Origin of the sequence: Acinetobacter sp. 1566109 (genome assembly GCF_000582255.1) — a bacterium.
GTDB lineage: Bacteria > Pseudomonadota > Gammaproteobacteria > Pseudomonadales > Moraxellaceae > Acinetobacter > Acinetobacter nosocomialis.
Window position 1 is genome coordinate 1 of the sequence record NZ_JEYB01000024.1, and the last position, 53,879, is coordinate 53,879.

The 53,879-nt window shown below is 37.7% G+C and carries 52 protein-coding genes, 6 pseudogenes and 1 riboswitch; of the genes and pseudogenes, 41 read left to right on the plus strand and 17 right to left on the minus strand.

Translation table 11 applies throughout. From position 1 onward, the window contains the following. Positions 1 to 254: IS5 family transposase (locus J582_RS15450; protein ID WP_031997872.1), on the minus strand; the 254-nt coding region annotated here is incomplete at its 3' end. Positions 255 to 362: 108 nt separating this feature from the next. Between J582_RS15450 and J582_RS0104780 the strand changes: the two genes are divergently transcribed. From J582_RS0104780 to metC, 3 genes and pseudogenes are all read left to right on the plus strand, one after another. Continuing rightward, complete coding sequence (locus J582_RS0104780; RefSeq protein WP_249135832.1) at positions 363 to 695, plus strand: Lrp/AsnC family transcriptional regulator; 333 nt, start codon at positions 363 to 365, stop codon at positions 693 to 695. Between the two features lie 179 nt (positions 696 to 874). After that, positions 875 to 1,603: an AAA family ATPase gene (locus J582_RS15455; protein WP_006580617.1), complete on the plus strand. Its 729-nt coding sequence runs from the start codon at positions 875 to 877 to the stop codon at positions 1,601 to 1,603. A 240-nt stretch (positions 1,604 to 1,843) separates the two neighbouring features. Then, a pseudogene (metC, locus tag J582_RS0104785) lies at positions 1,844 to 3,025 on the plus strand (cystathionine beta-lyase). A gap of 222 nt (positions 3,026 to 3,247) precedes the next feature. Here metC and J582_RS15460 read toward each other — a convergent pair. After that, the gene (locus J582_RS15460) at positions 3,248 to 3,970 is read right to left on the minus strand and encodes a GMP synthase (RefSeq protein WP_004887911.1); all 723 of its coding nucleotides are present in this window, start codon (positions 3,968 to 3,970) and stop codon (positions 3,248 to 3,250) included. A 754-nt stretch (positions 3,971 to 4,724) separates the two neighbouring features. Between J582_RS15460 and J582_RS15465 the strand changes: the two genes are divergently transcribed. Next, positions 4,725 to 4,937 (plus strand): cold-shock protein, encoded by a 213-nt coding sequence (locus tag J582_RS15465; RefSeq protein ID WP_002054492.1) that lies wholly within the window; start codon positions 4,725 to 4,727, stop codon positions 4,935 to 4,937. Positions 4,938 to 5,015: 78 nt separating this feature from the next. Here J582_RS15465 and J582_RS15470 read toward each other — a convergent pair whose 3' ends face one another. Both J582_RS15470 and J582_RS15475 read right to left on the minus strand, forming a co-directional pair. Then, on the minus strand, positions 5,016 to 6,044 hold the full coding sequence (locus J582_RS15470) for a MerR family transcriptional regulator (protein ID WP_004887910.1): 1,029 nt from the start codon (positions 6,042 to 6,044) through the stop codon (positions 5,016 to 5,018). 241 nt (positions 6,045 to 6,285) lie between these two features. After that, positions 6,286 to 6,684, minus strand: a pseudogene (locus J582_RS15475) (DUF1826 domain-containing protein); the annotation flags it as partial. Between the two features lie 19 nt (positions 6,685 to 6,703). Here J582_RS15475 and J582_RS15480 point away from each other — a divergent pair. Further along, positions 6,704 to 7,705, plus strand: coding sequence for an McrC family protein (locus J582_RS15480; protein WP_227556658.1), 1,002 nt, complete (start codon positions 6,704 to 6,706; stop codon positions 7,703 to 7,705). Between the two features lie 48 nt (positions 7,706 to 7,753). Here J582_RS15480 and J582_RS15485 read toward each other — a convergent pair whose 3' ends face one another. Further along, positions 7,754 to 7,933, minus strand: a complete 180-nt coding sequence (locus J582_RS15485; RefSeq protein ID WP_006580620.1) for a hypothetical protein — start codon at positions 7,931 to 7,933, stop codon at positions 7,754 to 7,756. A 215-nt stretch (positions 7,934 to 8,148) separates the two neighbouring features. On the opposite strand from J582_RS15485, the gene J582_RS26050 reads away from it, so the two are divergent. After that, positions 8,149 to 8,343 (plus strand): hypothetical protein, encoded by a 195-nt coding sequence (locus J582_RS26050; RefSeq protein ID WP_002054484.1) that lies wholly within the window; start codon positions 8,149 to 8,151, stop codon positions 8,341 to 8,343. Between the two features lie 251 nt (positions 8,344 to 8,594). Further along, positions 8,595 to 9,053: a hypothetical protein gene (locus tag J582_RS15490; RefSeq protein ID WP_002054486.1), complete on the plus strand. Its 459-nt coding sequence runs from the start codon at positions 8,595 to 8,597 to the stop codon at positions 9,051 to 9,053. Between the two features lie 95 nt (positions 9,054 to 9,148). Here the strand turns inward: J582_RS15490 and J582_RS15495 are convergent, their stop codons facing one another. The 4 genes and pseudogenes from J582_RS15495 to J582_RS15505 form a co-directional block, all read right to left on the minus strand. Beyond that, complete coding sequence (locus tag J582_RS15495; protein ID WP_004887900.1) at positions 9,149 to 9,577, minus strand: GNAT family N-acetyltransferase; 429 nt, start codon at positions 9,575 to 9,577, stop codon at positions 9,149 to 9,151. Positions 9,578 to 9,702: 125 nt separating this feature from the next. After that, complete coding sequence (locus J582_RS27090) at positions 9,703 to 10,761, minus strand: HAD family hydrolase (protein WP_050674842.1); 1,059 nt, start codon at positions 10,759 to 10,761, stop codon at positions 9,703 to 9,705. Between the two features lie 9 nt (positions 10,762 to 10,770). Next, a pseudogene (locus J582_RS0104795) lies at positions 10,771 to 12,210 on the minus strand (aspartate aminotransferase family protein). Positions 12,211 to 12,288: 78 nt separating this feature from the next. Further along, entirely contained in the window at positions 12,289 to 13,044 is a 756-nt protein-coding gene (locus J582_RS15505) for a MipA/OmpV family protein (protein WP_002048463.1), read from the minus strand. Between the two features lie 434 nt (positions 13,045 to 13,478). On the opposite strand from J582_RS15505, the gene J582_RS15510 reads away from it, so the two are divergent. From J582_RS15510 to J582_RS15595, 19 genes are all read left to right on the plus strand, one after another. After that, positions 13,479 to 14,198, plus strand: a complete 720-nt coding sequence (locus J582_RS15510; protein WP_004709628.1) for an MtnX-like HAD-IB family phosphatase — start codon at positions 13,479 to 13,481, stop codon at positions 14,196 to 14,198. After that, complete coding sequence (locus J582_RS15515; protein ID WP_004709626.1) at positions 14,195 to 15,079, plus strand: alpha/beta hydrolase; 885 nt, start codon at positions 14,195 to 14,197, stop codon at positions 15,077 to 15,079. The genes J582_RS15510 and J582_RS15515 overlap by 4 nt, the downstream gene beginning before the upstream one ends. Beyond that, on the plus strand, positions 15,076 to 15,435 hold the full coding sequence (locus J582_RS15520) for an EamA family transporter (protein WP_002048441.1): 360 nt from the start codon (positions 15,076 to 15,078) through the stop codon (positions 15,433 to 15,435). The genes J582_RS15515 and J582_RS15520 overlap by 4 nt, the downstream gene beginning before the upstream one ends. Then, positions 15,432 to 15,851 (plus strand): DMT family transporter, encoded by a 420-nt coding sequence (locus J582_RS15525; RefSeq protein WP_004887867.1) that lies wholly within the window; start codon positions 15,432 to 15,434, stop codon positions 15,849 to 15,851. The genes J582_RS15520 and J582_RS15525 overlap by 4 nt, the downstream gene beginning before the upstream one ends. A gap of 69 nt (positions 15,852 to 15,920) precedes the next feature. Next, a complete protein-coding gene (locus J582_RS15530; RefSeq protein WP_004887866.1) occupies positions 15,921 to 16,784 on the plus strand; it encodes a DUF692 domain-containing protein in 864 nt (287 codons plus the stop codon). After that, positions 16,735 to 17,496: a DNA-binding domain-containing protein gene (locus J582_RS15535; protein WP_032048224.1), complete on the plus strand. Its 762-nt coding sequence runs from the start codon at positions 16,735 to 16,737 to the stop codon at positions 17,494 to 17,496. Before J582_RS15530 ends, J582_RS15535 begins: the two co-directional genes overlap by 50 nt. After that, positions 17,493 to 18,113, plus strand: coding sequence for an RNA polymerase factor sigma-70 (locus J582_RS15540; RefSeq protein ID WP_004887864.1), 621 nt, complete (start codon positions 17,493 to 17,495; stop codon positions 18,111 to 18,113). The genes J582_RS15535 and J582_RS15540 overlap by 4 nt, the downstream gene beginning before the upstream one ends. After that, positions 18,107 to 18,286, plus strand: coding sequence for a zf-HC2 domain-containing protein (locus J582_RS15545; protein ID WP_004887863.1), 180 nt, complete (start codon positions 18,107 to 18,109; stop codon positions 18,284 to 18,286). The genes J582_RS15540 and J582_RS15545 overlap by 7 nt, the downstream gene beginning before the upstream one ends. A 90-nt stretch (positions 18,287 to 18,376) precedes the next feature. After that, positions 18,377 to 19,288 (plus strand): LysR family transcriptional regulator MumR, encoded by a 912-nt coding sequence (mumR, locus tag J582_RS15550; RefSeq protein WP_032048225.1) that lies wholly within the window; start codon positions 18,377 to 18,379, stop codon positions 19,286 to 19,288. Positions 19,289 to 19,634: 346 nt separating this feature from the next. Then, on the plus strand, positions 19,635 to 20,888 hold the full coding sequence (locus tag J582_RS15555; RefSeq protein ID WP_079377165.1) for an NRAMP family divalent metal transporter: 1,254 nt from the start codon (positions 19,635 to 19,637) through the stop codon (positions 20,886 to 20,888). Between the two features lie 34 nt (positions 20,889 to 20,922). Then, a complete protein-coding gene (locus J582_RS15560) occupies positions 20,923 to 21,687 on the plus strand; it encodes a LamB/YcsF family protein (RefSeq protein ID WP_006580630.1) in 765 nt (254 codons plus the stop codon). Positions 21,688 to 21,698: 11 nt separating this feature from the next. Beyond that, on the plus strand, positions 21,699 to 22,505 hold the full coding sequence (locus J582_RS15565; protein WP_004887859.1) for a putative hydro-lyase: 807 nt from the start codon (positions 21,699 to 21,701) through the stop codon (positions 22,503 to 22,505). Between the two features lie 31 nt (positions 22,506 to 22,536). After that, a complete protein-coding gene (locus tag J582_RS15570) occupies positions 22,537 to 24,120 on the plus strand; it encodes an urea amidolyase family protein (RefSeq protein ID WP_032048226.1) in 1,584 nt (527 codons plus the stop codon). Further along, a complete protein-coding gene (locus tag J582_RS15575; protein WP_032048227.1) occupies positions 24,120 to 25,838 on the plus strand; it encodes an acetyl/propionyl/methylcrotonyl-CoA carboxylase subunit alpha in 1,719 nt (572 codons plus the stop codon). The genes J582_RS15570 and J582_RS15575 overlap by 1 nt, the downstream gene beginning before the upstream one ends. Before the next feature lie 302 nt (positions 25,839 to 26,140). Beyond that, on the plus strand, positions 26,141 to 27,361 hold the full coding sequence (locus J582_RS15580; protein WP_004887853.1) for a chloride channel protein: 1,221 nt from the start codon (positions 26,141 to 26,143) through the stop codon (positions 27,359 to 27,361). Positions 27,362 to 27,568: 207 nt separating this feature from the next. Then, positions 27,569 to 27,880 (plus strand): hypothetical protein, encoded by a 312-nt coding sequence (locus tag J582_RS15585; protein ID WP_004887852.1) that lies wholly within the window; start codon positions 27,569 to 27,571, stop codon positions 27,878 to 27,880. Between the two features lie 43 nt (positions 27,881 to 27,923). Beyond that, positions 27,924 to 28,223 carry a hypothetical protein gene (locus J582_RS0104805; protein WP_004887849.1) on the plus strand — a complete coding sequence of 100 codons (300 nt, stop codon included), beginning with the start codon at positions 27,924 to 27,926 and terminating at the stop codon, positions 28,221 to 28,223. A gap of 148 nt (positions 28,224 to 28,371) precedes the next feature. Continuing rightward, complete coding sequence (locus J582_RS15590) at positions 28,372 to 29,262, plus strand: tetratricopeptide repeat protein (protein WP_004887847.1); 891 nt, start codon at positions 28,372 to 28,374, stop codon at positions 29,260 to 29,262. Positions 29,263 to 30,727: 1,465 nt separating this feature from the next. Next, positions 30,728 to 31,282: a TetR/AcrR family transcriptional regulator gene (locus J582_RS15595; RefSeq protein WP_004887842.1), complete on the plus strand. Its 555-nt coding sequence runs from the start codon at positions 30,728 to 30,730 to the stop codon at positions 31,280 to 31,282. Positions 31,283 to 31,337: 55 nt separating this feature from the next. Here J582_RS15595 and J582_RS15600 read toward each other — a convergent pair whose 3' ends face one another. Together J582_RS15600 and J582_RS15605 are read right to left on the minus strand one after the other, a co-directional pair. Beyond that, positions 31,338 to 31,769: an SRPBCC family protein gene (locus J582_RS15600; RefSeq protein WP_004887840.1), complete on the minus strand. Its 432-nt coding sequence runs from the start codon at positions 31,767 to 31,769 to the stop codon at positions 31,338 to 31,340. A 129-nt stretch (positions 31,770 to 31,898) separates the two neighbouring features. Beyond that, positions 31,899 to 32,930 carry an AraC family transcriptional regulator gene (locus tag J582_RS15605; RefSeq protein WP_032048228.1) on the minus strand — a complete coding sequence of 344 codons (1,032 nt, stop codon included), beginning with the start codon at positions 32,928 to 32,930 and terminating at the stop codon, positions 31,899 to 31,901. 101 nt (positions 32,931 to 33,031) lie between these two features. Between J582_RS15605 and J582_RS27520 the strand changes: the two are divergent. The 5 genes and pseudogenes from J582_RS27520 (at position 33,032) to uca (ending at position 40,833) form a co-directional block, all read left to right on the plus strand. Then, positions 33,032 to 34,107 (plus strand): annotated as a pseudogene (locus J582_RS27520) (alpha/beta hydrolase). Between the two features lie 231 nt (positions 34,108 to 34,338). Beyond that, on the plus strand, positions 34,339 to 35,502 hold the full coding sequence (locus tag J582_RS15610; protein WP_004887832.1) for a zinc-dependent alcohol dehydrogenase: 1,164 nt from the start codon (positions 34,339 to 34,341) through the stop codon (positions 35,500 to 35,502). Positions 35,503 to 35,691: 189 nt separating this feature from the next. Continuing rightward, positions 35,692 to 35,787, plus strand: a riboswitch (guanidine-I (ykkC/yxkD leader). Between the two features lie 28 nt (positions 35,788 to 35,815). Beyond that, positions 35,816 to 36,556, plus strand: a complete 741-nt coding sequence (locus J582_RS15615; protein ID WP_004887829.1) for an urea amidolyase associated protein UAAP1 — start codon at positions 35,816 to 35,818, stop codon at positions 36,554 to 36,556. Between the two features lie 15 nt (positions 36,557 to 36,571). Continuing rightward, positions 36,572 to 37,225, plus strand: coding sequence for an urea amidolyase associated protein UAAP2 (locus J582_RS15620; RefSeq protein ID WP_000217380.1), 654 nt, complete (start codon positions 36,572 to 36,574; stop codon positions 37,223 to 37,225). A gap of 2 nt (positions 37,226 to 37,227) precedes the next feature. Next, positions 37,228 to 40,833 carry an urea carboxylase gene (gene uca / locus J582_RS15625; RefSeq protein WP_004887828.1) on the plus strand — a complete coding sequence of 1,202 codons (3,606 nt, stop codon included), beginning with the start codon at positions 37,228 to 37,230 and terminating at the stop codon, positions 40,831 to 40,833. 38 nt (positions 40,834 to 40,871) lie between these two features. Here uca and J582_RS15630 read toward each other — a convergent pair whose 3' ends face one another. Next, the gene (locus J582_RS15630; protein ID WP_004887826.1) at positions 40,872 to 41,408 is read right to left on the minus strand and encodes an NAD(P)H-dependent oxidoreductase; all 537 of its coding nucleotides are present in this window, start codon (positions 41,406 to 41,408) and stop codon (positions 40,872 to 40,874) included. 92 nt (positions 41,409 to 41,500) lie between these two features. On the opposite strand from J582_RS15630, the gene J582_RS15635 reads away from it, so the two are divergent. From J582_RS15635 to J582_RS15660, 6 genes are all read left to right on the plus strand, one after another. Further along, positions 41,501 to 41,854, plus strand: coding sequence for a winged helix-turn-helix transcriptional regulator (locus J582_RS15635; protein ID WP_032048229.1), 354 nt, complete (start codon positions 41,501 to 41,503; stop codon positions 41,852 to 41,854). Positions 41,855 to 41,898: 44 nt separating this feature from the next. Next, a complete protein-coding gene (locus J582_RS15640) occupies positions 41,899 to 42,780 on the plus strand; it encodes a hypothetical protein (RefSeq protein ID WP_228131709.1) in 882 nt (293 codons plus the stop codon). A 211-nt stretch (positions 42,781 to 42,991) separates the two neighbouring features. Beyond that, the gene (locus J582_RS26065) at positions 42,992 to 43,117 is read left to right on the plus strand and encodes a hypothetical protein (protein ID WP_001000625.1); all 126 of its coding nucleotides are present in this window, start codon (positions 42,992 to 42,994) and stop codon (positions 43,115 to 43,117) included. A 4-nt stretch (positions 43,118 to 43,121) separates the two neighbouring features. Beyond that, the gene (locus tag J582_RS15650; RefSeq protein ID WP_001118705.1) at positions 43,122 to 43,556 is read left to right on the plus strand and encodes a CopG family ribbon-helix-helix protein; all 435 of its coding nucleotides are present in this window, start codon (positions 43,122 to 43,124) and stop codon (positions 43,554 to 43,556) included. A gap of 12 nt (positions 43,557 to 43,568) precedes the next feature. After that, a complete protein-coding gene (atzF, locus tag J582_RS15655) occupies positions 43,569 to 45,380 on the plus strand; it encodes an allophanate hydrolase (RefSeq protein WP_004887817.1) in 1,812 nt (603 codons plus the stop codon). Further along, positions 45,377 to 46,399 (plus strand): ABC transporter substrate-binding protein, encoded by a 1,023-nt coding sequence (locus tag J582_RS15660; protein WP_004887815.1) that lies wholly within the window; start codon positions 45,377 to 45,379, stop codon positions 46,397 to 46,399. Before atzF ends, J582_RS15660 begins: the two co-directional genes overlap by 4 nt. A gap of 51 nt (positions 46,400 to 46,450) precedes the next feature. Here J582_RS15660 and J582_RS26765 read toward each other — a convergent pair. After that, positions 46,451 to 47,251: pseudogene (locus J582_RS26765) on the minus strand (ABC transporter ATP-binding protein); the annotation flags it as partial. A 3-nt stretch (positions 47,252 to 47,254) separates the two neighbouring features. Beyond that, a pseudogene (locus tag J582_RS26770) lies at positions 47,255 to 47,947 on the minus strand (LysR family transcriptional regulator); the annotation flags it as partial. 268 nt (positions 47,948 to 48,215) lie between these two features. On the opposite strand from J582_RS26770, the gene J582_RS15665 reads away from it, so the two are divergent. From J582_RS15665 to J582_RS15675, 3 genes are all read left to right on the plus strand, one after another. Beyond that, entirely contained in the window at positions 48,216 to 48,698 is a 483-nt protein-coding gene (locus tag J582_RS15665; protein WP_004887807.1) for a nucleoside deaminase, read from the plus strand. Continuing rightward, positions 48,698 to 49,879 carry a cyanate transporter gene (locus tag J582_RS15670; protein ID WP_004887806.1) on the plus strand — a complete coding sequence of 394 codons (1,182 nt, stop codon included), beginning with the start codon at positions 48,698 to 48,700 and terminating at the stop codon, positions 49,877 to 49,879. Before J582_RS15665 ends, J582_RS15670 begins: the two co-directional genes overlap by 1 nt. 130 nt (positions 49,880 to 50,009) lie before the next feature. Next, entirely contained in the window at positions 50,010 to 51,167 is a 1,158-nt protein-coding gene (locus J582_RS15675; protein ID WP_004887805.1) for a winged helix-turn-helix domain-containing protein, read from the plus strand. A 66-nt stretch (positions 51,168 to 51,233) separates the two neighbouring features. On the opposite strand, the gene J582_RS15680 is transcribed toward J582_RS15675, so the two are convergent. Both J582_RS15680 and J582_RS15685 read right to left on the minus strand, forming a co-directional pair. Continuing rightward, a complete protein-coding gene (locus J582_RS15680; protein WP_004887804.1) occupies positions 51,234 to 51,692 on the minus strand; it encodes a GNAT family N-acetyltransferase in 459 nt (152 codons plus the stop codon). A 315-nt stretch (positions 51,693 to 52,007) separates the two neighbouring features. Next, entirely contained in the window at positions 52,008 to 52,667 is a 660-nt protein-coding gene (locus J582_RS15685; protein ID WP_006580639.1) for an epoxyqueuosine reductase QueH, read from the minus strand. A 423-nt stretch (positions 52,668 to 53,090) separates the two neighbouring features. On the opposite strand from J582_RS15685, the gene J582_RS15690 reads away from it, so the two are divergent. Further along, on the plus strand, positions 53,091 to 53,378 hold the full coding sequence (locus J582_RS15690) for a hypothetical protein (protein ID WP_016804812.1): 288 nt from the start codon (positions 53,091 to 53,093) through the stop codon (positions 53,376 to 53,378). A 146-nt stretch (positions 53,379 to 53,524) separates the two neighbouring features. Here J582_RS15690 and J582_RS26075 read toward each other — a convergent pair. Further along, positions 53,525 to 53,879: IS1 family transposase (locus J582_RS26075; protein ID WP_171073051.1), on the minus strand; the 355-nt coding region annotated here is incomplete at its 5' end.

The following is a 53,879-nucleotide window of genomic DNA, read 5'->3' on the forward strand; positions in this document are numbered from 1 at the left end:
ATGGTTCGATTCACATTACTTTCAGCGATATGGTAATTTGCAGCCAACTCCAATTGAGTGCTGTAATTCCGTAAGTAATTGAGTGTTAATAATAATTGATCCTCTATAGCTAAAGTATGAGGACGCCCAGATTTCTTTTTAAGTGATTCTACTTCTTTTAAAACTTCGATCATTTCACTAAAAACTGGTCGAGGTACACCAACCAAGCGCTGGAATTCAGAATCTGAAAAACGATTTAATTTCTGATATCTCATGAAATTTAGATTGAGGTGGTTTTTACTTTCGCAAGAGGTCTAATAATTTAATATGTTGTTTATTGATTTGATTTATTGCAAATACATTGTGCAGAGAAGCTTGAAGGTATGAAGTTAAATTTAGATAAATATGACCGTGTAATATTAGATCTTCTACAGAAGGACTGCACATTGGCAATCGGTGATATTGCTGAAAAAGTGGGATTAAGCAATACGGCTTGCTGGCGCAGAATACATAAGATGGAAGAAAAAGGTATTATTCGTGCAAAAGTCGCTTTGCTAGATCGTAAAAAACTCAACATTAATGTGATTGTGATGGTGTTTATTAAAACTGCACAACACAATATTGAGTGGATTGAGAAATTTCACTCTCATATCTATAACATAGATGAGGTGATTGAAGTATATAGAATGGCAGGTGAAACAGATTATTTACTTTAAGTCGCCGTATCGGATGTTGCTGAATACGATAAAGTTTATAAAAAATTAATTGAAATTAAAGGGTTGGCAGATGTGAGTTCGAGTTTTGCCATGGAGCAAATTAAATATACGACAGAACTTCCTTTAAATTTTTTCTAATAAAAACTGAAGATACTATTAAAAATTAAGGACCAGCCAAAATGCTACAAGCTAAACCTTATTTACGTTCGGTACAAATTAAAGCAAATATGCAGGCAGACTGGTCAATTTATCCATTTTCGATACCAGCCGTTAATGATATTGAACAATTAACCTTCCATCCAGACGTTACTTTTTTTGTTGGCGAAAATGGTTCTGGTAAGTCGACTATTATGGAAGCCATCGCTTTGGCACTTGGCTTTTCCGAAGAAGGCGGCACTCTAAACGTGCGGCTTAATTCAGCCAGTAGTTCATCAAATTTATTTCAGTATTTAAGAATGATTAAAAGCTTTAAAAAGCCGAAAGACTATTATTTTTTAAGAGCTGAGAGTTATTACAATATTGGCACATATATGAATGAATTGAACTATGTAAAAAGTTATGGTGGCAATATCCATGCTTGTTCTCATGGTGAAAGTTTTTTAAAGTTGCTCACTCATAAATTACAAGGTGAGGGGCTTTATTTATTAGATGAACCTGAAGCTGCTCTTTCACCTACCATGCAATTTGTAGCTTTGTCGGCTATTCATGAATTATGCAAAAGCCAGTCACAACTCATTATTGCAACGCATTCCCCAATTTTACTAGCTTACCCTAACGCTAAAATCTATCAATTTTCTGACACAGGGATTCGTGAAATCCAGTATGAACAAACGGAACATTTCCGTGTGACACATGATTTTTTAAATAATTACCAAAAGCGTATCCAGCAAATCATAGATGAAGGATAGTGTGAGAAGTACCTTTCATAAGAGCTAGTTCGAACAACAAGTAGATCAATGCATAGAGCGTTATAAAATAATATTTTACCCTAAGAAATAAGTATTGGATTTAAATTCTAATTTTAAGTAAAAATAGGAAATATAAATCTAATTTAAAGATAAAAAGTAGAAAAAATTAAAATTTATATCCATGGAAACCTCACTATCATGAATTGGTAATAAAGTTGATATGTTTCTCGGAATATAAAAGTGAATCAATTCAGTACAGATGTCATTAATTTAGGACGAACACCCGAGCGCTTTGATGGTCTAGTCAACACACCTGTTTTTCGTGGTTCTACTATTGTTGTAAATAGCTTTAGTGAGTGGGAAGAATTTAAGCGAAATGGTGGGGTATATCGACATTATGGCCGTTTCGGCGCCGCAACAGCTAAATCTTTTGAAAGTGCAATCAGTGCGCTTGAAGGCGGTGCGGGTAGTATGGTATTTCCATCTGGGTTGTCGGCTTGTACACATGCACTTATGGCTTGTGTAGAGGCAAATAGTCATGTCTTGATTGCCGATAATATCTATGGTCCAACACGAAATTTTGCTGACAATATATTGGTCTAAATGGGGGTAAGTGTTGAATATTTTGACTCTACCAATCTTGAAGCATTAACCGAAAAAATTAATGATCGTACCACTGCGGTGTTTATTGAGTCACCTGGTTCAATGACATTTGAATTGAGTGATGTTGCAGCGATTTCTGCAATTAGTCATCAATACGGCGCAAAAGTATTAGTCGATAACTCTTGGGCAACGCCATTACTTTTTCAACCATTAAAGCACGGTGCTGATATTTCTATTCAGTCCGTAACCAAATACATTGGTGGCCATTCTGACATACTCATGGGTGTGGCTACTGCAAATGCCGAAACATACCAACAACTCACTAAAACAGGTCATTTGTTTGGTGAGACCACAAGCCCAGACGATATTTATTTGGCATCACGTGGCTTGCGAAGTTTGGCGGTAAGGTTAAAGCAGCATCAAGATAGTGCTTTAACTATTGCCCGATTTCTAGCAACACATCCGGCTATTAAAGAAGTGCTTCATCCTGCTTTAGAAACAAGTCCTTATCATGATTTGTGGTTGAGAGATTTTGATGGTTCATCTGGAGTATTTGCTTTTTACTTAAAAGAATCTGAACCTTCATATGTGCAAAAATTCTTTGATTCGTTGCAATTATTTCATATTGGTTTGTCTTGGGGAGGGTTTGAAAGTTTGATTTTACCTGTTGGGCAAGCTTATCGAACACATACCAATTTACCTAAAGATGGCTATTTAGTGCGCTTAAATATTGGGCTGGAATCTGTGGTCGATTTACAAAAAGATTTGCAATACGCCCTACAGTGTGCAGAACAAATGCGTGTTGAAAATGTTATATAGCCGTCTTAAAACCTAAAAGCTAACTTTCTGCACGTCAGCTGTTTCATGTGTGACAGACGCTATTATTTTGTTAGACCTTGGCTACCAGTGCGACCATCTATTACTTGGGATTTTGTTGCTGCGAAATTATGTTCGTTTACTGTCAGTGCAAAAGGGAATTTAAACTTTATAGATCATCTAATTTTATGAAAGAAAGCCCTATTAAAAGGGCTTTGCCGTGATTTAGTTAAGTTTTAAATACTCATCTTTTAATTTATCTAGGAAAATAAACAAGTTTTGGTTCATTTCTTGATAGTCATGATTTCTCAATTCCTCACGGGTATTAACAAATTTATAAGCAGGGGCTTGGTCGAGTTCAGTTGCTGAGTGTTGAATGAGTAGTTCAACGACTTCAGGCGTTAGCTCCATATGACACTGCAAGCCATAGACTAATTTCGAATATTCCACGATTTGCCGCGGACAACCTGCACTAAAAGCAATAATTTTGGTATTGCTTGTTAACCCGGGCATGTCATTGTGCCAGTGGCCAACTTCTGTCATTTTTCCTAAGTGTGAAAATAGAGAATCTTTAACGCCATATTCAGTCAGCATGATAGGAAACTTACCAATCTCTCTTTCAGGACTATGTTCAAATTGACCACCTAAAGCTTCACCAATGAGTTGTGAACCCAAACATATACCTAACACAACTTTATTCGCCTCTATAGCTTTCTTTATGACAGCTTGTTCTGCGAGCGAATTAAAATGAGGGCACATTTCAACTGTCGTATCAGGACTTTGTGGACCACCCATCACAATAAGAAAATCAATATTTTCAACTGTAGAGGGTAATTGTTCGTTTAAATACACTCTTGAATATGTCATTTCAAAGTTATTAGTTTGCCCCCAAATTTCATATGCACCCGGTGCTTCAAAATTTTCATGAACAATAAAATGTAGGCGCATAATAGTCCTCAAAATTTAAAGAGTGTAGTGATAGATTCATTGCTAGATTTAAGCCATCTATAGGTTACGAAGCCTATGGTCTAATGAATACATCCAGTTTTTTAAAGTTATATGGTCCAGTGAGAGTAGGGAGTGTTTAAATTAAATAAATTTGGCAGGAGCCTATATGCTTTAAACATAGTTTTAACCGAATTGGTTAAAATATATTAAAAACTAGAATTTTTTATTTTAAATTTAATGTAATTTATATTTATTCTAATAGAGTTTTAAAAGATAATTATGTTGTCCTATATTTGTGAAATGAAAAGATATGGAATAGATCTAAATACTAATAATATTAATGCATATTATAGAGGAGGGCGGATAGATAGCCTAAGTTATTGTAATTAATAAATACCGAGAGTGTAAAACAAACTTTCAAATGATTATAAATATCATTTTTTAAAAGTCTACATAACAAATAAAATGTTATATGTTTAGATAATAATGTGTAATTATTTGTACAGATGTAAACAAATATTTAGAATAACCGTAATAAATAATTCATATAAAATGTTTGTATAAGTGATTTTTTAGTGTATAATTAGCTTAACTAGAAAAAAGACTTATTAGTTTAGTAAATCCTCTTTTAGTATCGAAGCTTTATTCATAATCCTCCGTTTTTAAGATCTTAAGCTCAATTCGTTATTTTTTCCAAGTTAAACCCGTCATGTCTCATGACTTTAAGTTCTTAAAATTCAATAGGATGTATATCATGTCTAACAACACAGCTACTGGTACAGTTAAGTGGTTCAACGAAACTAAAGGTTTCGGTTTCATTCAACAAGATTCAGGTCCAGACGTTTTTGCTCACTTCAAAGAAATCGCATCTTCTGGCTTCAAAACTTTACATGAAGGTCAACGTGTGACTTTTAATGTTGTGCAAGGTCAAAAAGGCCCTAGCGCTACTAACATTATTCCACAGTAATTATTTCTGTAGAATAAATAAAAAAGCCCTCTAAAGAGGGCTTTTTTTTTGTCAATAAGATTTAGCTTTTCCTTATAACTAGGCACTACGCATTAAGGCTGCTACGGCTTTTTCCAGAAATTGTAGAGTAACTGGTTTGAGCCAAGTACCGTCAGCAAGGCTTGGTTCATTTTGCATTGCAGTACGAATTTTTGTTTGAGTACTTGGGTTATTGCCAGCATAGCCTTGTAACATAGCAAGCCATTGTTTTGCTAAACGCTGCGCGCCTTCACTATCTGGTTTGACCTCGGCATCAATCAATTTTTCAATATCGACCAATAATTGAGGCCATTTTTTCATCTCACGAATGTAATTTTCTTTGAGAAAATTAAACTCATCATCAGATAAATAACGGGCAAAAATACTCAGCTTACTTTCAGAAAACGCTTGAAGTAAAAACTCAACAACTTCGGGTGTTACCCCTAATTTTTCCTGAAATTCAGGCTCGGCTGAATTTATGGTATTTAATTTAACAAGCCATTCTGGGTTAGCCCTCGTATTATGCTCAAGAGTTTTCATCCACTTTCGTGCTAAATCTTGAGCTGCTTCACTGTTAAATGGTTCACCTGCATTAAATAATGCATTTGCTGCCAGTGTTAATTCTTGCCACTCTTGATGACTTTTAGTACCTGCTTGTAAGAAAGTAAGTTTTTCAAGCTCTTCTTTTGTAAAGTATTTCTCAAACATTGCTATAAGCTCCAGTGTTTTTAGCCAATCCTCCAATCCAAGCTCTTCACCACTTATAATTTGAGATTTCAATTTGCTGAGTTGATTTCGCAAATTCTTTTGCTCGTTCAATCTCTGATCTATTGCTTGAATCTGCTGATCAATAATTGGTAGAAGTGCAAGATTGGGGTCTTCAAGAACCGTATGGATTTCGGCTAACGACATTCCCAGTCCCCGTAATGCTTGAATCTGATGCAAACGGGTAATGTCTTTACGGGTATATAGTCGATAACCAGCATCAGAACGGACCGAAGGCTGAAGTAAACCGATATCGTCATAGTGATGAAGAGCACGGACAGTAAGTCCTGTTTGCTTAGCCAATTCACCAACTTTTAACAGCATCTTTTTGCTCCTTCTTCCTTAGGCGTGTTTTATGCTAGGGGCTTACGTTACGTGAGGGTCAACTACTTTAGCTCAATATTTTTAATTTTTTTCGGTTTAGTAAATATTCAAATTTATTTTATTCATTATTGGACTGAACGACGGGAAATTAGAAATCCTTTTTAATATAAATTGACTTTAAGCCAATTTAATAATGAAAGAACAGATATTTAAGTCTTTAAAATTAGCAACATGTCGGAAATTAACAGATAAGTAGCAACCGATATTCACCGTCATTTTCAACAGGTGCTCTATGCACACACGGTAAAACCTTTTGAGTGGGATGGTCTACCGCCAAACGCCACAAGTGTCCCGTACCTAAATTTATAGGTTGTGCATTGGATTTAGGTTGATAATGTAAATCAAAGAAATACTCTGCTAAAAAGCTTTCAAATTCGGCTTCTGACCCGTCGTGTAAAGCTCTAAGCTTTTCTCTAATTTCTGGAATTAAAACTTTTTGTTCAACTTGATCATTAGGCACAATATCGCTAGCTGCACCGTGATAAGTACATAAGAACGTATCGGTTTCAATAGGGGAGCGATCAACGTGAAATGAATAGACATCTGTTGAAATAAAATCTAGCTCATCATCACGCTCATAATAGAAACAGGTTTTACAGTTGCCACAGCGTGATACAGGTCTTGCCTCGATTGAAAAATTCAAAGTACCTCTAACAGACTGGTTCTATGCACAATTTTTAGATGCTTTGCAGAAACTTTATCGTACAGGGATACGATTTGATTATCAGCGAGTAGAGGCTGAAGAAAACTTCTTACGAGGACAGTTAGATACAGCACAACAAATGCGAAAACCTTTAACAAGGCAACATCAATTAAGTATAAAACATGATATTTTTACGTCAAATCGGGCAGAGAATCGGTTGATTCGGTCATGTATTGATGTGGTCTGTAAAAGAGCTAAGACTGCTGATTTGTGGCGAACATCACATGAGTTTCATTTACTGTTCTCAGAAGTGCCTCAATCTACAAATTATAGGGAAGATTTTAAAAAATGGAAAAATGATCGACTAATGTCGCATTATTCCGATATAAGGTATTGGTGTGAATTGATTTTAGGCAATGAAATCCCATTTGCTGTAAAAGGTATTAATCAGGCAAAAAGTATTCTATTTCCTATGGAAAAGTTATTTGAAAAATATGTAGAAATACAATTATCAAAGCAACTTGTAAAAGGAGCAAAGCTTGAGACTCAGAAATCTAGTAAATATTTAGCTCAATATAATTCAAAAGATATATTTAATTTAATACCAGATTTAGCTATCCAATATTATTGTGAACAATCAAAGTCTAAAAAATATTTGATACTTGATACTAAATGGAAACTTATTAATAGCAATAATATTGAGGAAAAATTTGGGATAAAACAAAGCGATATGTATCAGATGTTTGCCTATAATCATATGTATCAGGGCCACACATCAGATATCGTATTAATCTATCCAAAACATAAAAATTTCCAGATAGCACTAAAGCCTTTTGAGTTTAAACTTCATGACTTATTGAAGACTGGACTACAACCAAAAATTTGGGTAATTCCATTTGATTTAGAACGTAGTGAACTTATTTTAGATAATTTGATGATCGCTGGATTACATTCTTAAATTAAGTAAAAGCTACTTAGCGTAGCTTTTACTTCTGAATAATATTTATTAACACTGATTATTTTTGACAATCGCTATTACTTCTTTTTTATAGCTATCAGGAGTGTAAATATCATCAATTTGACAATTTTTCCCATCACACTGAACTTTAAAATCTACTTGAGAGTTTTCACCAAAGTTCTTTCCTTTAGCCCGAACTAACCCATTGTTAAGGACAGAGAATTTCATCTGGTTTACATGTACATCATAATCTTTGCCAGGTATGACAGCAATTAAACTTGGATTAAGCTAATTTTTAACAGGTGCCAAACAATGCTTTACAGTGATGTTTGGCTTTTCTATTGTTGTGTATTTCGGTAGTATTCTTACTCTTCTTTCTGCTCGAAAACTAAAAAGCCTGTTCTATTTATAAGCTTTTTAGCCTCATCAATTTACTAGGACATATGAAACGTTACTACAAGCAAACTGAATCGGTAGTTTCTCAATGGACGACCGAACAAGACTGTTTTTTAATAGAAAATAATTCTCTTTCTATTGATGAGTTGAAACAACATCTGCCATTTTCTGAAGAAGAAATTAGGGTGCGTAGATCAGTTTTAGGACTGGTAAGACGCGATCAGCAAATGAGATCGTATTAATTTACCAAATGGTAAATTTTAATTGAAAATAAATGTTTCAAAAGAAGAGAATAATTTAAAAAATATTGCGGAGGATTTAACAAAACCATAATTTTTTTCGGTGTTTTTTTGGTGCAACTTACAGAAAGCTTTAACTACTTACATTCAACAATAATAACATTTCACTCCTTAACATTTGTTTCACCATAATCAGAACCATAAATCATTTTAAGATCAAAACTTTATAACAATTGAGATTGAGGAGGTTAAAAATGCCAAAATATTTAGCCGTGGCTGAAAAGGTTTATAAGAATATTAAAAAAGATGACTTATTCACCAATGACCTTACACAAAATCTGAATTGTTTAATCAGTCAGATTCGTAAGGCCATTAAAGGAACTGAATTCAAACTTAAGTTTAATTATATCGATTTTGATGAGCAATTAACTAAACCGCTTAGTGAGTGCAAGGTTAAAGTTGATGTAAGTGTAATGCCAAAGTTTGAAAATGAAGGAGAGTATTTACTCTGGTTAGCCAGTTTTATTGAACGGGTTACAGAAGGAGGAAAACCTAAATTCCCGCCAATTTCACAGTTAATCCCACACGGATTTAAAATGTCTAAAGAATCGCTTCCTGTGACAGTTGCTCCTCCAAAAGAAGAGCATGCAGATATGATCATTAATTATTTTAAATCTGAAGATTTTATGAAATCTAATAAAGCTCCTTCATAAAAGAATATAGAAGTATTCGTCCACCATACTTCTATATACCTGCTGGTTATACTCAGCGACCGCCTTCTGGGGCGGTTTTTTTTATGGGTATTGCCTCATTCACTTCTTTGTAAAAGTAAAACTGGTTTGTCGTAATTACTATTACACCACTCATGTTTTTTGAGTACAGCTTTGGGAACCTGAACCATATCTTTTACAGGGTTAAAACCCATTGATCCGTAAAAGCCTTCCAGTTCAGCAAAGGGTAAACAGTAAAGCTTGGAAAATTCCGAGTTTTTAATTAGAAAATCGACCACTTTACGAGCAATTCCTAACCCTTCATTGCCAGGAAAAACATAAATTCCACCGAGTTCACCGCTGTTCGAATCAATGGAGACAACTCTACCTTGACCAACAGTTTTCTCGCCAATAGAAGCTAGTACAATAAGTTCATCTTCATGTGATGGTACAAAATCAACCTCGGCATAACGTTCGTTTATAGCTTTGAGATCGGCAGCGTTAGCAAGTCTTAATGAAATTTCCATTACTCTTCCTATAAGTACTATCTGTAATTTTTAAGTTTGGCTTTTCGATGATAGCTATAAAACTCAAAATAGGCTAAATACTTTATCAAAGCATTTAAATTAAGCTTTTTATAATATTGATTGGCTTAATAAAGGGGATTAGTAACTAATCTCTTAATTGTTTCTTCAAGTTCATCGTAATGATGAATACTTGCATCAGAAAGAGGGTGTTCAAGAGTGAGAGTTGGGTGGAAAAATATTGTTTGCATACCCACTTTTTTGGCGCCTTCTATATCTGCTTTGGGATTGTCTCCAATAAAAATGTCATCGGATGGGTTACAGCCCAATTGAGTGCAAGTATATAGATAAATTGCTGGGTCAGGTTTTCTTAAACCTATGGCTTCAGAAATCACGATAGTTGAAAAATAATCTGTTATTCCTAAAGCATAAAAATTATGTTCTTGAAACGGTGTTTTTCCGTTTGATACTAAGCCCAATGTATATCCTTGAGCATGAAGGTTTTGAATGATTTTTTGAGCATTTTCAAAAGCTGTAGAGAATTTATTAAAATTATTAATATAAGACTGTAGCAATTCATTTGTATCATATCTTTTGATATTAAAGTTTTTAATTAATTGATCATAAACAATATCTTTCCAAACACTTCCATTGTTGAGTTTACGTTTAAAGTTTTTACGGCGTGGTTTAGAGAGTCGAGAAAGATATTCTTCACGGCTTAAAAAATCGATAGGAACATAAGCTAAAGCTTGTCCTTCTACAGATAGAAAACCTTTTTTTTCTGCTTCTTGAATAAAAGTTTGACTGTAATTATTTTCAAGATCGCTGAGCAAAGGTGAGTCTAAAGGAAGATCTTTAATAATACCTAACTTAATTTTCTGGTCATTATTTTTTAAAAAATCTGCTATTGAGTCCAGAGGAAGTCCATTAGGTAATAAGCTGTATTCTGTGACCGTTGTCCCGATAAAACACGTTTTAAAATGAAGGAGTTTTCCCCAGATTTGATAGCCTGGTAATGATTTAATTTTTTTAAGAAGGTCTGTATCTAGAGTCGTTAATAAATCAAACTCTGTATAAAAATAAGGTAAAAAATCGCTAGGCGAATGAACCTGAAAACTTAAAGGTGGATGCTTTAAAAAAGCATCCACCACCGCCTGAGGTTCTAACTGATTCAGGTTTATAGTCATAAATTAATTTTATATTTCCCGTTTAGCTCGAACTAATAATTGGTCAAGTAATACCATCGCTTGATCGATTTCGGCTCTTGAGATCTCTAGTGAAGGTGCGAATGTAATTACGTTCTTGTAATAACCGCCTACATCTAACACCAAACCACATTGTTGACCTTGGTATTCAAGGGTACCTGAAAGACCGATATCGACCATTTTATCCAACAATTCTTTGTTTGGAGTAAAGCCATCAGCCTGACAAATTTCTGCACGTAATGCTAGTCCTAATCCATCAACATCACCAATTTCTGGATGACGTGATTGCAAGTCTTTTAGACCTTCTAGGAAATAAGCACCACTTTCCATGATTTGTTTTTCGTAGTCTTTTTCAGCCAACATGTTCATGACTTCAAGACCAACTGCCGTACCAAGCGGGTTAGAAGCAAACGTTGAGTGAGTTGAACCCACTGGGAACGTTTCAGGATTAATCATTTCTTCTTTTGCCCAAATACCGGCAAGTGGGTTTAATCCGTTGGTCAACGCTTTACCAAATGCAACAACGTCTGGCGTAATATCGAAATGTTCGAAAGACCAAAGTTTACCGGTACGGTAGAAGCCCATTTGGATTTCATCGACAACCAATAAAATACCGTGGTCATCTAGAACTTTTTTCAGGCCTTTATAGAAGTTTTTCGGTGGAATAACCTAACCGCCAGTACCCTGAATTGTTTCAATATAAAAAGCCGCAAATTCACTTTCACGAACTTTAGGGTCCCACACACCGTGGTATTCATTTTCAAAAAGACGTGCGAATTCGGCAACTAACTTATCTGCATATTCTTCTGGTGTCATACCTTTAGGACGACGGAACGGATATGGGAATGGAATGAACTGAGCACGCTCACCAAAATGACCATAGCGGCGGCGGTAGCGGTAGCTTGAAGTAATTGAAGATGCACCTAAAGTACGGCCATGGTAACCACCTTCGAAGGCAAACATACGGCTTTTGCCTTTGCAGAAGTTACGTACAAGCTTTAATGAATCTTCAATTGCTTGAGAACCACCTACGTTATAGTGAACACGACCTTGTACACCTGTTTTTTTAAGCATGTCTTCAGCAATGACTTTGCTGAGTTCAATTTTAGTTGGGTGCAAATATTGGCTGGCAATTTGAGGAAGTTTATGAATTTGGTCGATGAGCGCTTGATCTAAACGTGGGTTTTTATAACCAAAGTTAACCGCTGAATACCACATTTGTAAGTCTAGATAGGGGATATTCTGGTCATCAAAAATATAGCTGCCCTGACAATCCGTAAAAATTTTAGGTGGGTTTACATAGTGTACTGTATCGCCGTGTGAACAATACTTTGCCTCATCTGCTAGAAGTTGCGCTTCATTAAGTGGAACGCGATTATTAGAACTAGTTGCAGAAGCGCTTTCTTGCTTGAATGTATGATTGTTGTTCATACTTCTATTCCTTTTACGGTTGGTATTTTCAGTATGTATGTTTTAGATACAGAGGCTGAGTGAAAAAATTGGTTAGAGTTAAAAAGTAAAGGTAAGCCCCACAGCAGGTGTAATATCTGTGCGTTTTTTTACCATTGGACTTTTAAACTGTTCGTTTGATAGATAGTTAAATTCAACAGAACTAAAAGCGTTTACGTGTTTGGAAAGTTTGTAGTTGGCTGTCATGCTCACAAAAGGCGATATACTCTGGCCCGGTTCATATGCTGCGATACCACTGCGTTTACTTTCAGCATCACTGACGCCGTAGTAATACTGGTTATATTTTGCGTTGTTCCATTGGAAACCAGCTTCCGGATAGACGGTCAAATTGCCTTTGTCTAGCTCAGCAAGATAAGAAGCCCTTAAGATAGTACCTTTACTACGGGACAGGACATCGGTATTAAGCCGTGCTTTAAATCCGCCATACGGTGTAATACGCATATAACTTGCACCCGCTAGAACAGACCATTTGCGCTTATCTAATAAGTAAAGTTCACCACTTGGATCATATGAGTTGCCATCATAGTGTCCATCGAGGCGTAATTGATTTTTGTCATCTTTGAAGAGGTAATAACCGGCATCGTCGCCTTCAATATAGAATTTGTCATTGTCATAGAAAAAAACAGGTAAAATTGTTTGATAGGTTTTATGACCTTTATAAGCTTGAAAATTTACAGAATAGTTAAAACCCATTGTTAAATCTGGTGAGGAGCTTTCTTGTGCATAAGCAGGGCAGTAAAAACAACTACTGGTTATTGCTACTGCTATGGAGATTTTTTTCAATGGTTTAATCATAATCAGTCTTTCTAGGGTGAAAAAATAATCGTTTTCTGGTTGTGTTCTGTTCAAAATTTTCTTGAATATAAAAGTTAATTCTTATACAAATCTTAATGAAAAATTAAAAAAATCTTAATTTTGTATTTTTCTATTAAAACCCTTTAATTTTGCATAAAAATAGATTTTTGAAGAAGGTATAATGATTGATTGTTTATACATTTTATTTTATTAAATTTTTGATTTTTATTAATTATTTTTTTATTTTAAGAAGTGGCTCAACATTTTTGAGTTAAATTATTAACGACCTATAATTTTGTAAATTACAGAATAATATAATCATTTTTTCATATTTTTTTGAAATATTTTTAATTAAAGAAATTTTTAAGATTTCCCACCTAAAGTCAGACGGTGTTTTTTATAAAAATTCTTAAATTATTCGTGTGAGGCATTTTATGTTCATGGTCAACCAGCATTACTATACAGATCACACTGTACCTTGGCATATTTTATGTGACTTTGATGGGACAATCAGCTTAAAAGATACGACGGACTATTTGCTTGAAACTTATGCAAAAGCTGGTTGGGAAGAAATTGAGGAAGAGTGGGAGCAAGGCAAAATTGGTTCCAAAGTCTGTATGCAAAAACAAATTGAGCTATTAGATGTCTCTATTGATGAGTTGCAGCAATGTCTTGACCAAATTGAAATTGACCTCGGCTTTATTGAATTAGTAAAGATTACTGCCCAGTATAAAATTCCGTTGACGATTGTAAGTGATGGGCTTGATTTTGTTATTCGTCATATTCTAAAAAAATATAATTTGGAACATTTGCCTGTAATTGCAAACCATCTCGTTCAGACAGGTGAGAGATCATGGCGACTCGAGTTTCCAAATCAAGAAGCGAGCTGCATAAGTCAAAGTGGAACTTGCAAATGTAAGATTGCAAACCAGAAACCTCAAAATCAAATTATTTTGATTGGAGATGGGCGTTCAGACTATTGTCTAGCCGGAAATGCAGATTATGTTTTTGCAAAAAAATCTTTGATAGACCATTGTAGAGAAAACCATATTTTCCATACAAAGTTTGAAAACTTTGTAGAAATTTATCAACCCTTGGCTAAGCTATTAAGCAGTGATTTTGGAATAGACACTCCAGTGACGGTGATTACATGATAAAAGACAACTCATTCTTTTTATCGGGGAACCGAACTGGTATTTTACTTATTCATGGTTTGACGGGTACGCCAAATGAAATGAGAGGAATTGCACGTGTACTTCATCAAGCTGGCTATAGTGTATATGGCGTGCAGTTGGCTGGACACTGTGGTGATGTCGAAGATTTGGTAAATAGCCGATGGGAAGACTGGTTTAATAGTGTAGTTGCAGCCGCAGAAAAGCTAAGAGAGCATACAGATCAGCTATTTGTGGCAGGCTTATCGATGGGATCTTTATTGGCATTAAAGTATGCCTCAGCTTATCCTGTCGATGGCGTAATTGCCTATAGTCCAACCTTTCAATACGATGGCTGGAGCATTCCTTTGTGGTCAAAAGTGCTTGCGCCTATTGTTTTGCCGAGTGTTCATTATTTAAATATCTGCCGTAATAATACCTTTGACGAAGCTGAACCATACGGAATCAAAAATGAGGTATTACGTTCGCGTATTGTTCAGGCTATGAATAGCGGTGAAAGTAGTGAAGCAGGTTTACCGGGAAACCCGTGGCATTCATTGTTCCAGTTACAGCGTCTTTCGCGTAATGTTCGTAAAAACTTATCAAATATTACGGCTCCATGTCTGTTATTACATGCCTATGACGATGATATTGCTCACCGAAGAAATAGTGAGTTAATTTATGCCAAAGTGAAGGGTCCTAAGACCTTAATCTGGCTTTATAACAGCTATCACATGATCACGATTGATAATGACCGTAAACAAGTCATTGAAGAATCCATTCGATTTATTGAACAATACCAACATCCAAAAAAGCAGTCAGAGCATCCATCAACTCATCACGAACGTAAAACTTCACCTGAAAAAATTGGTGAGCTTTTATGAATATTGTGGTGTTCAGTGTATGGATGCTAACCATTTTGATTGATACTGTTGGGCAGTTGGCTTTTAAGGCCGCTGCTCATGAAAGTAAAACCAATGAAGGGCTTGAGCATTGGTGGTTCATGGCGAAACGTCCATGGATATGGCTCGGTATTTTTTGCTATATCTTTGAGTTTGTCGTTTGGCTTGCTTTCCTCTCGTTAGTTCCACTCTCTATTGGGGTCATGTTAGGCTGTATCAACATTGTCGTGATTATGCTTGCTGGGCGCTTATTCTTTAATGAAAAACTAACTCGAAATCGCTTAATTGGTGTAGTTCTGATTGCGGTCGGTGTCACTATTGTTGGGATTGGGGCATGAAAAAATTTTATATTATTGGTTTTTTAATATTAATGCTCTTCGATACATTGGCTCAAATCAGTTTTAAGTTAGCTTCCATTCATGCGATGCCTTTAACTTTTGATGTAGATTGGCTGTTCCGAGTTTTTGGACATCCTTGGATTTATGGGGCTTTTATTGGATATATAGGTGCCTTTTTTATCTGGATGAACTTATTAAAGCATGCGCCTATAGGGCCGGCTTTTGCAGCTTCACATTTAGAACTCATCACGGTCATGTTTTTGTCGATTTGGCTGTTTAATGAACCGCTAACATTTACAAAAGTTACTGGCGCTATTCTTATTTTTGCAGGTGTTTGCTTCTTGGCTAAAGACGAAGAAGAGAGCCATAGTCGGGCAGATAAAAAAGTTGCTGATGGCAAGTGTGGCGCCAAGTAAACAATCTAATCATGGATGATGTCGGCCTTCTAGTAAGTGTCGGCATCATTTCCAAAAGGAGTAATCACCATGATGGAGTTGAATGGTGTGGGGCTTGGTTTGAGACGTGACTTTATAGATTCGTTTCTAGCTGCAAAAACATATCCGGACTTTATCGAAGTTGCCCCAGAAAACTGGTTAGGTTTTGGTGGTCGACATGCAAAACTACTTGCACAGTGTGCTGAAAAAGCGCCGTTAATTTGTCACGGCTTGTCATTATCTATTGGAGGGCCGCATCCGCTTAATCTCGAATTTATAGGTAAAGTAAAACACTTTTTAGAACAATATGATGTACCAATTTATTCTGAACATTTAAGTTATACAAATGACGGCGGCTATTTATACGATTTGTTGCCCATACCGATGACAGAAGCCGCTGTTAAATATGTGGCTGAACGTATTTTACGTGTGCAGGATATTTTAGGAAAAAGATTAGTTATAGAGAATGTTTCTACTTATTTAATGCCGAATGCCGAAATGAGTGAAGCTGAATTTATCCGTGAAGTAATGCAACATGCAGACTGTGATTTGCTCCTTGATGTAAATAATGTCTATGTCAACAGTATCAATCATGGTAGCGATGCATTTGGTTTTATCCAGAAAATGCCAAAAGAAAGAATCCGTTATTTACATATTGCTGGGCATGAAAAAGTTCAGAAGAACTTATTAATCGATACCCATGGGGCAGAAGTTTGTGACCGTGTTTGGGAGCTATTGAGATATACCTATCAAGTGTGTGGAGTAAAACCGACTTTATTAGAACGCGACTTTAATATTCCATCATGGCAAGAATTAGAAGAGGAACTCGCCAAAATTAAACTCATTCAACAACAGGAGAGTGGCTATGAAGGGAAATCAAATATCCTTCCAAACCATGCAACGACAGTTTTGTGAATGGATTCGTGATCCTGATTTGGAAATACCTCAAGCACTTCCTGCTCAACGAATGCAAATTTATCGGGACTTACTTTTTAATAATGTCAGCTCATTTATTGAGTTAGTTTATCCGGTAGCTCGTGCGATGTTGCCAGAATTAAAGTGGCAACAATTGCTGTTAGAGTTCTTTCAAAAAGGTAAGAGCCGCTCACCTTTATATAATGATATTTCTTTAGAATTTAGAGAGTATTTAACAGAGCAACAGCATCCGATATTGCAAGAATATCCTTGGTTGGCTGAGTTATTGCAGTTTGAATGGCTTGAACTGTATTTAGATACTGTCGAAATTGAAAATGATGTTTTACACGAAAATTGTGCTTGGCAGTTAACCACCAAAGTATGGGTATTGGTTTATCAATATCCCGTTTATACGTGGACGACCTTAATGACGCCAGAACAAGTTGAACTTGCACCAGGTGCAGTAATGGTCTGGCGCGATGAACAAGATAAAGTATGTATTGAACAGCTTTCGCCTTTGTTTGCTATGCTGATTGAACAGTTAACGCAAAATATAGCGTTAACTGACCATGATATTTTCACAATCATTCATTCTGTACTTACTGACTTGTCTGAGCCTGAAATTTATCTACAAATTCAAGAACTCAAAAACCTCTTAACTCGACTACAATTAATTCAAATTCCCCATGATTTTAAAGAGGTACAAGGATGACTTCAGCCGCGGCATCACATCATGACGATCTAGGGGATCAACTGCATAGCCCAGCCTTTTTACAAGATTTAAGGCAGCAAATGATTAAATTTGCTTTTTTACAGTTGTCCTCACTTGCGCAAGCTGAAGATGTGGTGCAAGAAGCATTAACGAGCGCTTTTCAACATTTAGATTCATTTAAAGGACGAGCTGCGTTCAAAACATGGGTATTTTCTATTTTAAAAAATAAAATTATTGATGTACTTCGGCAAAAGTCGCGCTTGGTTGCCATGTCTGAATTATTTAAAGACGAAGAAAGTGAACTCAGTGTTGATGAATTATTTGATGCTTCAGGACACTGGCATAAATATGAAGCACCTCAAGCATGGCAAAGCCCTGAAGAAATGATAGAGCAGTCAGATTTTTGGATAATTTTTGAAGCTTGCTTAGATCATTTACCAGCCAAATATGCTCAAGTTTTTATGATGAGAGAAGTGATAGAGCTGAGTTCTAATGAGATTTGTAGCAAGCTAGAGTTATCTATTTCCAACTTTAATGTGTTGATGTATCGAAGTCGTACCCGATTACGCGAATGCTTAGAAAATAAATGGTTATTGAAGGAGGATTGTTCATGTTGACATGTCGACAAGCCACTCAACTTTTGTCTGAGAAACAAGATAGACCTTTGTTTTTACGTGAGCAAAGTAGTTTGCAATTACATTTATTGGCATGCCGATCATGCCGTCGTTATGCAAAACAGATCAAAATAATTAGTCAGCTTTCTAAAGCATTTAAAAATTTGGATGGCTAACTTTAGTTAAAAATTTATTTATTGCTAGCCTTAACACGCTAAAAATTCCCATACTATAAAAGTAAAGGAATTTTTAAGACAGGATGAAACGTGAATTTAAAGAATCTTGAAGCATTTTATTGGGTTGTGACTTTAAATAGCTTCAATAAGGCCGCGACTAAATTACAAACGACACAGCCTGCGGTATCTCAAAAAGTCACATCTCTTGAAAATGAATTAGGTTTTAAAGTTTTAGACCGAAGCTTGCGACAGTTTAAATTGACCCATAAAGGCAGAACATTATTTAAATATGCCGAAAAGTTTATGCGTTTAGAAACCGACCTAGTTGCAGAGCTTACTGAAAATCAGCATCTCACAGGAACTATACGTTTAGGCGTTTCCGAAACGATTGTGTATACATGGCTAGTCGAATATATCGAAAAAGTTCAACAAGAGTTCCCAAAAGTTTCAGTCGAAATTGTGGTGGATCTGACACCTAACTTACAAGAAGGGGTACGTACTGGGGACTTGGACATGGCCTTTTTACTCGGGCCAACGTTGGCTTTTGAGTTTATTGAACAAGCACTTTGTGATTTCGAGTTAAGTTTTTTGGCAGCGCCATCATTTAAAGGTGGAATTGGACAAATGTCTTTTAAAACCTTGATGTCACATACCATTTTAACCTATCCAAAAATTACCTACCCCTATAAAGAATTAAAGGCAAGAATGAAAGAAAAAGGGATTGATGAACCACTGTCAATTACTAGCTATTCTTTAGCGACTTTATTGTGTCTCGCCGAGCAAGGCTTAGGTATTGCGGTAGTGCCAACTTTAACGGCATTAAAGGAAATTACCGACGGACGATTGGAAATATTAAATACACCTATTCGCTTAAAAACCTTTCATTTCACGTCTATTTATATTCACGGTAACGATGTTGCCTTGAAAGAAAAATTAACCGAGGTTGCTGTTAAAGTCTCGGCGAGTGCTATGAAAAGGCTTAATGAGCAAATCAAAAAATAAGCTTTTTTTTTTGAGTATCATTTATTCTTATTCTTCCTTGTTTAAAAAAGCTGTTTTATATGTAAAACCATAAAAACAGCTTATGTACATCGATAAGTAAAATTTATCCTGTATTTTAGTTTGAATATAAAACTATAAAAATCAATTATTTAAAATTTTAAATTTCTGTAAAAAGTCTTATTGTTCGTAGGGATTAGCTATGTTTTTATTTTAGACACAAGATTTGATCACCGATTGTGTTGATTGGGGAATAGGGAATCTTTGTCATTTTAAAGGATTAAAGAATATCGTTTAGGACAAAAATGGTGTTCTTGATTCAACTTGAAAATAGCGTTGTTAAGCTCAAATGGATGAGGAACGCATTAATATGTCTTTACTGAAATCTTCTTTTTTATCAGATCGCCAATGGGCCATTGTTGCCTCAATCTTTATGATGGCGACCTCTGCAATGGGGCCAGGATTTTTAACCCAAACTGCTGTATTTACAGTTAAGTTAGGTGCGGCATTTGGCTTTGCCATTTTAGTTTCTATTCTGATTGATTATGTCGTCCAACAAAATATTTGGCGAGTGGTGACACTTACCCAGATGCGTGCATCTGATATTGCCAATAAAGCCTTACCGGGTAGTGGTTATTTACTGGCGTTTCTGGTGATTTTGGGTGGCTTTTTCTTTAGTGTCGGTAATATTGCAGGTGCAGCTTTAGGTTTAAATGCACTTTTTGGTCTAGATACAAAGTGGGGCGGTATTTTAAGTGGGGCGTTAGCGATTTTAATTTTTGCTTCTAAAAAAGCAACGCTCGCCATGGATAAAAGCATGATCGTGTTGGGACTGCTTAAAATTCTCCTGATTATTATTGTTGCCGTCATTGTGATGCCTCCAGTTGGTCAAGCTGTACATCAAACATTTGCTCCAGATCATATCGACTTCGCCATTATTACCACGATTGTGGGCGGTACAGTGGGTGGCTATATCTGTTATGCAGGTGCGCACCGTTTACTCGATAAAGGTGCTGTTGGTCCTGAAAATATTGATGAAGTTGCTAAAGCTGCAACCAAAGGCATTGTTGTAGTAGGTATTATGCGTTATGTGTTGTTCTTGGCATTCTTAGGGGTGGTGGTGAGCGGTGCCCATATTGATTTAGCCAGCCATGACGCCAATCCGGCAGCCCAAGCATTTCAATATGCAGCAGGTACATTCGGTTTTAAATTATTTGGTTTAATTTTCTGGGCCGCGGGTATTAGCAGTACGATTGGTGCCGCATATACTTCGGTTTCATTCTTTACCGCCTTTAAAAAGAACTTAACGCCAAAACAGACCAACTATACGACCATTACCTTTATCGCATTGGCTTTATTGCTCTATGTGTTATTGGGTGCAACTCCGGCAGGTCTACTCATTTTTGTGGGTGGTTTTAACGGTTTGGTATTGCCAATTGGTCTTACAATTTTTGTATACGTAGCTGCGTGCCGTAAAGATTTAATGGGTAATTATAACTATCCAAAGTGGTTGCTTATTTTAGGTGGATTAACATGTCTGTTAACGTGGTGGATGGGTTATATGTCATTTACGACAGTGTTTAACTATTTGACCAAACTTTAAGCCAGACGACATGAATTGATAAAGGAATAATGCCATGTTTGTAGATTTAAATAGTGATTTGGGTGAAAGCTTTGGCTCATGGAAAATGGGTAATGATGACCAGATTTTACCTGTCGTGACCAGTGCCAATATTGCTTGTGGTTTTCATGCTGGTGACCCGCTCGGCATTTTAAAAACGGTTCGTAAAGCAGTTGAACTTGGCGTGACCATAGGTGCTCATGTGTCTTACCCAGACCTTGTAGGCTTTGGTCGCCGTAATATGGATTTGTCGCGTGACGAGCTTATTGCCGATGTGCTTTACCAAATTTCTGCGCTCGATGGTTTGGCTAAAGTAGCTGGCTCAAAAGTGCAGTATGTTAAACCACACGGTGCGCTCTACAACACCATTGCCCATGACCAAGCTCAGGCAGCCGCAGTGATTGACGCTATTAAAATGTATAACCCTGAACTCGTACTAGTTGCTTTAGCTGGGTCGAACTTAGTCGAACAGGCACGAGCTGCGGGTTTAAAAGTTGTGTCCGAAGCATTTGCAGACCGTGCATATAACAGTGATGGCTCATTGGTTTCCCGCCGTTTAGAAGGTGCAGTTTTACACGACTCGGCATTTGTTGCGAGCCGTGTGGTGTCTATGCTTAAAAATGGTGGGGTCGAGTCAATTGATGGTGTATTTACCCCAATTCAGGCTGATACGATTTGCTTACATGGTGATACTGACGGCGCACTAGAGATGTCGGTAGCCATTAAAGCCGAGCTTGTAAAAAACAATATTGAAATTCGCCCATTTGTAAATAAAGCATAAGGAAGAGCGCAATGTATAAGGATATTAAAGTCGACCCAGCTCAGCTTGAAGCCGCATTAGATGCACGTTTAAAAATCCGTGCAGGTTTTGATAAACCAACAGCGGGCATGGCTGCGGGTATGACACAGGTCAACATGATTTCGGTGCCAAAAGATTGGGCGTATGATTTTTTGCTTTATGCACACCGTAACCCGCAAAGCTGTCCAGTGCTTGATGTGCTCGAAGAAGGCATCTATGCAACTAAGCTTGCAGCAGACTCAGACATTCGAACCGACTTTCCGCGTTATCGCATTTGGAAAGATGGCGAAATGGTCGACGAAGTGACTGATGCAAGAGAGATTTATAATGCTCATCCTGATTTGGTGACTTTCTTAATTGGTTGCAGTTTTTCATTTGAAACCGCTTTACAAGAAGCAGGTATTGAAGTTCGCCACATTCATGACGACACCAATGTGCCGATGTATCTGAGTAATATCAAGTGTGAACCGGCAGGGCGCATTTCAGGAAATATGGTGGTTTCCATGCGACCAATTCCATCTCATCAAATTAGTGAAGCAGTAAAAATTACAGCACGTATGCCAAGTGTACATGGGGCACCTGTCCATATCGGGCACCCTGAAAGCTTAGGCATTAAGGATGTAAATAAGCCAGACTTTGGTGATGCTTCTCGTATTGAAGCAGGTGAAATTCCCGTGTTTTGGGCATGTGGGGTAACACCGCAAGCAGCAGTGATGAACTCGAAAATTCCTTTTGCCATTAGTCATGCACCGGGTTACATGTTTATTACCGATATTCCTGACCGCGCTTGGATGAGCTAAATAGCTAAAGAAGAATTAAAAGGATAAGCAAATGCGTTTTTTATCGGTAAACGCCGATTGTTTTCTAATTGAGCTTCCGAGTTTAGAGGAAACTTTGGCGTTGTACAATAAATTGCAAAATACGCAATTGAATGGAATTAAAGACTTAGTCCCCGCTGCAAAAACAATTTTGGTTTTTTTTAATGAGATCGAAACCAATTTTAAAACGCTAGTTGCTTCAATTCAGAGCCTCAAAGTTGATTCTGGATTTGAGCGTAGCGGCCAAGAAGTGATTGTGCCGATTCGTTATGATGGCGAAGACCTTGCTCAGGTTGCCGAGTTGCAAGGGCTGTCCATTGCCGATGTGATTAGAAAACATCACCAAAGCGTGTGGAATGTGGCTTTTATTGGGTTTGCGCCGGGCTTTGCGTATATGAGCAGTCCCGATAAGCCTTTTACCGATATTCCGCGCTTAACGGTTCCACGTAAAAAAATATCGTCAGGCTCTTTGGGTTTGGCTGGAAAATACTCTGGTATTTATCCAAAAGACAGTCCGGGTGGTTGGCAGCTTATTGGGATCACCTCGGAAAAAATGTGGGATTTAGAGCGTAAAAATCCTGCATTGCTGTTACCGGGCATGACTGTACATTTTGAGGATGTTACGCATAACCCAACAACAGTGACTGTGCCGCAGCAAATTACGCCTAAGGTTAAACCGAAACAATCTGTACCGCTGTTTACGATTACTGCGCCAAGTTTACAAATGCTTATTCAAGACGAAGGGCGTTTAAACCAGACCAATATTGGTGTTGGCGTAGCGGGAGCAATGGACTTGTCTGCAATGCATAGTGCCAATCGTATTGTCGGTAATCCAACCGATGCACCCGTCATTGAAGTTTTAAATGGAGGCCTAAAAGCCAAAATGCAGCATGCGGGTGTTATTGCGGTGGCTGGGGCTATTTCAAACATTCGTGTGAAATTTACCGATGGTCAAACCGCAGACTTTGCAAGTTATCAACCGATTGATTTGGATGAAGGCGATGAGTTTCAAATTCAGCCCCCAACAGCAGGCTTAAGAAACTATCTGGCCGTTCGTGGTGGTATAGACGTTGAACCAGTACTTAATAGTGCTTCGTTTGACAGCTTGGCAGTGTTAGGACCAGAACCATTAAAGCTCGGAGATACTATTTACCAAGGGCAGGTGAAGACAGCCAACATTAATGTAAATGAAGTGGGCAAAAGCGATTTGCCACGAGCTGGTGAAATGGTTGAGCTAGATATTGTGATGGGGCCACGCACAGACTGGTTCGAACAAGACAGTATTGAACTGCTCTGTCAGCAAGAATGGCTCGTGACCAATGAAAGCAACCGAGTTGGGCTAAGGCTTTCAGGTGAACAGCCCCTAACTCGCAAAATTACCCATGAACTGGAAAGTGAAGGCACTTGCATTGGTGCATTACAGATTCCACCGAGTGGTCAGCCCGTTTTGTTTATGAATGATCATCCTTTAACGGGCGGATATCCGGTCATTGCCTCTGTTGCTAAACACCATTGGGACTTGGTGGCACAGATTCCGGCAGGTTGCCACATCAAATTTAAAAAAATTGCCGAATTTACAGATTTTGAGAATGAATGATGAATACAGAAAAATTATTGATTGCTAATCGTGGTGAAATTGCTGTTCGTATTATCCATGCTTGCCGTGATATGGGAATTTCATCGGTCGCGTTATATGCAGATGACGACATTGGTAGCATGCATGTCGAACTTGCAGATGAAGCATGGGGCTTGGCTGGTGCGACCGCCAGTGAAACCTATTTAAATATTCCTGCTATTATTGAAGTTGCAAAAAAATCGAAAGCGACGATGGTGCATCCGGGTTATGGCTTTTTATCTGAACGTGCTGAGTTTGCCCAAGCCGTGATTGATGCGGGCTTAAAATGGGTAGGGCCATCTCCAAGTGCCATTGAAAAACTAGGCGATAAAATCGAAGCGCGTAAAATTGCTGCTTCGGTGGGTGCGCCGTTAGTTCAGGGTACGCAAGACCCACTCAACAATGCAGATGAAGCTTTAGAGTTTGCCAAGCAGTTTGGTTTACCGATTGCTATTAAAGCCGCATTTGGTGGTGGTGGCCGTGGTTTAAAAGTCGCGTGGAAACTCGAAGAAGTGAAAGAGCTTTATGAGTCGGCAGTACGCGAGGCAAAAGCTGCCTTTGGTCGTGGTGAATGTTTTGTGGAGCAATATCTCGATAAACCGCGCCATGTAGAAGCGCAAGTGATTGCCGACCAACATGGCAACATTGTTGTGCTTGGTACACGTGATTGTTCGTTGCAACGCCGTAACCAAAAGTTAGTCGAAGAAGCACCAGCGCCATTTATTAGTGATGAGATTTACCAGCAAATTTTAAGCTCGGCAAAAAATATCTGTCAGGCTGCAAACTACGTGGGTGCGGGAACAGTTGAATACTTACTGAGTCGTGACGGCAAGCTTTCATTCTTAGAAGTAAATACGCGTTTGCAAGTTGAACACCCAGTGACTGAAGAAACTTCAAAAGTCGATTTGGTAGTTGAACAAATTCGTGTTGCACAGGGCCATGAGCTTTCTATTAAAGAAACACCAAAGGCACAAGGTCATGCGATTGAGTTTCGTATAAATGCCGAAGACCCAGCTCGCGGGTTTATTCCAGCCTTTGGTGTGTTGAGTTTATTTGAAGCACCATTTGGTAATGGTGTACGCGTCGATACAGGTGTGCGCACTGGTTCTCTAGTGTCTAGTCACTTCGACTCACTCATGGCAAAACTGATTGTGACTGGTCCAACCCGTGAAATTGCAATTGCCCGTGCCAAACGTGCTTTGAAGCAATTTAAAATTGAAGGTGTAGCTTCAGTTTTAGACTTTCACCGTGCGGTACTTAATGAACCCGACTTTACAAATGAATTTAATGTACATACGCGTTGGATCGAAAATGACTTTAAGCAAGAGTTAAAGCCGACTAAACGTGGCATTCCAAATCATCAACAACCGATGTTACTCAGCTACATTGAAATTGATGGCAAGTTACACCGTTTAGGTTTACCTGCGGGTATGTTTGCACAAGGCCCAGTAACCGCAGCTCAAGCGCAGATTGCCGAGCCAGAAGTGGGTGCCGAGCATTTACTTGCGCCTATTAATGGTGTGATTAGCGCTTGGAAAGTGGAAAATGGTGAGCAAGTGACAGAAGGCCAAGTGGTTGCCATTATGGAAGCCATGAAAATGGAAGTTCAGGTACTTGCACACCGGAGTGGTGTTATTCAGATTAGTGCAGAGAAGGGCGCAACCTGCCATGCTGAAACCATGATTGCCAGCATTAATTAAAATTTGAATAGGTTATTTGGCCTGAGAATGTTTTTAGCTTGATCAGGTCAAATCGAGTGCTTATTAATTAACTCAATCAGGCATATTTTAGGTTTTCATTAACCATTTTCAACTTGAAAGCCAGAACGGGTTATGAGATATTTGTCACAGATTGGTGGTATAAATATTGATCACTGTATTTGAAGCTCGCTTATGCGAGCTTTAATTTTTAGCCCAGTTTAAGCATTTCTCACTTAATGAACTGGCAGCATAAAAAAATTTGAGAATTTGGCACTCACTCACAGGCGAATTGAAGAAAGCGAATGAAAATTCTACCTTCATCTGAATACGATCAAATTCTAAAATACAGTGTCTATTGGCTCGTCATATCAATTGTGATTGGAGTCGTTGCCGGGCTGGCATCCACTCTAATCTTTGTGGCTTTTGATATTTCAAACAAAGTCCGCAGTCTGCATCACTGGCTCATCTACTTTCTGCCTTTTGTGGGCTTTGGTATTGGCTATCTCATTAAAAAATATGGTTCGCCAATTGAACGGGGAACACATTTACTCATAGATGAGATTCATCAACCCAAATCGTTTATTCCAAAACGAATGAGCCCTATCATTTTTATTACCTCAATTTTAACGCAGTTGTTTGGTGGTTCGGCAGGGCGTGAGGCGCCAGCGGTTCAGCTTTCAGGTGCCTTAATTGACCATTTAAGCTATATATTAAAAATCTCGGAAGACAACCGAAAAATCTGTTTAATCGCCAGTATTGGCGCGGGTTTTGCTGGGGTGTTTGGTCTGCCTTTGGCGGGTGCAATTTATGGTTTAGAAATTACCGCTTTAGGTAATTTAAGATACTCAGCTATTTTTCCATGTTTTGTGTCGGCGCTGATTGCATCGACCATTCCTGAGCTATTTGAAATTGTGCATCCGCACGTTTTTTATGTAATTAGCGAGTTTCCAGCCATTCATTTTGGCACACTCATGAGCTTAATTGCGGCAGGATTAGTTTTTGGTTTGGCTGCGCGCTTCTTTATTGCAGCCATTCACTTGGCAAGTGACCTCTTTTATAAATACATTCGTTATTTGCCATTAAGAACGATGGTCGGCGGTATTATTATTATGCTGCTTACGTTGTTCACTGCACATCAGCAGTACAACGGTTTAGGTACAGATAAAATTATTTCATCTTTTTATGTACCGATTGAGTTTTACGACTTTTTTAACAAGACTGTTTTTACAGCCATCACTTTAGGTTCGGGCTTTAAAGGTGGTGAAATTACGCCATTGTTCTATGTGGGTGCAACATTAGGGAATGCTTTAGGCGCAGTTTTAAACCTACCACTCTCATTACTTGCTGGCTTGGGTTTAGTAAGTCTGTTTTCAGGGGCGAGTAAGGCTCCGTTAACCTCAATTATTTTAGCTGTTGAGTTATTTGGAATGAATGTTGCGACTTATGCCATTATTACCTGTTTATTGGCAGCGCTATTTTCTGGAAATTGTGGGTTGTATCGCCGTAAAAAGTTGATGGATTGATTAAGCCTTTCTAAGGAGTTGAGTGGTTTTAGGTTGCTTAACTCCTATTAAATCTTCTTTTTTAATAAAAATGATAAAAATTGGCATATTAAATGCTTAATAAAAAGTGATAAGCAAATGAAAAGAAATGTAGTTCTATCTCTTGTTGGGGACTATAATGAGAAATAGAAAATTATTTTAATATTAAAAAAAGGAATAACTTAAGCAGTGTCAATAGTTATTATGATACTTACTTTTTTTGTAGGGTTACTTGTTGGCCGATATACTATATTTTTAATTCAAAAGTCTTTATCTATTTTTATATCTGCTGTTGATAAATTTTTAAATAAATACTTTGTCTTTTTTCTTTTAGCTGTTTTGTTCTTTATTTTATTCTCTCTAATTTTAACGGGAGGGTTTATATTATGGGGCATACTTTTTGCTGGAATAACAGAACTAGGTAAGCTTATATATCTATCAGGATGGGTAGTCGGAGCAATATTTTTTGGATTTCATCCGGAAGATAATAATTTTAAATGAGGGGTAACTAGTTAATGTAAAAATTAATATTAAAGAGGGTGTTATGTCTATATTAGATTTCGCTATTTTTTTTATATGCTTATATGGAGTTGGCTATTTTGTAGTTAAAGCACGGTGGAAGCTTCGCTATTTAGTGCCAATATGGTTTTTATCATTTTTTATTATCACTCTATTTATTTTAGCAATTTTATTTCCTAAAGATTGGACCAATGCGCAATTTTTTACTAAAGATGGCCCTAATCACTTAGCACTTTTTTCTTTATTAATATCTTCATCTTTAAGTTCACTTGTTACGTTTATTTTAATTTTGGTTGTGTGGGCTATTCGGCATGATGTCTTTTAAAGTAATCTAATTAAAGGATTATAGATAATTTATAATTTCATTAAATTACTATAGCCATTAAACTAGAACTTTAAATTTTTTCATGTTTGAGAATTTATGCTAAAATTCATTCGATATATTTCTCATCACAAGCAATTTAATATTTATTATGTTTTTTATTTTAAGAAAAAAACTTCAAAAAATCGCCATTATTTTCGTAGCAATCAATTTATTAGCTTGTAGTCATCAACCAGATTTTAAAGATATTTCTCGTTTAGCAGAAAGAGGTGATGCAGGAGCTCAAGCAAAACTTGGTGAATTATATGTAGAGGGAGAAGTTGTTCCTCAAGATTATAAAAAGGCCTTTGAATGGTATAGTAAAGCTGCTAATCAAGGAAATGCAGAGGCACAGAATAACTTGGGAGCAATGTATGCTCTTGGACAAGGGGTAGAGCAAAATTATAAAAAAGCATTCGAATGGTATAGTAAAGCTGCTGAACAAGGTGAAGTGAAAGCACAGAATAATTTAGGTGCGTATTATGCAAATGGGGATGGTGGTGTTAAAAACTATCAGAAAGCATTTGAATGGTTTAACAAAGCTGCTGCACAAGATAATGCCGAAGCTAAATACTATTTGGGCATACTTTACGAAGAAGGCTATGGGGTAACCCAAGATTATAAAAAAGCATTTGATTGGTATAGCAAAGCTGCTGCACAAAATAATCTTGCAGCACTTTATGCACAAGGTAAGGGCGTAGAGCTAAATAATAAAAAAGCCTTTGAGTTATATAGCAAAGCGGCTGAGCAAGGAAATGAAAAAGCACAAAATAACTTGGGGGCCGTATATGCTCTTGGGATAGGTGTAAATCAAGATTATAAAAAAGCGTTCGAATGGTATAGCAAAGCTGCTCAACAGGAAAATGATGAAGCGCAATTTACAGTAGGGATGATGTACTATAAAGGTGAGGGTGTACCGCAAAACAATGAATTAGCCGAAAAGTGGCTAAGAAAAGCAGCCGAAAATGGCAATAAGGATGCCTTATCACTATTTGAAGAATAGCCATTTTTCTATGATATGGACTTGCTGTTTTGTGGCTTCAATTAGGTGAGGAGAATTCTCTAAAGTCCATGTTTCATCGCACCAATCGCAAGCATCGTAGAAAGATTCGAGCCAAGTAGGGTAATAAATTATGTTGTCTGGAAGATTTCTTGGTGCGCCCATAAAACCTGTTTCTAAATTATTGAAAATAGTACATAGCTGAACTGGGCTTAGGTTGTTTTCTTGATAATTATTTAAAATATCTAAAAAAAAATCGAGCTGCTAATATTTCTGCTTCAATACAATTATATGAAAAAATAGGATCTGTTAAGTTTACGATTCGCAGTAATAAAGAATTATAATCATTAAATGTTAGTAGTAATTCGGTAAAAAAATCTATGTGAACATCTTCATTTTCTTTAATGTATTTATTAATCTTTTCCGTTCTTTCTTGAGCTGAATATTCTCCATAATAGAACTCGATATATAAAGTCTTTAATGTCATTAGTTGAATCTAATTATTTTGTAATGAAAATATATCATACTAAAAATATTAGAAATTTCATAATGATCTAAATTATAACTTAAACCTATTAAATAAATTTTATTCCCCAACCGCCCTACTTTAATACGATTGTCATTTCCCACGCTTGACGATAACAAAAGTGAATACTATGCTTTTCTCGGGTAGAGTGAAAAGGGGACATCTTTTGATGTGCCAGATTCTAGATGTCTGGTCTGCTAACCCTTCTTCATTCTATCTATCACTATCATTATTTTGTAGAGATTAAACTTTATATTCATTTATATCTGAGTTTACTTTTAATAAATTTTTACCTATCGAAATTTTATATTTTTTAATTTTTATAACTATTTTCTATATACCCATATTCAATTAAGTTTAAAATCTAACTGAAATGCTCGAACTTAATACAAACTATATTTTCTGCGCTTGACGACAAGAAAAGCGAATACTATCCTTTGCGGGCTGGCCTACATTGCCAGTTGGTTTTAGCAGACCATAAGCCAAAGTACACGAAAAAGTCTAACTTTTTTGTGGAAATCCCTGCGTGCCCCCTCTGCGGCGGAACGGGAGGGGGACACCTTCGGGTGTGCTGGATTCTTTGGCTCCAGTCTGCTAACCCTCTTTCGTTTCGCCACCATTATTTAGCAGTAATGCGGTGAAACTTCTTTTATAGCCAAAGGAGTTCGCTCGTGCGTACAAATTCTTCTCAATTTTTGGCCTTTGCCAAAATCTCTCTATTTATACCGTTTAAATACTCTCTAAATCGGTTTAATCGACTCTAGGTTTTCTACACCTTAAGAATCGTTACGACTCAAAAATCATAGCAACAATAAACCTGAGATAGGCGAGCACACCTTTATTGTGCCGCTTTTGCATGCCTGTTTTTAGCACTCAATTTAAGAGTGACGGCATTTCTATCTCTTTTACATACAACAAAAAATTATTTTAAACGGTATAACTATGCCAAATTTAGAAGCTTCATTTAGAGCACTCAGAGTGCTTCATACAGCAAAAGATTTATTTATGGAGTATGGATTTCACAAAGTCGGTGTTGACCGAATTATTGCCGAATCCAAAGTGAATAAGGCCACGTTTTATAAACATTTTCATTCAAAAGAAAGGTTCATTGAAATGTGCTTAACCTTTCAAAAAGATGGGTTAATAGAAGAGGTGTTATCTATTATTCATTCATATCGTGAACTTATGGTATTTGATAAGCTAAGAAAAATATTTTATCTCCATGCCAATCTCGAAGGACTGTACCGTTTGCCTTTTAAGGCCATTTTGGAGATTGAAAAGTTTTATCCAACTGCTTACAGAGTGGTGGTGGATTATAGAAACTGGTTAGTGACCCAAATACATGACCTACTTTTAACTATTAAACCCACAGCTTTAATCGAAGATGCTCACATGTTTTTATTTGAGATTGATGGGGCAATGGTTCAGCTTTTAAGTAAAGAGGAAACAGATGAACGAGATAAATTATTAGAATATTTTTTAATAACCCTATCTTAGTATTCAATCTAAAATGAGAAAGCCCATCATTGGGCTTTCTTATGATATTGGCTTCTTAAAATTTAAGTTTTTTAAGTCCACGGCTCACGCCATTTTGTAAGGCCGCTTTAATAATCGGGCCAATAAAAGGAACGCGGCCTTTAAAGCTGATAGTGTAATTCAAACGAGTTCGGTTATTTCCCAAGTCAGTAAATTGCATCACACCACGATGTGCCTTAATTGGGCTAATGCCACTTGTGATCGCGTACTCGATCAGTTCATTTTCTTTATAGACTAAATTTGTTTCAACAAATGAAGGTGTAAACGGAATAGTCATCTTGCGAGCAGAGCCAACACCATTGCGTGCATCCTTTCCATTACTAATGCGAGTAACTTTAGCAGGGGCAAAAATTTTGCTTAAATTTTCGTGTTCACTTAAGGTCGCAAAGACTTTATCTATGGGTGCATCAAATTCTTGTACGATGTTGATTTTTTGAGTTTTTAACATCTTGTTCCCTCTAAAATAAATTTGACATGAGTAATTGTCAGAATTTGGATATTAGCACGCTTTTCACTAGGGTGGAATTCTAGTTCGTCGGAGTAACTCCGGATAAAAACTAAAAATCCTAAATAGAGTTTATTTAATCATTTGCTTTTTATAATGACTTGGAGCAACGCCAGTCCAACGTTTATAAGCTTGAGAAAAAGTAGATAAATCTGAGAAGCCTAATATTTCTGCCACTTGGCCTAAATTTAGATTTTGCGCTAAAAGGGAGTCGGCACGTCGATGCAAGGTTTCATTTTGAAGTGCTCTAAAAGAGATATTCTCGTCTTGTAACCTCCTTTTTAGCGTCCGTTCGCTCATATTTAACTTATTTGAAATCTCTTTAATATTAAGTAATGTGCCAGAAGGAGCGTTCATTAAAAAATCGCGGACAATCATTGTGGTTGTTAAGGTGGTATGGCGTTGGCTAATAAGCTCCATACACAGTCTTTCACACATAGCAGCAGTATTCGGTTTTGCATGGGGTAGAGCGTGGAGTAATTGCGAACTATTAAATTTTAAAATGTTTTCTTTTTGATTAAATTGAATTGGAGCGCCTAAATATTCTTTAGGTATATTTAACAAACAAGACTCAGGTTCACCATATTTAAGATGAAATGCATCTAATTGAAATGAACCTTCATAAATATCGCTAATAACACGAAGAGTTGCAGCCATCGCACGTTCAAGTACAAACCGTTGTAACTCCTGTGTTAGGCCCACAGGTTCAGTAAAGCAAATCATGCACTCTTTATTTTTTTGCTGAAAATTTATTTTAACAAAGGTATAGGTGAGGGCCAGATAACGTTGCACAAGTTGCATTGCTTCTAAACCTGTTGCACTACTCATTAATGCGTAACCCAAAATCCCATAAGTTGTCAGTTGGTGGTTAAAACCAGTAATGAGACCTAAACCTGCGGTGTGCGCAGATAAAATTTTAATTAAATTATTGATAACACCCAGTTCTTCATCGGGTGTAACAACACTGTTAGTATCATTTAAACGAGTTAGGGTTAAACCAGTGCCGGCTAACAGATGTGTTCTTTGAATGTTTAATTGATCACCTAGTTCTAATAATAGCTGTACGCTAGATGGAGCTCGTAAATAATCTTGAAACTCTAACATCAGTTGGCCTAAAAACTAAAATGCGTGTCCCAATCTAGCATGGTTGATGAGAAGACTAAAGCCTAATATTTATTCATCAGATAGCAACGAGTAGTAAAACAATGAATACCGTTCAACCAGCAAAGCCGATAAATATGATGCGGCAATTAATGAGTAAATTAGGTGTAATTGGCCTAATGGTATGTGTAACAGGTGTATCTTCAGCTCAAGAAATAAAATCAGGAGAGTCTGTCATGGGTTATCAAAATCAAGCAGCTTGGCAACAAATTGAACAATTCCTTCCTCAAGAATTTCATATTCCTAAAGACCAGTTACCCAAAGAAGAATGGTGGTCTTGGAATGGTCATAACATCCATTTGGATACTTACCGTAATCCCAATGCCAAAATTAAAGTGATTTTATTTCACGGTGTGGGGACCAATGGTCGACAAATGTCGATGATTTTAGGAAAACCCTTGGCTGATCGAGGTTATGAAACAATTGCTGTAGACATGCCCGGCTATGGTGTCACTCAAGTTAAAAAGAGTAAGCCGATTAGTTATAACGATTGGGTACACAGGCAGGTAGCGATTTAATTGATGTGGAATTGGCCAAAGATAATCGTCCAGTTGTACTGTATGGCTTAAGTGCTGGTGGTATGCTGACTTACCATGTTGCTGCCAAAAATAAAAAAGTTAAAGCTATAGTTGGAATGACCTTCCTTGATACAAGCAATCAAAAAGTGAAAGATACTGTAGCAAGCAATTTGTTTATGAGTCGGGTAGGTACGCCAATTACACATTTAACTGCTAAAACGCCGTTAGCATCAATGCGTGTTCCAATGAGCTGGGCAAGTAAAATGAGTACTTTGGTGAATAATAAAGATGCCTTAAAGGTCTTTATGAAAGATAAAACTTCAGCAGGTAACTCGGTTTCTCTGACCTTTTTAGATTCATATATACATTATAAACCTGAGGTTGCACCTGAAGACTTTGACGTATGTCCTGTCTTATTGACCCAACCTGAAAAAGACCGTTGGACACCACTTGATTTAAGTACGCCTTTTCTTAGCCGTATTCATAAAGTGCCGGTAAAAACTGTGATATTGGAAAATGCAGGCCATTATCCATTAGAGCAACCGGGGTTATCTCAAATGGTTGATGCAATAGATAGTTTTTATACAACAACAGTGAAATAACGGGTAGGTTCTTACCCGTTTTTTAAATTTTAAATATAGAGGGCAAAGTGAGCTCAAATCACGTCTGACCAAGAAAAAGTTAAGAAACTATATTTTACTTTTATTGTTACTTAAACATAGATCACTTTGCATTTGAGCTATAAGCCTTACGTGAAAAGTAAGAATCGTTGCAAACCGTAAAGAAAGCCTCCTCATAATCAAATGACATGATAGGAAATTGAGGAATAATAAATGCGCGCTCTTACTTACCACGGTGCCGAAGACGTTCGAGTTGAAACGGTTGCAGACCCTATTATTCAAGAACCAGATGACATTATTTTACGTGTAACCGCCACAGCAATATGTGGCTCCGACTTACATTTATATCGAGGCAAAATCCCAAAGACTGAACATGGCGATATTTTTGGGCATGAATTTATGGGTATTGTCGAAGAAGTAGGCCCCGCAGTCACTCACGTGAAAAAAGGCGACCGTGTAATTGTGCCTTTTGTGATTGCTTGTGGTGAATGTTTCTTTTGCCAACTTGACCTGACCGCTGCCTGTGAAACCACCAATACAGGGCGTGGTGCAATTATTAATAAAAAGCAAATTCCACCTGGTGCAGCTTTATTTGGTTATAGCCATTTATATGGCGGAGTACCGGGCGGCCAAGCAGAATATGTTCGTGTCCCAAAAGCCAATAAGGGGCCTTTTAAAGTGCCCGGTTCATTGTCAGATGAAAAAGTACTTTTCTTGACCGATATTTTACCTACCGCTTGGCAGGCAGTGACCAACGCTCAAGTTACTCGTGGTTCAACCGTTGCAATTTATGGCGCAGGGCCAGTCGGACTATTAAGTGCCGCTTGTGCCAAGATGCTTGGCGCAGAAAAAATATTTATGGTCGATCACAATGAATATCGATTGAACTATGCGGCGGCAACCTACGGCGCTATTCCAGTTAATTTTGATGAAGTCGATGCGGCCGAATTTATTATTCAAAATACCGACAATTATCGTGGCGTCGATGCAGTGATTGATGCCATTGGTTTCGAGGCAAAGGGCAGTGTTATTGAAACAGTCCTGACCAATTTAAAACTTGAAGGTTCAAGTGGCGCAGCGCTTCGTCAATGTATAGCCGCGGTTCGCCGTGGTGGTGTGGTGAGTGTACCGGGTGTATATGCAGGTCCAATTCATGGCTTTTTATTTGGTGATGCTTTTGATAAAGGACTGACTTTTAAAATGGGCCAAACTCATGTGCATCAATATTTACCGCTTTTACTAGAATTTATTGAGCGTGGTGACTTGTCACCTGAAACGATTATTACCCACCGAATGAAATTAGAAGATGCCGCAGAGGGTTATCGTATTTTTAATGAAAGAGAACAGGAATGCCGTAAGGTAATTTTGATTCCTTAAATCCTTCAGTTTACAGTTTCACTTTAAAAGCCTCTTACTAAAAGGGGCTTTTCTATTTTGAAATGCACAATTTTTAGTGCAGCTTTTTATTTTCCATTCTAAAGCGCACCCAATTTGCCCAAATTGAGTATTACTTTTTACCAAAAACGTAATACTAAGCTGGCATGTCCTTTGCATAGTCTTAAGCAATCAAAAGTGATCTAGGGTTCCGATACTTTACGTATGACTGGACCGAGAGTTCACGGTTCCTAGCGAACTACACGGAGGGATAAAAGCCCGGGAGGAAGTCTAAAACTATCCGACAGGAGTGGCTATGAACACTGCAAGTTATCATAACAATCAGGCGATTTGGACCGAACTTTTACCCGGAGGACATCACTGGTCGGGTCGTATTCAAAAAGGAACTATTCTTAGATTTACATCGCTTGGCGCTCAGGCAAATGTTTCTTTGTTTTGTGTAAATGCTGCCGATGTGCTTGAACGTTTCAATATGCCCGACAGTTTAAAAGGGCAACACACCGCCTATTTAAAAGCTTCCAATGTGCTGTACTCAGACCTTGGCCGTGTCATGGCTTCTATTGTTCATGATGGTCATGGCTGGAACGATGCACTTTGTGGCCCAAGCCGACCAGAACAAATTGAAAAGCAATTTGGAACGCGCACCTTTCAAGATGCCCGCAATGATATGTACCAAAATGGCTTAGACAGCTTACTCATTGAAATGTGTAAATACGGACTTGCCAGCCAAGACCTGAGTGCCGCCGTTAACCTATTTTCTAAAGTTGTGCCTGATGAAAACGGGGCTTTGTCTTATGTCAGTTCTGACAACACCAATCAAACTATTGAACTGCGTTTTGAAATGGACTGCTTGCTATTTTTATCTGCTGCGCCGCACGGTTTAGACACCAGCCCAAGCTATCAACCTGCCGATATTCAACTCAGTTTATTTAAAGCCAATTCTCTAACAGACAGCGATATTTGTCGTGATGCATGTTCGCAAAATCAGCGTGCGTTCCAAAACACAGCCCGCTACTACGCATTTAGCAATATTTAAATCAGGAGAAGCATCATGACAGTTTTACAATCATTTGAAAAAGCAGTTTTAAATGAAGTTTGTCCTGCGGGTGAAGCATGGATGTGCGAGGTTAAAAAGGGTCAATATTTCCGAATTATTGACCTTGAGGGAAACCAAGCGGTCGATACTTTGTTTATGAGTGCCGAAAACCCGACTGAGCGTTATAGCGCAATGGATACTTTGGCTATCAACCAACAAATCTATTTAGAAAAGGGCACCAAGCTCTATAGTAACTTTGGCCGTCCAATTGCCGTTATTCATGATGATAACTGCGGTCGTCATGACACCATTGGTGGTGCCTGTTCATGTGAAAGTAATACGGTTCGCTATGCACATGAAACCTACCCAATGCATAGTTGCCGTAACAACTTTATGTATGCCTTGGCAAAACACCCGATTGCAAAAAAGCATGGCTTAAATGTCCGTCACATCGGTCCAAACATTAACTTTTTTATGAATGTGCCTGTGACGCCAGATGGTCAGCTTAAATTTGATGATGGAATTTCAGGACCGGGTAAATATGTCGAAGTTCGGGCAGAAATGGATCTGATTGTTTTAATTTCCAATTGTCCGCAGCTCAATAACCCATGCAATGCCTATAACCCAACCAAAATTCAACTGGTTGTCCGTGAAGCGGAAGGGGTATAAGCATGTTTAAAAAAGTTCTGATTGCTAACCGCGGTGCAATTGCCTGTCGCGTCATTCGCACTCTTAAAAAACTCGGGATCGCTTCGGTTGCGGTTTATTCCGAAGCTGACCGTGATTCTTTACACGTGACTTTGGCCGATGAAGCTTTTCTGATTGGGCCTGCACCTGCCAATCAAAGTTATTTAAATATTGAAAACATCCTTGAGGTTGCTAAACAGTCGGGAGCAGAAGCCATTCACCCCGGTTATGGCTTTTTATCTGAAAATGCCGAGTTTTGTGATTTGTGCGAAAGCCAAGGTATTGCGTTTATTGGGCCAACTTCAAGCCAAATGCTCGACTTCGGTTTAAAACATACCGCGCGTGAGCTGGCTATTAAAAGCAATGTGCCTTTACTTCCGGGTAGCTCATTACTTGCCAATGAAGCCGAAGCCTTAACTGAAGCAGCCCGTATTGGCTATCCGGTCATGCTGAAAAGTACCGCGGGCGGCGGTGGTATTGGTATGCGTCTGGTCTGGAATGAAACCGAGTTAAAAGATGCCTATCAAACCGTGTCTTATTTAGCGCAAGTCAATTTTAAAGATGCAGGTTTGTATTTAGAAAAATTTGTACAGCATGCACGCCACATCGAAGTACAAATTTTTGGTGATGGGCAAGGGCAAGTTTTAGCGTTGGGTGAGCGTGATTGTTCGGTACAACGCCGTAATCAAAAGGTGATTGAGGAAACACCCGCGCCACACTTAAATGAACAACAACGTGACTACCTCCAAAAAGTTGCGGTTCAACTCATGCAGTCAGTGAACTACCGTTCGGCAGGCACGGTTGAGTTTGTTATGGACACCGAAACCCAAGAATTTTATTTCTTAGAGGTCAACACGCGTTTGCAAGTCGAGCACGGCGTGACCGAGCAAGTATTTGGGGTCGACTTAGTCGAGTGGATGGTTACTTTGGCAAGCGGTGACTGGTCAGCACCAACAGAAAAGTTAGAGCCAACAGGACATTCCATTCAAGTTCGTCTTTATGCCGAAGACCCAATTAAACAGTTCCAGCCGAGTGCAGGCTTACTCACACAGGTTAAATTTGACCCGCAAGCCCGAGTCGAAACATGGGTAGAAACAGGTTCAACAGTGTCGTCTTTTTATGACCCAATGATTGCCAAAATTATTGTGACTGCTGCAACACGAGACCAAGCCATACAGGCAATGAGCGCTAGTCTTGCCAACACACAAGTCGCTGGTATCGAAACCAATCTGGAATATTTACAAAATATTATTGCTTGTGATGTGTTTGCTTTAGGCACTCAAACCACCCGATTTTTAAATACGTTTGAATGGAAAACTCAAAAAATTGAGGTGTTGCAGGCTGGCATTCAAACCTCCATTCAAGATGTAACAGGTCGACTAGGTTATTGGGATGTTGGGGTGCCGCCATCAGGTGCGATTGACCCACTCAGTTTAACTGTGGCAAACCAGCTTCTAGCTAATGAGCCAAATACCGCAGGGCTTGAATGTACCTTGCAAGGGCCAACTTTAAAGTTTCACTGCGACAGCCAAATTGTCATTACGGGTGGTGATATGCCTTCAAAACTTGATGGTGAACTGGTACCGATGTGGCAAACCATCAATGTGAAAAAAGGCCAAGTTTTAAAATGCGGAATTATCCGTTCAGGTTGCCGTAGCTATATTGGTATGAAAGGTGGTTTCGATGTTCCTGAGTATTTAGGGTCACAGGCGACTTTTACTTTGGGGCAGTTTGGTGGGCATGCAGGTCGTAATTTATTAATTGGGGATATGCTGCCAATTACTGAATATTCCGCTCAAACGACCACAGCTCTAGCTCAAGCGCAAATTCCTAGTTTTACCCAAAACTGGGAAATTGCAGTCATGTATGGCCCACATGGCGCACCAGATTTTTTCACCAAACAAGATATTGATACGTTCTTTGCCAATGAGTTCGAAATTCACTACAACTCAAGCCGTACAGGCATTCGTTTAATTGGGCCAAAACCTGAGTGGGCACGTGAAGACGGCGGTGAAGCAGGTTTACACCCATCCAATATTCACGACAACGCTTATGCGATTGGGGCAATTGATTTTACAGGTGATATGCCTATTATTTTGGGACCAGATGGTCCTAGCTTAGGTGGCTTTGTTTGCCCTGCGGTAGTCATTCATTCCGAGCTTTGGAAAATTGGACAACTTAAAGCCGGCGATAAGGTCAAATTTGTACCTGTGAGTTATGCGCAAGCAAAAGCACTCGATCAAAAATATCATCAAAGTTTAACCGCGATTGATACAACCCAGATCGATTTTAACCCAGCTATTCAAGCAGAACCCGATACTTTAAAAGATGCCGTTTTAGCTACTTTAGACGGTGAAGCTGACTTACCAAGCGTGACCTATCGACCAGCAGGAAATAGCTATTTATTGGTGGAATATGGCGAGTTAGTACTCGACCTAAATTTACGCTTCCGTATTCATGCGCTTATGCAATGGGTCAAAGATCAAAACATTCAGGGCATTATCGACCTAACACCGGGTATTCGTTCACTACAAATTCATTTTGATTCGATTCAACTCGATCAACTGGAGCTTTTACAGAAACTTCAACAAGCAGAAGCCGAGTTACCCGATATTCAAAATATGCAGGTGCCTTCACGGACTGTCTATTTGCCTTTGGCTTGGGAAGATTCGCAGACTCAACTTGCAACTGAGCGTTACACACAAATAGTTCGACCAGATGCACCGTGGTGCCCAGATAATGTCGAGTTTATTCGCCGTATTAATGGCTTAGCTTCTAAGCAAGCGGTTAAAGATGTGGTCTATAGTGCGAACTATTTAGTAATGGGGTTAGGCGATGTGTATTTAGGTGCACCCGTTGCGACGCCGCTCGATCCACGCCAACGTTTAGTCACCACAAAATATAACCCTGCGCGAACTTGGACACCTGAAAATGCGGTCGGCATTGGCGGTGCTTATATGTGTGTATACGGTATGGAAGGACCGGGCGGCTATCAGTTCGTTGGCCGTACCACTCAAATGTGGAGCCGTTACCGTAAAAATGCCAACTTCGAAGAAGGCAAACCATGGTTACTGCGCTTTTTTGACCAAGTTAAGTTTTATGAAGTGTCTGAGGCTGAACTTCTGCAAATGCGTGAAGACTTTAACGCAGGCCGACTACAACTTCGCATTGAAGATGGTGTGCTCAACCTAAAAGAATACAACGAGTTTTTAAAAATACATCAAGACAGCATTCAAGCTTTTAAAGACACGCAACAAGCTAATTTCGAGGCTGAACGCCGCCGTTGGCACGAAGCGGGCTTACAAGAATATATCTCTGAAAGCCTAGATGCTGTAGATGAAGGCGAAACCGTAGTGATCCCTGAAGGCGGCTGTGCAGTTGAATCGCACATGCCAGGCTCAATCTGGAAAATTGAATGTGCATCGGGAGATATTGTTGAAGAAGGTGCAACCCTTGCAGTAATTGAAGCGATGAAAATCGAAATTCCAATTATTGCACCCGAACGCATGAAGGTCAAAACCATTACTATTGAAAAAGGACAAACCGTAAAAACGGGGCAAGTGCTATTTACCTTAGCGCCAGTCGCTTAAATCAAAAGAGAGCATCGATATTGATGCTCTCTTTTTTATTATGCTTCGGTCAAATGCTTTAATAATTTATGGCCATGTTCAACAGCTTCTAATTTAATTTTTGACTCTGAGTTACCCGATAAAGGCGATACGTCATAAAGCAAAAATGTGCCGTTTAACTGCATTTGCGTATATTGAATTGAATGTTGAACCGCTTTTAAAAAGCTATCGATTAAGTTTTCTTGGTCGTTCACCATGTTCGCTTCTTTTTGCCCGACCGTCATACTAATAATGACTTTTTTATCTTTTAATTTGTCGCCCTGAGAGCCATAAGCGAACTGATAAGTAAAAACTTCATCAAACCATAACTTCAAAATTGCCGGCATATTAAACCAGAACATTGGATATTGCAGAATAATCGTTTCGTGGCGTAACAACGCTTCTTGTTCAGCGCTGACATCAATTTTATAGTCTGGATAAAGCTGGAAAATATCTCGGACTTCAAGGTCCGGATAGGTTTTTATAAGTTCATTCACTATCGTTTTATTTGCAATTGATTGAGCGTAGTAGGGATGGGCCAAAATAAGTAAAGCCATAATAATGCCTTGTAGCTATAAAAATCATAGTCACTATAATTTTTATAGTATGAGTGTACAATAACTATCAAAGTTGATAGGTGGCGTTAAAAATGACAAATACTGAAAATAAATGTGAAATCAGCATGAATGGAAAAACGTATCCATGTCATATCAGTATGGCTATGGATTTGGTGGGTGGAAAATGGAAAAGCGTTATTTTGTATTATTTAAAAGATGGGCCAAAACGTTTTAATGAAATCAATCAATTAATGCCAACTATCACAGAAATGACTTTAAGCCTTCAACTCAAGCAATTAGAGCAAAGTGGCTTAATCTCTAGAACGGTTTATGGTGAAAAAGCGCCGATTAAGGTGGTGTATGAAATGACTGAATTAGGCCTGTCTTTTAAACCTGTTTTAGAGTCTTTATCGATATGGGCGCATACGATGATTAATCAGGCATAAGACTAAAAAATATTAAAATATTGAATAGATTAGACTATGTGCGTGTGAATGAGGCATTTATTTCTTTTATTTTCACACAATTTAAAAAAGAGTTATTAAAAATGAATGGTAATGAGTCTACTTTAATTAAACAAGATTTTCCTGTTTCTTGGATGTATAAGTCAGGCAATGTTGAGTATTTATCTATTCCATATATTCATGGTGACATTTGTATCTTTGGACTGCCTTTAAGTGAGGTTGATAATGAATTCACGGTAACAGACTTTCCCAAAAAAACTAGAACAATTTATTCACTTTGTTCTACTAAATTTTATCCTTATCTTAACCGTATGATTGAATTAGAGTTAAATGAAAAAGTAGAATTTATGTTGATAGGTTTACAGCATGAATATATTGATTTTAATAAGAGTTTTTTTGATGACTTTAGTGAAATTAGCAAAGCTTTAAGTAAAAAATACTTTCCTAAATTAAAAGTGTTCAAATATGGATTTGATGAACTCTATGTTAATGAGTGCAGAATATATCCTAATTTAGGTGACATCACAGAAATTATAGAGAAAATGCCCGCTTTAGAGATATTAGAGATTAATGGAGCATTTGAATTAACAAAGCCTTTAAATTTCAAATATTTAAAATCATTGTCTATAGAGGTGGATTTAGGTATTGAAGACTGCAACGATGTTATGGCAATTAGCCAAACCACCCTTGATTTTATAATGAGTTCAAAAATTAGTGAACTAGAAAATTTTGAACTCATTATTAATAATAATGACTTGAAATATAATCTAAATTTAGAACTTTTTAAAAGTTTAGACTTAAATAAATTAAACAAAGTTTCTATATCTGGAAGCTTTCAAAAAGATTTAGAAGTTGAAATCTATAATTTATTGAGTAGCAAAGTTAAAAATATACGGATTAATAAATGATTTCTCTAATTTTGTTGCTGTTTAATTTGCGTTAAAAGCTAATGATAATATTTAAAGCCCCATCCCTGTGCATGGGGCTTTTTCTGCCCAAAAATCACTCACAAATTTCTGCCAAACCCATCAAAACTAACCTCAAAAACTGGCACATTTTCTGCATCTCTTACCAGTAATACAAAAACTGAATTTGGTAATACCAAACTAGAGGTGCGATATGAACGATGTAAAACCTGTGGTTCAACCAAAGCCAACTTTAAAAGCCTTTTTAGTCGAATTGCTTAGTGTACGTGCAGGCGTATATATCAAGCAAAACAATCAGCCGCCTAAAACAAAAGGATAAGACTGTGGCAAAACAAAAGTTGGCTCGAATCAGTATTACCGTACCTGAAACGACACTTAACGCACTCGACCAAAAAATTGTCGAGCAGAACTATGAAAGCCGCTCGCAAGCCATTGTCGACATGATTAATAAGCACCTGATTGCAGAGCAAGCACAGGCCAATGAAGTCATGGTGGGCACATTAACGCTACTTTACGACGCTAGCCAAATGACCTTGCGCAATCAATTGGTCGATTTACAACAACAGTTTTTAGCACAGGTGATTAGTTCACTTCATATCCAGCTCGACCAACAAAAAATATTGCAAGTCATGTTAATGCAGGGCGCGAGTTCTGAGCTTAGACAAATTAGCCAGCAATTTATTGTGTTGAAAGGGGTGATTAAAGGGCATTTAGAACTGATGGATGCTGTCATGCCGCCTATACAGCAAAATGACTAAATGAGGAGTAGCGTGTTGAAGAATTTATGGACCATCCAAGACTGGAAAACAGCATATCAAAACGGGCAAATCCATCTTAAGGATCTGCTTGGCTATGTGGCAGAAGTTAAAAATGATGATCATACGTGGATTGAAATTGCATCGAAGGAGCAGATTCAATCGCAAATTGATATTTTAAAAGACCAGAATATTGCTGACTTACCTCTATACGGTGTGCCATTTGCAGTTAAAGACAACATTGATGTCGCTGACTTTCACACCACTGCTGCCTGTAAAGAAGTTGAATATTTAGCGACACAAGATGCTGCCGTAGTAGCCAAGCTAAAAAAAGCAGGGGCGATTGTGGTTGGTAAAACTAACCTCGATCAGTTTGCAACGGGACTAGTTGGCGTTCGCTCTCCATACGGTGCAGTAAAAAATAGTTTTAACCCTGAATATATCAGCGGTGGATCAAGCTCTGGTTCTTCGGTAGTGGTTGCCAACGGCATTGTGCCTTTTAGTTTAGGGACAGATACGGCGGGCTCAGGACGTGTTCCTGCGGGTCATAACAATATTGTGGGCCTTAAACCAACAAAGGGCTGGTTTTCTACCACAGGTTTAATTCCTGCATGTCGAACCATTGATGTCATTTCTATTTTTGCGCTGTATATTGATGATGCTTGGGCAGTCGCCAGTTTAATGCAGGGCTACGATGAAACAGATGAATATTCACGAGCACATCCAGCCAATGTACCAAATCAATTTTCTAAACGAAAAATTGCTATTCCTGCTCAGCTTGAGTTTTATGGTGATATTGAATCTGAAAAGGCCTTTTTAATTGCAATTGAGCGCTTAAAAAAACTGGGCTATGACGTTGAGAGTATTGATTTCAGCGCGTTTAATGAGCTTGCTGCCGCACTGTATAACGATGCTTGGGTAGCAGAAAGAACAGTCGCCGTTGAACGCATGACAACACGTGAAAAGGCTCATCCAGTCATTGCTCAAATTATTGCGCAGGTAGATAAATTCAAGGCAACAGATGCACTTCAAGCCGAATATAACCGCGCCGTACTTGCTCGAAAAATTAATTTGGCTTTACAACCTTTTGATGCCTTGATGGTTCCGACAGCGCCAACCATTTACACCATTGCTGAAGTTGAAGCCGACCCATTGACTAAAAATGCGCACATGGGAGCGTATACCAACTTTGTTAATTTTGCTGATCTTTCGGCTTTAGCTTTGCCAAATGTACTTCGTGAAGACGGCCTACCAAGCGGGGTAACCTTTATTGCACCAGCTTGGCATGATCAGGCACTCGCCAATTTTGCGCAGCTTTGGCAAACCGAAACATCGCTGAGTTTAGGTAAATCAACTCAACATTATCAAAAAAGTCTAGAGATCCAGTCAAATCATTCAGTACAGCTAGCTGTAGTCGGAGCGCATTTAACAGGCATGCCACTTAATTTTCAGCTCACTAGCCGTAATGCCACTTTGCTCAAGAAAACACAGACCGCAGAGACTTATAAACTTTTTGCCTTAAAAAATACCACGCCACCAAAACCAGGGCTGCAATTCGATGAAGCAGGGACATCTATTGAAGTCGAAGTGTGGGATGTTCCTTTAGCAAATTTTGGAGCCATTGTGGCTGAAGTACCTGCACCACTTGGTATTGGGAACCTGAAACTAAAAGATGGAACATGGGTCAAAGGCTTTATTTGCGAAGCGTATGCCATTCAAGATGCAACCGATATTAGTCATTTTGGAGGCTGGCGAGCTTACATACAGTCACTCAATCAAACCGCTCAAAGTGTTGTTAGTAAAAATGTTGGGGAAGTTTCTATATGATTAAAAAAGCGTTTTTATCCGTATCTATTTTATCGGCAGTTGTATTGGGTGGTTGTGACAATACCGCTAAAGTGCCTGAGGCTAAACAAGACGCTCAGGCAGCCGCAAATACAAAACCAATTACCATCGGATATAGTGATTGGCCGGGCTGGGTGGCTTGGCAAGTGGCTATTGAAAAAGGCTGGTTAAAAGAAGCAGGGTTAAATGTAGAGTTTAAATGGTTTGATTATTCCGCGTCGCTTTCGGCTTTTTCGGCAAATCAGCTCGATGCTGTGTTGGTCACCAATGGTGATAACTTGGTAACAGCTTCGGGTGGTATGCAAGGCATGATGATTTTGGCAACGGATTATTCTGCGGGCAATGATGTCATTATTGCAAAAGAGGGCATTAATACCATTCAAGACTTAAAAGGAAAATCGATCGGTGTCGAAAAAGGCTTGGTTGACCATCTTTTACTAGCAACAGCTTTAACCGACCATAACATTAAAGCGAATGAGGTGAAGCTGGTAAATTCAGCGACGAACCAATTACCTCAAGTGTTTAATAGCCCCGATATTTCCGCGATTGCTGTTTGGCAACCTGTTGCAGGTCAGGCATTAAAAGCAGTGGCAGGTTCTAAAATTATCTATACCTCTAAAGACAAGCCGGGTTTAATTTACGACACCTTAACAGTCAACATGAGCCACTTAACTGCTCATCAAGAAGAATGGAAAAAAATCATTCAGGTGTGGGATAAAACCGTTAAATATATTAATGACCCTGCAACCCATGCCGATGCGGTTAAAATCATGGCAAACCGTTCAGGGGTTGACCCAAAACAATATGAGTTAATGGTCAGCGGTACGCATTTATTAGATATCAATGCCAATAAAAAAGTATTTACTAAATCTCAAGGCTTTGACTCGATTTATGGCTCTAGCTATCACGTCAATAAATTTAATGTCGAAAACGGTATTTATAAAACCGAACAAAATGTAGATGGGCTGATTTATCCAACACTCATAGAGCAACTTAAATAAACCCCATAAATCAAAAAGCCCAAGTTGAACTTGGGCTTTTTTGTGTTTGGCTTATTTTTCTGTACTGACTTGAGTCATACGCGGTATTTTTGGTAAGTCTTGCAACGCAGGGTCAAGCTCGTCTTCTTCAGCGTGAACCAGATAATCAACTCGTGCCCGAAGTTGTTTGAACTCAGATGTACTCATTAAATCGAGTGAACGTGGACGAGGTAAATTAACTTCAATAATTTCCTTAATTTCACCGGGGTTGGCTTTGAGTGCCACAATTCGGTCTGCCAGTAAAATGGCTTCATCCATGTCATGGGTTACAAAAATAATGGTGATATCAATGTTTTGCCATAAATCCATCAAGTGCTTTTGCATTTTTTGACGAGTGTGCGGGTCGAGCGCACCAAAAGGTTCATCCATGAGTAAAATTTTAGGTTGATTAACCAAAGCTCTAGCAATCGCAACGCGCTGTTTCATACCACCAGAAAGTTGATGTGGATACTGATTTTCATATTTTTCTAAACCAATAATATTAATCCATTCACGTGCTTGAGCTTCGGCTGTCATTTGACTCGCGCCGCGCATTTGAGGACCAAACATCACGTTTTCTTTTACGGTTTTCCAAGGGAAAAGGGTATAGCCCTGAAATACCATGCCGCGTTCAGGGCATGGTCCCGTAATGCATTCGCCGTCTACTAAAACCTCTCCACTATGATATGGGTCTAAACCCGCAATGACACGGCTCAGTGTCGATTTACCGCAGCCAGAAGGACCAATTACGCAAATAAATTCTCTTTTATGAACTTTTAAATCGAGCTTATTTAAAACAGTGCGTTCGCTTTGACCATGCTTAAAGACTTGGCTCCTTACAGGAAGTAAAGATATTCCCAAACCTGTTTCGACACTGACTAAAACACTTTCTAAACTACTGCCTGTAAAAGCAATATACCAACGTTTCCGTTCTCGCTCTAAGGTTTCAAACATTTCGTCTCGATAAAGTCCACCTTGGGGAAAAGTTACTAAACGAATGGGATCGGTTATGGATGTAATCGTATTTTCACTTTCAAACCAAGCCATTTCTTCAGGAAAAGATGCATAGCAATCAGCACTGGCAGCAGGCTCTTTCACGATAACAATATCCAGTTCACCATTTCGGTAACGCTCTGTTAGGTTACGGCTTAGACCAGAAGTAACATCTAAGCGAATAGACCGATGGGCTTGCGCGAACATGCCAAAAATTTCTGCCATAACAGTACTCATCATATCTTCTGGTAAGCCAATCCGAATAGGAATACTACCTGCTGGATCTTTTAAAACAGCTTCTGCTTCTTGTTGAAGTGTCAAAATTCTTTGAGCATAACCAATTAAATATTCACCTGAGGCAGTCAATTGTAAAGGTCGTGATGTACGATCAATGAGAGTATGACCAACAGATTCTTCAAGACGTGCCAATTGCTGACTAATCGTTGATTGTGTCAGATGTAACTTATCAGCAGCGATGGTAAAACTGCCACTTTCAAAAATAGTCACGAATGCACGAAGAAGACGAGGGTCAAACATAAGAATTATCACCAACAATGCAAAAAGCACAATAAATAAGTATTTATAATCTTAATACAATCGATTAAATAATTTAATTTCCAAATACTTTTAAGCACATTTATTCTAGTTCCAAATTGTTCTGCTCTTAAAGCTTACTTAGAGTTTTTCATACCTAAGTTTCTTATCTAGATAATTGGATCATTGCTACAGCATGTACATTCAAGTGAATACTGTGAAATTGAAAGTTACTTCTTTTAGTCGGCGCAAAGTGGGTTGAGGATAAATGATGAAAGAAAATCAAATGTTTTTACGCCAAGCGTTAGAACTTGCTTATCACAATGTTGAAAAAGGCGGCAGACCATTTGGAGCAGTAATTGTAAAAGATGGGAAAGTAATTGCTTCTGGCGTAAATCAGATTTTAACAACCAATGACCCGACGGCTCATGCTGAATTACTTGCAATTCGTGCAGCTAGCCAAGTTCTAGGAACTGCAAATTTAGAAGGTTGTTCTGTGTTTGCAAGTGGGCATCCATGTCCTATGTGTATGGCCGCAATGCGTTTAGCAGGTATAAAAACAGTTCATTATGCTTATTCTAATGAAGACGGAAAACCTTTTGGTTTATCTACAACTGAAATATATGCTGATCTTGCAAAACCCTTTGCTGAGCAGTCTATGAAAATTGAATATGTACCTGTTCGATTTGAAGGCCGTACCGATCTTTACGTACTGTGGAAGAATTATCAAAGCAATCAGTCAGGCCTAAAGTAATGAATCAGTCTGGAGCTTCTTTTGCTCGATCCATGCTTATCGTTACAGTCGCCTTGGTTGGACTCAATTTAAGACCTTTTATGACAAGCATTGGTCCATTAGTCTCCAGTATCCGAGCAGGCACTGGGTTGAGTCTACAAGGAATAGCTTTACTCACTTTATTGCCGATGATGTTAATGGGAGTCATTGCATTTATTGGTCCAATCGTACAAAGCATAGTTGGCGAGCGCAGAGTTGTTTTGGGTGCTTTACTGACTATTTGTATTGGATGTGGCCTTAGATTTTTATTTCCTACAGCTGAGGGTTTAATTATCAGTGCGGTTGTGATCGGTTTAGGCGTCGCGCTGATACAAGCAGCTTTTCCAGGCATTATCAAAAGAGAGTTTAGTCAACATATTGGACCGATGATGGGACTTTATTCCGCTATGCTTATGGGGGGCGGTGCATTAGGCGCATGGTTAGCGCCTGTGGTCTCAAATATAATGGGTTTATGGCCTGTGGGATTGGCTTTCTTTGCTCTACCAGCTGTATTGGCATTAATCTCAACATTTATTTTTTTACCCTCTATCGTAAGTTTGAATGTATCTGCAGCACCTGTAAAGACGTTGCTTAAGAAACCTAGAACATGGTTATTAATGCTGTGTTTTGGGCTTGTTAATGGTGGTTATTCTTCGGTTGTTGCTTGGTTAGCACCGTCTTTTCAAGATCATGGTTGGAGTAGTGGACAAAGTGGAAAATTGCTCGCTTTACTTGCTTTAAGCCAAGCAGCATCGGCACTGATTTTGCCTATTTTAGCTAGACAATATAAAGATCGCCGTCCATGGCTATGGTTTACTCTATTCATGCAATTTGCTGGTTTTTCTGGACTTGCATTTGTGCCCGAGTTTGCATCTATTTTATGGGCAATTTGTTTAGGGGTTGGCTTGGGAGGCTGTTTTGCTCTAACACTTATTGTTGCACTTGACCATTTTGAAGAACCTAGCAATGCAGGAGCTTTATCTGCACTTATGCAAGGGGGTGGTTTTTTACTTGCGGCTATACCACCTTGGCTAGTCGCAGCATTACACGACTTTACAGGGACTTATAAAGCGGGATGGATTTTTCATCTATGTAGTGTGATACTGGTGATAGTTTTAGTGATAAGACTAGCACCTAAAAGTTATCGCAAAATTCGCCTATAAATTTTTATGTGAGTAGAGAATATTACATATCTAAAGAAATACGATTTAGTTGCAAAGAAGATTAAAGAATAGTGATAGGATGATTCTGAAATTTTTAGATTTGAAATGAATAAAACAATATTTGATTTTTATGACATCTACTTTGAAAAAAATTGCCTTACTTAAACAAGGCTTAGGAAAAAATAGTCCATTTGCGACAGGAGTAGATGGAACCTTACAGGCGATTGAACATTTAGGATATGTGCAGATTGATACCATCTCTGTGGTTGAGCGTGCTCATCACCATATATTATGGAACCGAGTGCGTGACTATGAGTTAAGCCATTTAAATAGTTTGGTTCGCGAACGTCAGATTTTCGAATATTGGTATCATGCGGCGTCTTATCTTCCTATGAAAGATTATCGCTATGCTTTACCTGCCATGATGTCGGTTAAGAAAGGGGAAAGCCGTTATTTCAATAGAGGTGATCAACACCTGATGAATGAAATATTGGCGCGTGTTCGTGCTGAAGGTAAAATTCGATTACGTGATATTGACAAGAAAAATAAAAAAAGTTTAGGGAATTGGTGGAATACAGGTCCGGGACGCCGTGCTTTTGAGCAGTTATATATGCAAGGCGATCTGATGATTTGTGAGCGTAACGGTATGGAAAAAGTTTATGATTTGACAGAGCGTTGCTTGCCTGAAAATATTGATTTAACAATGCCTACGCTTTACGAATATGCGCAGTATTTATTTACTAATACGCTTCGAGCACATGGGGCATTTACATGGAAACAATTAGTTCATTTAAAGAAAAATGATTTAAAAGATGCTATGCGTGTTGTGCTCAAAGAGCAGGTTGATGCTGGTATTGTATCAGCGGTTAAAGTTGCTGACGGTCAAACCCTATATGTAGATGTAGCAGCAATAGAGCAAAAAGTGGATAGTGAATTTGGTTTAAAAATACTTTCACCATTTGATAACTCGCTTATTCATCGTGACCGCTTAACTTCTTTATTCGAATTTGATTATCGGATCGAATGCTATGTACCAGCAGCCAAACGGGTATTTGGATATTTCTGTTTACCTATTCTCTATCAAGATGAGTTGGTCGGCCGAATTGACTGTAAAGCGCATCGGAGTGTGAAAGAGTTAGAGGTAATTAGCTTACATTTAGAAAAAACAGTGAAAGATAAAGAGCATTTCTTTTTCGAGTTAGAGCAAGAACTCAAACTTTTCGCAGCATTTAACCAATGTTTAACTGTTAATGATAAAGTAAGTAAGTTTATTCGCAGCAAGAATTAAATAAACATTATTCTAGGTTTAAAAATAAAACACCAAAAGAATTAAGGCTTTTGGTGTTTTTACTTGTTAGGTTAAAGACATACGATATTGAATAATGCCGGGCTTTTGTGCAATCCAGTCGTAGAGTTTTTGTGCTTTTTGATTGCTTTCTTGAGTATGCCAATATAAACGTTCACAGCTATGTTGGGTGGCTTGCTTCTGGACATACTCAATAAGTTGTTTACCAATGTGTCGTCCACGAACTTCAGGTGATACATACAGATCTTCTAAATAACAGTAGTTATTTTCTGCCCAAGTAGACCGATGAAACATATAAGTGACAAAACCTAAGATACCTTGTTTATTTTTGGCAACAGCACAATAAATGGGTTCTTTTTCATCGAAAAAACGATCCCAAGTCATTTTTGTGATATGGAGGGGTAAATTGACCTGATAGAAATTTTGATAGGCAACCCAATATTCTAACCATTGAGTATAGTCTTGTTGTTGAACTGGCGAGACTTTGATTATTTCATTTTGAATCATAATTACACTTCATTCTGACTGATTGATGAAATTATATGTTGGATATAAATAGTTTATAGAAACATTAAAGTATTAAAAACTAACACAATAAATCTAATGAGAAAAGAAATTGCTTATTTTTATGACTTTTTAAAATAAAAAAATTTTATTAATATTATTTTAAGCTAACTTAATTATTATAAAAACATCAAAGCTCGTCTAAGTACACCTTTTAGCCACATTCTCCAGATGTGGCTCTTTTTATTTAAGGTTAAAAATTTAGAAAATGAAATAAATATAATTAACTTATTTATTTTTAAATAGCTAGAGAGATTTTTAATCTTCTTCCATAGCATTACTATAAAACTTAACACCAAGTTTAATACGATCTCGGCCATTACTCATACGCCAGCGATTTGTATCACGTAAAGAATAGACACAACCACAATATTCTTGCTGATAGAATTCTTCACGCTTACTAATTTCAATCATACGGCTAGAGCCACCATTTTTTCGCCAGTTGTAGTCCCAGTACTGGATTTCTGGATAGTGTGAAGCAGCGCGAATCCCGCAATCGTTGATTTGTGCCATATTTTTCCATCTTGAAATGCCTAAAGAACTACTGATTAAGCTAAAACCATGTTCATAAGCGTATAAAGCAGTACGCTCAAAGCGCATATCAAAACACATGGTACATCGGATACCACGTTCAGGTTCATTTTCCATTCCTTTAGCACGAGCAAACCAATTGTCTGTGTCATAATCTGCATCAATAAACGGAATATTATGTTTCTCTGCGAATCGAATATTTTCGTCTTTACGAATGAGATATTCTTTCACTGGATGGATATTAGGATTATAAAAGAATATAGAAAAGTCTATATTGGACTCAATTAATGCTTCCATGACTTCTCCAGAACAGGGAGCACAACATGAATGAAGTAATAATTTATTATGTCCTAAAGGAAGTTCAAGTTTTTGTCTCTGAGTAGTCATAAGGAAAAAATCAAGATATATTTCTATATATTCTAAGTTTTTTAAATAAATATAGGAGTGAATTTTTTTCAATTCAAGATGAAAAATATTTAATTATTGATTTTAATATAGTTCTTAAAAAATAATTTAAATTATTTTTTATTTTATATAATAATATAAATATTATGTTTATGTAATTTTATAAGTATTAAGTTTGATTTTAAAATATTTGATCTAATTGAAAATGATAATTATTTTATATTCTGTTAACTATTTGTCTTTTATATATTTATTTTTTATAATTTGACAGCCAATTAGTGTGATAAACGTCACAAATAAGTATTATTTTTTAATTTTAAATATTTTTTTAGATTTATATTTTTATTAAATTTATACTAAAACAGTTATTCTATTTTTTAATTTGAGTATGTGATATTTTAAGATATGGACGATTGGCAATGTAAGTATTGTAATGGTTACATTATGGTTAATCATTCAAATATAGAGGTAGGGGAAAAAGTTTACTTTTTGGTATATAAATTTGATGCAAAAAATGAAAGAAAAAAGCTATATAAAAAAGGAACAGTGATTGCACGCTGTGATAATATTTTACATATTGAATCGAGAAAAAAGACATATAAAATAGAAGAAGCTAAAGTCTATCCACTCGGCGCACCTATGCCATTTGTTTACAATATGTTTTGGGTTTGTGGCTGTGAAAATAGACCATAGTATTTTGTTTTATATGGCCTGACCTGAAGTATTAATTTAAACAAGTTGATTGTTTTTTGTTCATTTTTGGATATATATTCTTAATTCATTCTAGTAGTTTAAAATTTAGATAAATATTCGGTGGTGTTTTAAAAAGTATGCTGACATTAAATGAAGCCATTATTGATGTAAAAGAAGGTTAAGTCGAAGGCTTTAAAATGGTTTTCAAGCTTTTTGGAGAAATTGCAACTTCTTCTAAAACCACGCCTTATTCGATGCCTTATTTTGCAATTATTACCTTCAATTCCTACAGTAAACAACTTACCAATACTTTGCTTGCAGTTTTTAAAAGCAGTGATGAAACTGTCCCAATGATCACTTGCAATTCGGGTGTAGTGAATACCTAATTGTTTAAGCTTTGTCTTCAACCTTTGGACTGTAGCTAAATCTCTCTTACCCCAAACATAAGCAACAATCTCACCTGTTTCTCGATGGTAGGCGTAAATAAGCCATTGTTTATTA

Coding starts and splice junctions, on each gene's coding strand:
- J582_RS0104780 (WP_249135832.1), top strand. CDS start 363: ATGAAGTTAAATTTAGATAAATATGACCGTGTAATATTAGATCTTCTA.
- J582_RS15455 (WP_006580617.1), top strand. CDS start 875: ATGCTACAAGCTAAACCTTATTTACGTTCGGTACAAATTAAAGCAAAT.
- J582_RS15460 (WP_004887911.1), bottom strand. CDS start 3,970: ATGCGCCTACATTTTATTGTTCATGAAAATTTTGAAGCACCGGGTGCA.
- J582_RS15465 (WP_002054492.1), top strand. CDS start 4,725: ATGTCTAACAACACAGCTACTGGTACAGTTAAGTGGTTCAACGAAACT.
- J582_RS15470 (WP_004887910.1), bottom strand. CDS start 6,044: ATGCTGTTAAAAGTTGGTGAATTGGCTAAGCAAACAGGACTTACTGTC.
- J582_RS15485 (WP_006580620.1), bottom strand. CDS start 7,933: ATGAAATTCTCTGTCCTTAACAATGGGTTAGTTCGGGCTAAAGGAAAG.
- J582_RS26050 (WP_002054484.1), top strand. CDS start 8,149: ATGAAACGTTACTACAAGCAAACTGAATCGGTAGTTTCTCAATGGACG.
- J582_RS15490 (WP_002054486.1), top strand. CDS start 8,595: ATGCCAAAATATTTAGCCGTGGCTGAAAAGGTTTATAAGAATATTAAA.
- J582_RS15495 (WP_004887900.1), bottom strand. CDS start 9,577: ATGGAAATTTCATTAAGACTTGCTAACGCTGCCGATCTCAAAGCTATA.
- J582_RS27090 (WP_050674842.1), bottom strand. CDS start 10,761: ATGACTATAAACCTGAATCAGTTAGAACCTCAGGCGGTGGTGGATGCT.
- J582_RS15505 (WP_002048463.1), bottom strand. CDS start 13,044: ATGATTAAACCATTGAAAAAAATCTCCATAGCAGTAGCAATAACCAGT.
- J582_RS15510 (WP_004709628.1), top strand. CDS start 13,479: ATGTTCATGGTCAACCAGCATTACTATACAGATCACACTGTACCTTGG.
- J582_RS15515 (WP_004709626.1), top strand. CDS start 14,195: ATGATAAAAGACAACTCATTCTTTTTATCGGGGAACCGAACTGGTATT.
- J582_RS15520 (WP_002048441.1), top strand. CDS start 15,076: ATGAATATTGTGGTGTTCAGTGTATGGATGCTAACCATTTTGATTGAT.
- J582_RS15525 (WP_004887867.1), top strand. CDS start 15,432: ATGAAAAAATTTTATATTATTGGTTTTTTAATATTAATGCTCTTCGAT.
- J582_RS15530 (WP_004887866.1), top strand. CDS start 15,921: ATGATGGAGTTGAATGGTGTGGGGCTTGGTTTGAGACGTGACTTTATA.
- J582_RS15535 (WP_032048224.1), top strand. CDS start 16,735: ATGAAGGGAAATCAAATATCCTTCCAAACCATGCAACGACAGTTTTGT.
- J582_RS15540 (WP_004887864.1), top strand. CDS start 17,493: ATGACTTCAGCCGCGGCATCACATCATGACGATCTAGGGGATCAACTG.
- J582_RS15545 (WP_004887863.1), top strand. CDS start 18,107: ATGTTGACATGTCGACAAGCCACTCAACTTTTGTCTGAGAAACAAGAT.
- J582_RS15555 (WP_079377165.1), top strand. CDS start 19,635: ATGGATGAGGAACGCATTAATATGTCTTTACTGAAATCTTCTTTTTTA.
- J582_RS15560 (WP_006580630.1), top strand. CDS start 20,923: ATGTTTGTAGATTTAAATAGTGATTTGGGTGAAAGCTTTGGCTCATGG.
- J582_RS15565 (WP_004887859.1), top strand. CDS start 21,699: ATGTATAAGGATATTAAAGTCGACCCAGCTCAGCTTGAAGCCGCATTA.
- J582_RS15570 (WP_032048226.1), top strand. CDS start 22,537: ATGCGTTTTTTATCGGTAAACGCCGATTGTTTTCTAATTGAGCTTCCG.
- J582_RS15575 (WP_032048227.1), top strand. CDS start 24,120: ATGAATACAGAAAAATTATTGATTGCTAATCGTGGTGAAATTGCTGTT.
- J582_RS15580 (WP_004887853.1), top strand. CDS start 26,141: ATGAAAATTCTACCTTCATCTGAATACGATCAAATTCTAAAATACAGT.
- J582_RS0104805 (WP_004887849.1), top strand. CDS start 27,924: ATGTCTATATTAGATTTCGCTATTTTTTTTATATGCTTATATGGAGTT.
- J582_RS15590 (WP_004887847.1), top strand. CDS start 28,372: ATGTTTTTTATTTTAAGAAAAAAACTTCAAAAAATCGCCATTATTTTC.
- J582_RS15595 (WP_004887842.1), top strand. CDS start 30,728: ATGCCAAATTTAGAAGCTTCATTTAGAGCACTCAGAGTGCTTCATACA.
- J582_RS15600 (WP_004887840.1), bottom strand. CDS start 31,769: ATGTTAAAAACTCAAAAAATCAACATCGTACAAGAATTTGATGCACCC.
- J582_RS15605 (WP_032048228.1), bottom strand. CDS start 32,930: ATGTTAGAGTTTCAAGATTATTTACGAGCTCCATCTAGCGTACAGCTA.
- J582_RS15610 (WP_004887832.1), top strand. CDS start 34,339: ATGCGCGCTCTTACTTACCACGGTGCCGAAGACGTTCGAGTTGAAACG.
- J582_RS15615 (WP_004887829.1), top strand. CDS start 35,816: ATGAACACTGCAAGTTATCATAACAATCAGGCGATTTGGACCGAACTT.
- J582_RS15620 (WP_000217380.1), top strand. CDS start 36,572: ATGACAGTTTTACAATCATTTGAAAAAGCAGTTTTAAATGAAGTTTGT.
- uca (WP_004887828.1), top strand. CDS start 37,228: ATGTTTAAAAAAGTTCTGATTGCTAACCGCGGTGCAATTGCCTGTCGC.
- J582_RS15630 (WP_004887826.1), bottom strand. CDS start 41,408: ATGGCTTTACTTATTTTGGCCCATCCCTACTACGCTCAATCAATTGCA.
- J582_RS15635 (WP_032048229.1), top strand. CDS start 41,501: ATGACAAATACTGAAAATAAATGTGAAATCAGCATGAATGGAAAAACG.
- J582_RS26065 (WP_001000625.1), top strand. CDS start 42,992: ATGAACGATGTAAAACCTGTGGTTCAACCAAAGCCAACTTTAAAAGCC.
- J582_RS15660 (WP_004887815.1), top strand. CDS start 45,377: ATGATTAAAAAAGCGTTTTTATCCGTATCTATTTTATCGGCAGTTGTA.
- J582_RS15665 (WP_004887807.1), top strand. CDS start 48,216: ATGAAAGAAAATCAAATGTTTTTACGCCAAGCGTTAGAACTTGCTTAT.
- J582_RS15670 (WP_004887806.1), top strand. CDS start 48,698: ATGAATCAGTCTGGAGCTTCTTTTGCTCGATCCATGCTTATCGTTACA.
- J582_RS15675 (WP_004887805.1), top strand. CDS start 50,010: ATGACATCTACTTTGAAAAAAATTGCCTTACTTAAACAAGGCTTAGGA.
- J582_RS15680 (WP_004887804.1), bottom strand. CDS start 51,692: ATGATTCAAAATGAAATAATCAAAGTCTCGCCAGTTCAACAACAAGAC.
- J582_RS15685 (WP_006580639.1), bottom strand. CDS start 52,667: ATGACTACTCAGAGACAAAAACTTGAACTTCCTTTAGGACATAATAAA.
- J582_RS15690 (WP_016804812.1), top strand. CDS start 53,091: ATGGACGATTGGCAATGTAAGTATTGTAATGGTTACATTATGGTTAAT.